The 57,671-nt window shown below is 45.3% G+C and carries 31 protein-coding genes (2 of these 31 only partly in view); all 31 read left to right on the top strand.

All coding sequences use genetic code 11. The annotated features are described in order from the left end of the window. A protein-coding gene (locus O9139_RS27630; protein ID WP_270884977.1) for an ROK family protein crosses the window boundary here: on the top strand, window positions 1–302 show its final stretch. 595 nt of this gene lie to the left of the window's left edge; 302 of the gene's 897 nt are visible here — the last part of the coding sequence; its start codon lies off the left edge, out of view; it ends in the stop codon at window positions 300–302. A 121-nt stretch (window positions 303–423) separates the two neighbouring features. Next, entirely contained in the window at window positions 424–1,308 is an 885-nt protein-coding gene (locus tag O9139_RS27625; protein ID WP_270884976.1) for a carbohydrate ABC transporter permease, read from the top strand. After that, window positions 1,305–2,186: a carbohydrate ABC transporter permease gene (locus O9139_RS27620; RefSeq protein WP_270884975.1), complete on the top strand. Its 882-nt coding sequence runs from the start codon at window positions 1,305–1,307 to the stop codon at window positions 2,184–2,186. Before O9139_RS27625 ends, O9139_RS27620 begins: the two co-directional genes overlap by 4 nt. A gap of 33 nt (window positions 2,187–2,219) precedes the next feature. Then, a complete protein-coding gene (locus tag O9139_RS27615; RefSeq protein WP_270884974.1) occupies window positions 2,220–4,238 on the top strand; it encodes a beta-galactosidase in 2,019 nt (672 codons plus the stop codon). Between the two features lie 73 nt (window positions 4,239–4,311). Continuing rightward, the gene (locus O9139_RS27610) at window positions 4,312–6,117 is read left to right on the top strand and encodes a cache domain-containing sensor histidine kinase (RefSeq protein WP_270884973.1); all 1,806 of its coding nucleotides are present in this window, start codon (window positions 4,312–4,314) and stop codon (window positions 6,115–6,117) included. Between the two features lie 112 nt (window positions 6,118–6,229). Continuing rightward, entirely contained in the window at window positions 6,230–6,400 is a 171-nt protein-coding gene (locus O9139_RS27605; protein WP_270884972.1) for a hypothetical protein, read from the top strand. Between the two features lie 44 nt (window positions 6,401–6,444). Next, window positions 6,445–7,695 (top strand): response regulator, encoded by a 1,251-nt coding sequence (locus tag O9139_RS27600; RefSeq protein WP_270884971.1) that lies wholly within the window; start codon window positions 6,445–6,447, stop codon window positions 7,693–7,695. Between the two features lie 102 nt (window positions 7,696–7,797). Beyond that, complete coding sequence (locus O9139_RS27595) at window positions 7,798–8,037, top strand: helix-turn-helix transcriptional regulator (RefSeq protein ID WP_270884970.1); 240 nt, start codon at window positions 7,798–7,800, stop codon at window positions 8,035–8,037. 120 nt (window positions 8,038–8,157) lie between these two features. Next, window positions 8,158–9,462: an ABC transporter substrate-binding protein gene (locus O9139_RS27590; protein ID WP_270884969.1), complete on the top strand. Its 1,305-nt coding sequence runs from the start codon at window positions 8,158–8,160 to the stop codon at window positions 9,460–9,462. 164 nt (window positions 9,463–9,626) lie between these two features. Further along, window positions 9,627–14,534: an RICIN domain-containing protein gene (locus O9139_RS27585; protein ID WP_270884968.1), complete on the top strand. Its 4,908-nt coding sequence runs from the start codon at window positions 9,627–9,629 to the stop codon at window positions 14,532–14,534. Window positions 14,535–14,885: 351 nt separating this feature from the next. Next, a complete protein-coding gene (locus O9139_RS27580; RefSeq protein WP_270884967.1) occupies window positions 14,886–19,838 on the top strand; it encodes a discoidin domain-containing protein in 4,953 nt (1,650 codons plus the stop codon). Between the two features lie 142 nt (window positions 19,839–19,980). Beyond that, window positions 19,981–20,475, top strand: a complete 495-nt coding sequence (locus O9139_RS27575) for a hypothetical protein (protein WP_270884966.1) — start codon at window positions 19,981–19,983, stop codon at window positions 20,473–20,475. Window positions 20,476–20,656: 181 nt separating this feature from the next. Continuing rightward, window positions 20,657–23,191, top strand: coding sequence for a M60 family metallopeptidase (locus O9139_RS27570; RefSeq protein ID WP_270884965.1), 2,535 nt, complete (start codon window positions 20,657–20,659; stop codon window positions 23,189–23,191). A gap of 318 nt (window positions 23,192–23,509) precedes the next feature. Then, on the top strand, window positions 23,510–25,132 hold the full coding sequence (locus O9139_RS27565) for a response regulator (RefSeq protein ID WP_270884964.1): 1,623 nt from the start codon (window positions 23,510–23,512) through the stop codon (window positions 25,130–25,132). After that, window positions 25,129–26,928: a cache domain-containing sensor histidine kinase gene (locus O9139_RS27560; RefSeq protein WP_270884963.1), complete on the top strand. Its 1,800-nt coding sequence runs from the start codon at window positions 25,129–25,131 to the stop codon at window positions 26,926–26,928. Before O9139_RS27565 ends, O9139_RS27560 begins: the two co-directional genes overlap by 4 nt. Continuing rightward, a complete protein-coding gene (locus tag O9139_RS27555) occupies window positions 26,918–27,904 on the top strand; it encodes a substrate-binding domain-containing protein (protein ID WP_270884962.1) in 987 nt (328 codons plus the stop codon). Before O9139_RS27560 ends, O9139_RS27555 begins: the two co-directional genes overlap by 11 nt. Window positions 27,905–27,924: 20 nt before the next feature. After that, window positions 27,925–29,199, top strand: a complete 1,275-nt coding sequence (locus tag O9139_RS27550) for an extracellular solute-binding protein (protein ID WP_270884961.1) — start codon at window positions 27,925–27,927, stop codon at window positions 29,197–29,199. 269 nt (window positions 29,200–29,468) lie between these two features. Next, window positions 29,469–29,930: a hypothetical protein gene (locus O9139_RS27545; protein WP_270884960.1), complete on the top strand. Its 462-nt coding sequence runs from the start codon at window positions 29,469–29,471 to the stop codon at window positions 29,928–29,930. A 149-nt stretch (window positions 29,931–30,079) separates the two neighbouring features. Next, complete coding sequence (locus O9139_RS27540) at window positions 30,080–31,465, top strand: ABC transporter substrate-binding protein (RefSeq protein WP_270884959.1); 1,386 nt, start codon at window positions 30,080–30,082, stop codon at window positions 31,463–31,465. A gap of 85 nt (window positions 31,466–31,550) precedes the next feature. Next, a complete protein-coding gene (locus tag O9139_RS27535; RefSeq protein WP_270884958.1) occupies window positions 31,551–32,471 on the top strand; it encodes a carbohydrate ABC transporter permease in 921 nt (306 codons plus the stop codon). 13 nt (window positions 32,472–32,484) lie between these two features. Continuing rightward, the gene (locus tag O9139_RS27530) at window positions 32,485–33,333 is read left to right on the top strand and encodes a carbohydrate ABC transporter permease (protein WP_270884957.1); all 849 of its coding nucleotides are present in this window, start codon (window positions 32,485–32,487) and stop codon (window positions 33,331–33,333) included. A 97-nt stretch (window positions 33,334–33,430) separates the two neighbouring features. Beyond that, window positions 33,431–38,587, top strand: a complete 5,157-nt coding sequence (locus tag O9139_RS27525) for a discoidin domain-containing protein (RefSeq protein ID WP_270884956.1) — start codon at window positions 33,431–33,433, stop codon at window positions 38,585–38,587. Window positions 38,588–38,762: 175 nt separating this feature from the next. Further along, entirely contained in the window at window positions 38,763–39,779 is a 1,017-nt protein-coding gene (locus tag O9139_RS27520) for an S-layer homology domain-containing protein (protein ID WP_270884955.1), read from the top strand. Window positions 39,780–40,073: 294 nt separating this feature from the next. After that, the gene (locus tag O9139_RS27515) at window positions 40,074–41,852 is read left to right on the top strand and encodes a sensor histidine kinase (protein ID WP_270884954.1); all 1,779 of its coding nucleotides are present in this window, start codon (window positions 40,074–40,076) and stop codon (window positions 41,850–41,852) included. A gap of 136 nt (window positions 41,853–41,988) precedes the next feature. Further along, window positions 41,989–43,290: an ABC transporter substrate-binding protein gene (locus tag O9139_RS27510; protein WP_270884953.1), complete on the top strand. Its 1,302-nt coding sequence runs from the start codon at window positions 41,989–41,991 to the stop codon at window positions 43,288–43,290. A gap of 76 nt (window positions 43,291–43,366) precedes the next feature. Then, window positions 43,367–44,248 (top strand): carbohydrate ABC transporter permease, encoded by an 882-nt coding sequence (locus tag O9139_RS27505; RefSeq protein ID WP_270884952.1) that lies wholly within the window; start codon window positions 43,367–43,369, stop codon window positions 44,246–44,248. Next, window positions 44,249–45,076: a carbohydrate ABC transporter permease gene (locus O9139_RS27500; protein WP_270884951.1), complete on the top strand. Its 828-nt coding sequence runs from the start codon at window positions 44,249–44,251 to the stop codon at window positions 45,074–45,076. 40 nt (window positions 45,077–45,116) lie between these two features. After that, window positions 45,117–46,769, top strand: a complete 1,653-nt coding sequence (locus O9139_RS27495) for a response regulator transcription factor (protein ID WP_270884950.1) — start codon at window positions 45,117–45,119, stop codon at window positions 46,767–46,769. A gap of 368 nt (window positions 46,770–47,137) precedes the next feature. Next, entirely contained in the window at window positions 47,138–52,195 is a 5,058-nt protein-coding gene (locus O9139_RS27490; protein ID WP_270884949.1) for an endo-alpha-N-acetylgalactosaminidase family protein, read from the top strand. 138 nt (window positions 52,196–52,333) lie between these two features. Next, entirely contained in the window at window positions 52,334–57,001 is a 4,668-nt protein-coding gene (locus tag O9139_RS27485; RefSeq protein ID WP_270884948.1) for a discoidin domain-containing protein, read from the top strand. Between the two features lie 513 nt (window positions 57,002–57,514). After that, window positions 57,515–57,671 carry the 5' end (the start) of an endo-alpha-N-acetylgalactosaminidase family protein gene (locus O9139_RS27480; protein ID WP_270884947.1) on the top strand. Its footprint extends 4,136 nt past the window's final position, so the window shows 157 of its 4,293 coding nt (coding positions 1–157); it begins with the start codon at window positions 57,515–57,517; its stop codon lies beyond the right edge, outside the window.

Below are 57,671 nucleotides of genomic sequence, written 5' to 3'. Positions count from 1 at the left end.
TCCTCAACATGGACGATTTGAGAGTCTGTGAAGAGACCTATATCAATCAACCAGTTGGAAGTCAGTGCGGCGACAGTTTAATTTCGCATTGGATGACCTATATTGTGAATCTGATTCAAGTCTACGCACCGAATATCGTTATCTTAAGTGGAGGATTCATAAGTGCTCAAGTAGACCTTGTCCCCTTGCTCCAGGAACAAGTGAGTAAGTATGCCGGAAAGCCTTGGGGAAATGCCCGGTTTGTCGTTGTGGAGGATCTGGATACTTCGATACTATTAGGCGTTTCGCGATTGCTAGAATAAATTCATCCCATCGACACAAAATTTATCAATCCAAAGCACAAAATTGATCATGTGAAAGCGCGTCCATTCTCTTTAATATTAACTTTACACAAAGTTTGTTCTAGAGAGATGGAGGATTCACATGAGTAACGAGATGCAAAAAAGAGTGATAGTTATTTCTTTTCTGGCGCTGCCGATTGGATTGATGCTATTATTTCTGATTTACCCGACAACGAAGCTGTTCCAATACAGTTTGACCGACTGGAACGGGATCAGCCGAGAGCTGCATTTTGTCGGGTTTGACAATTACATGAAAGCGTTCAAAATGTCGCAAGTATGGCAATCGCTTTCGAACAACTGGCTTTATTTTATTATCCATGCGCTGTTGATTCCGATTGAAATTCTACTCGCAGTTATGCTGAATGCCAAAATGCGGGCCAGCGAATTTTTTCGCTCCATTGTCCTGCTGCCCTACATCATCAACGGTGTGGCCGTCGCTTATATTTTCAGTTATTTGTACAACCCAGTAAACGGTCCGATTAACGAACTGCTGACAGCGGTCGGTCTGGAGAGCTGGATTCATAACTGGCTCAGTGACGTGAAAATTGTTAACTATTCGCTTGTCGCCATCTCCTTATGGCGTTTTGCCGGGTTTCATATCATTCTCTTCCTGGCAGGGGTACAGTCCATTCCAGGCGATCTGTATGAAGCCGCAACCATCGACGGAGCGAACAAAATGCAGCAAATTCGATACATCGTGCTGCCGGGCATTCGTCGCGTCATTGAAATTATTTTGTTCTTAAACATTCGCGGAGCCCTGCAAGTATTCGATATTCCGTTTCTTGTTACACAGGGCGGTCCGGGGACTTCGAGCAGTACGTTTACGATTTTTACCATTAACACCGCGTTTAAATTCAATAGTTACGGCCTGGCTTCTGCAATGGCGATTATTTTGATGTTGATGATCATCGTGTTCAGTTTCATTCAAAACTTATTGATCCGCGAGAAAGGAGACAAATTATCATGAGCATGTCCCGTACTGAATTTGCAACCAAACCTTATCGATTGGAAAAGGGTGCAACGTTCTCCTTCCTGGGTCACACGATGTACTACATCATATTATCGATCATTGCGTTAATTATTTTTGTCCCTTTGCTGCTGGTCGTTTTCGCAGCATTCAAAACATCGCCCGAGCTAGCGGCCACATCGCCGTTCTCGCTTCCAAAGAGCTGGTCGCTGCACAATTTCGTCGTCGCCTTCGACAAAGCGAACATGCTTGTGGGATTGATTAACTCCTTAAGCCTTACCGTATCCAGCGTCGTGATAAATGCCATTCTGGGCGCTATGACGGCATTCGTGCTGAACCGATTTCAGTTCCGTTTCAAGAAAACGATTTTTCTGCTGTTTATCGTGGCATCCGTTGTGCCTTCCTATACAACGGAAGTGGCACGTTTCCAAACGATCAAGGGAATAGGGCTGTATAATACGCTGTTTGCACCGTTGATCATTTATGCAGGAACGGATTTAATGCAAATATTCATTTACTTGCAGTTCATTGAGAAAATATCCAAGCAGTTAGATGAAAGCGCGCTCCTTGACGGCGCGTCGTATTTCCGGATTTTCCGCTCCATCCTATTCCCGCTTTTGCTTCCGGCAACAGCTACGCTGGCAATTATAAAAGCGGTCGACATTATGAACGATATGTACATTCCTTATTTGTATATGCCTTCCAAAAAGCTAAACACGTTATCGACTGCTTTGATGACGTTTGTAGGCGAACGTGCTACATATTGGAACGAGCTGTCGGCTGCAATCATATTAGTCATGCTTCCAACCGTAATGATATACCTGATCTTGCGCAAATTTATTTTTGCCGGATTGATGGATGGCGCCATCAAAGAATAAACAGACTAATGATTACTTTTGGAGGTTGTGCCGATGATTAACGACAAATTGCCTTATATTTATTACGGCGGCGATTATAATCCCGATCAATGGCCGGAAGAAATATGGCAGGAAGATATGCGATTGTTTAAACTGGCAGGGATCAATATCGTTACGCTGCCGGTGTTTAGTTGGGCGAAGCTGCAGCCCTCGGAGCATACGTATGATTTTGATTGGCTGGACAAGATTATCGAAACGGTAGCTAAAGAAGGGATTTACCTGTGTTTGGCGACTTCCACTGCTGCACAGCCCGCCTGGATGTCCCGGCAGTATCCGGAAGTGCTTCCTGTCGATATCGATGGAAGGAAACGGACGCACGGTTCACGGGTAAACTTTTGTCCGAACAGCGGCGTTTACAGAAGGTTTGCTGCTCAGTTAGCGGCAAAATTGGCGGAGCGATACGGGAATCATCCGTCCTTGCTCGTGTGGCATATCGGGAACGAATACGGTCCTCACTGCTACTGCGAGACGTGCGCAGCGTCTTTCCGGGTTTGGCTGCAGAACAAATATGGCACCTTGGACGTCGTCAACCGCGTCTGGAATTTGAGTTTCTGGTCGCATACGGTATATGAATGGGACGATATTGTACCGCCTACGAATTTGAACGGGAATAATAAATGTTTCCAAGGCATCGCTTTGGATTATAAGAGATTTATGTCCGATTCCATTTTGGAATGTTATCAGAATGAATACGATGTCATTAAACAAATGACACCACATATCAAAATTACATCGAATATTTGGGGGCTGTTTAATGGCCTTGATTTGAAGAAATGGGCTGAACGGATGGATGTCGTTTCCTGGGACAGCTACCCGCAAATGAATGAGCCAATGAGCAATGTGGCGATGCGTCACGATTATATGCGGGGGTTGAAGGACGGACAGCCTTTCATGCTGATGGAGCAGACGCCGAGTCAGCAAAACTGGCAGCCATACAACAGTTTGAAAAGGCCTGGAGTGATGAGGCTGTGGAGCTATCAGGCTATCGCCCATGGTGCGGATACAGTGATGTTCTTCCAATTGCGGCGTTCCGTCGGTGCGTGCGAGAAATATCACGGTGCTTTGATTGCTCATGCGGGTCATGAACATACGAGGGTGTTCAGAGAGTGCACGCAATTGGGACAAGAACTGAAGGGATTAGGAGATACGATTCTAGATTCCGTAACGGAATCGAGCGTAGCGCTATTGTTTGATATCGATACGTGGAATGCGGTGGAAATGACCAGCGGACCGAGCGTGGATCTCGACTATCTCAAGCAAGCGCAGAAGTATTACAAAGCTTTTTATGACTTGAATGTAAGCGTCGATGTGATTAGCCCGATTAGCGATTTCTCCAAGTATGAATTTATTGTCGCACCAGTGATGTATATGATGAAGCCTGGGGTGAGCGAGCGGTTGAAATCGTTCGTGAAACAAGGAGGAACGCTGGTCACTTCATTCTTCAGCGGAATTGTTAACGAGAACGATCTGGTTACACTGGGAGGCTATCCGGGCGAATTAAGAGACTTGCTCGGCATTTGGGTAGAAGAAATCGATGCGCTTCAGCCGGAAATGACAAACCAAATCCATATGAATGCGACTTTTCCGGCGCTCGAAGGCGATTACAACTGTGGTCTGCTATGCGACCTGCTGCATCTAGAAGGAGCGGAGGCGTTAGGGAGCTATGGTCACGACTTTTATGCGGGAATGCCTGCAGTGACCGTGAATAGATTCGGACAAGGGGAAGCGTATTATGTGGCAACGGATCCTGAACAAGCATTTTTGAATAAATTCTGTAAAGCATTATGCGACAAGATGGGAATAGCATCGCCACATCAAGCTCCTGCCGGAGTCGAGATCGCGAGCAGAAGCAAGGAAGGCAGAACCTTCATCTTTGTTTTGAATCATAATCCACACGATGCAACGACTTATTTATATGATGGGACTTATAAAGATTTGCTGTCTCATCGGATCTACGAGGGATCGCTAAAGCTAGAGCCGTACGGCGTAGCGATATTAGAACGATGCAATTGATACCCTGGGGAAGGCAGCAATGCCTTCCCTCTCTTTCCGCTTCATAGTTGCACTTGTAAATGGAGGCGCGGCAATGCGTATGTTCACTAAGAGATGGTCCATTACTTCAATTTTATATGTGATGTTCTTTTTCGTCATCGTGATGCCGATTCTTTTGGTTACCTTTTTGTCATTGAGAGCTTATACGAATATTTTGCTGTCGAATATTACTTCACGAACGATGCAAACGCTCGAACAAGTATCTTACTCGATCGATCAAGATACAAGCAGGTATATCAGGACTTTCGCCGCTATTGCATCGGATAGAAATCTGATTTCACTCGCCAATTCCCTCCATCAAAGTACAGACTCCCAAGACCAGTTCAGGAAGTCTTCAGAGTTGGAACATTCATTGAAAAATTATTTGCACGATATGCCCGATGTCGTTTCCGCCATGTTCGTCTACCGGGACAATGGCGCATTTTTCTTCGAGGGTACGCATTTGCATAACATCAACACTCGGATGAACGAAACCAATTTAAAGATGACGCCGCTTTATCTCAAAGCGCTTCAAAGTCAAGGGCGCGTGTTGTTGTTCGGTCCAGAAGAGAACAAGCTCATTGAAGGCAATGACAACTATGTTTTGTCAGGTGCCATAGCTCCTCAATATGACAGGTCATTTAACGATGTAGAGATGATTTATTTTGTGATTCAGGCTAGTTCTTTTGAGAATTTGTCCGAGTCCACCTCGAACCGAAACGGCAGCTTCATCATTCTTGACGGGAACGGCAATATCATGCTGGATACGAGTCTAGCTAAAAGCCAAAACGTCGAAAAGGAAACGATTCAACAAGCGCAAACGAAGACAAGCGGTGATTTTAAAACTGTGGTATACGGTGAACAAATGTTTGTTACCTTTCTGACGATGGAGCGAATGGGATGGAAAATTATTTACATGACGCCGAACGATCAGTTGACTGCTCAAGTTAAGGAAATTTACGCCTTTATTATGGAAGTCTCCTTGGCAGGCTTGGCTCTGTTTTTGATTGTTTCGTTTTTCCTTGTGCGGAGTATTGTTCGCCCGATCAAATCGTTAATTTATCAAATGAATAAAATGAAGAGCGGCTCCTTTCAGGTTGCTCTGGACCTGTCCGGCCCATTGGAAATTTATTCGTTAGGGAAGACATTTCAAAGTATGACGGTACGCATCCAGGAACTGATGATCGAAAGACAAGAGCAGGAAAAACTGAAAAACCGTGCAGAGATCGATGCACTTCAATCCCAAATCAATCCGCACTTTCTGGTGAATACGCTCAATGCGATCAAAATCATGGCCATGCTAGTGAAAGCCACGAATTTGTATGAAATGACGGATTCTCTGATCAAGCTGCTGTCTTCTACGTTTCATCGCGATGGATCTTACATCCAAGTAACGGATGAAATACAGAACCTTGAGAAATACATTTACATTATGAAAGTTCGATATGGTGACCGATTCAAAGTGGAGTACGACTTTGATGAACTGGTGAAGGATGCTTTTATTCTCAAGCTGCTCCTTCAGCCCATTGTGGAGAATGCCATTATTCACGGGTTTTACGGGAAAAGCTCGATGGGGATCGTGAAAATTTCCGGTAAAAGAAATCGAGATCAACTCATCATTACCATTGTTGATAATGGCAGGGGCATGGAACAGCGAACGATTGAGGCTTTGAAGAACGAGAAAAACGTAGAATCGCTTTGCGGGATCGGCATTGCCAACGTCAATGACCGGATCCGGTTAAACTACGGGGAGCTTTACGGGCTATCAATGAAGAGTGAGCTGGGAGTCGGAACGGAAGTCATCGTGACGCTGCCACTACTATTGAACAATCCGGATCGACGTAAGCCTAATTTATCGTAATTTGGATAGAGATGGATAGGGGGATTCAAATATGAGATTTTGCCTATACGATTTCAAATGCGACAAGGTCCTTTCAATTGAGAATAATTTACTATCGGCTCTGGAGGTAAAGGTGAAGACAAGCCTTTCCAGTGATATTGGCGTTCTTCCCGTTCTATCCAGTCATGAATACGAGTCCTTTCCTCCATCGTTTCGCGGAGAAGTGAACGGTCGGTTATATTTGCTCTATGAACTTCCGGGTATGAATAAGCGAGTCTATGATCAGGTTCTCGTTCTAGGGTAGAACAGTTTCACTTGCAGATTGGAGATGAAAGCATGTTTAGAGTGATGATCGTCGATGACGAGCCGCTTGTAAGACTAGCCTTGGGCACGATCATCCCTTGGCGTGATTTAGAATGCGAGGTTGTTGCTGAGGCTGCGGACGGCCGTGAAGCGTGGGAACGAATAGCTACTGATCAGGATATAGATCTGATGATTATTGATATGAGCATGCCGGTTATGGATGCCAATGCATTGCTGTCCAAGATGAAGGAAGCAAACCTGACCAACGCTCCGCTGAGCATTGTGCTAAGCGCACATTCGGATTTTGATTTTGTGCGGAAGGCTTTTCTCCTTGGAGCCTTAGATTACATCATGAAAGCGAATCTGGATCCTGAACATATCATTCCGGTCATTCATAAGGCCGTCCGTAAGTTAAAGGAGAACGCAGCTTCTTCATGGCGCACCGACCCCTATAACGACTCAGACAGAAAACAACGGGAAATATGGCTTAGGGGCCTGTTTCGTGAAAAAGATTATTTTTACAGCCTTAACCTAACACAGGATGATTCGTTCCAAAGATGGGTGTCGCAATACGCTAATTCACAACATGTTATTGTATCCATACTGCCTGACGAACGATTGGACAACATAGAGCACTTGTCAAACATCATTAGGCAAGGGTTGGAAAGTTTAAAGATTCCTTTTCAACTAATTCAGATTAAAGAGGATGAACATGCACTCTTATTATGCTTTGAGTCCAGGGACAGCTACTTAAATGTGAGGGCTCGTGTGATAGAGCTCCTGGATTCGCTCTGCAATACGGTCAAAAATTTTTTAAATGTTACGTTATCGGTTGGGGTTGCGGACTCGTGTACGGATTGGAAAATCTGGCACTCTAGATACATCCAAGCGAGACACTTGGCTTGTTTGCGGTTCTCGGAAGGACCTGGACGTGTGTATTATCCTGAATCGGTCAGCGTGGATGTGGGGCCACCTATAGCACCGTGGGACTATAGGGATATGATGCAATTGATAGAGAAAGGCGATACCCAGTGGCAGCAAAAACTGCTTGCAGGATTAAAGCAGTTGAACGAGCTATCAAAGATGACATTAGAAAGCTCTCTTCCCGTCTATGAAGAATTGATTTGGAATATTGGCGCATGGCTGCACGCGCAGGCGATGAATTGGAATCAGGTGCTGGAAACACGTCGTCGGCCATATGAGATCGTTGAGCAGTTTATGTTCCGTGAAGACTTGCATGCGTGGATCGAGCAGTTAGTCGTTCTGCTTGCAGATGTGCTTCATTCGGAGAAATAGCGCGAGGACTATTCGCAGCGGCTGGTTGAGCGAGTCAAACGGTACATTGAGCAAAATTACTGTAATCCGATCACGCTCGGTCAAGTCAGCGAATGGGCGCAGGTGACGGAGAGCCATCTAAGCAAGCAATTTGTGAAAGAAACAGGAGAGCATTTTATTGAACATGTGACGAAGCTTCGTATTAACGAAGCGGCTCGTCTGATTGAAAGCGACATGAGAATGTATGAAATTGCCTTAAAGGTGGGGTATGAGAATCCTGAACATTTCAGCCGGGTGTTTAAAAAATATAGGGGAATGAGCCCTCAGAAGTATCGGGACGCTTATGCGTGGAAAAAGAAGTGAAGAAATGAGCCCCAAAATATATCAAGCGAATCACAAATTTTATCAATGAAAGCGTATTCCGAATTTTTGTAAGATATCAGTGTAAATCATTTGCGAAATCCTTAGGGGGTAGGAAAGAGAATGAAAAGAACATTAGTAACATCCGTACTTTCATTGACTTTGGCATTCAGCGTTGCCGGATGCGGCGTGAATACGTCAACGAAAGACAGTAATCCTGCGAAAGCTCCGGCTGGAGACAGTAGTAAAACGAATACGGTTACATTGAAACTGGCTATGTGGGATAGCGACAGCGAATTTCTGGATAGCTGGACCAAGAAAGTGAAAGAGTTTTCCAATGTCATGCCGAACGTGAAAGTGGAAGTCGAGACATTCAAAAGCGATGCCGACTATTTGCAAGCAATGAAAGTCCGATTGGCCGCTAATGAGCTGCCGGATATTATCGAGCTGAAGCCTAACTTTATCAATGATTTCAAAGCTGAGTTGACAGCACTGAACGATTTGAGCGTGACTGCCAAAAACGCAAAGGCTAAGCAATTTGCCGTTGACGGCAAGGTTCTCGCATTGCCTGTTATTTCTTTTCCTGAACTTGTATACTATCATCCGTCCGTGTTTAAAGAGCTGAATTTAAGCGTTCCGACAACGTGGGAGCAATTTGTAAGCGTATTAACAGAAATTAAAAAGAGCGGCAAGTATCAGCCGTATGCGATGGGCGGCAAGGATTCCTGGCCGAACTATCCGTTCAATGAATTTATGCCGTTGCTGGAATCCGGCGATGAAAACTATTATGACAAAATTGCCGGCATGGACAAGCCGTTTGATAAAGGCACACCGTTCTACAAATCATACACGGATATTCAAACTTTATATGGTGCCAAAGTAATGGGAGCCGATCCTCTCGGCATGAGCAACGACCAAGCAACCGGATTGTTTGAAGCGAAAAAAGCGGCCGTCATTGCAGCAGGATTGTGGTATCTGCCGCAATACAAATCCAAAGTAGGAAATATTGACGATTTGGCGGCATTCCCATTGCCTGTCCGTCATTCGGAGTCAGAGCCGCTGAAAGTGATGACCTTCACGGATAATTTCTTCGGAATTAACAATAAATCCAAGAACGTCGATGCAGCGAAGAAATTTGAAGAGTGGATGTTTGGCTCCGATGCGTATTCCTTTTATGTGAATAAAAAGCAAGCGAATTCCGTCATGGAAGGCGTCAAAGCAGACGTTCCGTTCTTGAATGATTTCTACAAAACGAATAAGTTCGAGGAATTCAACTACCGTCCAGGTGGTGAAAACTTCAATAAATATGTGAACTCGATCCAACTAGATTGGAAGAAGTTAGGTCAAGACATGATGGGCGGAGCGGCTCTCGATCAAATTTCTAGCGAATTGAATGATAAGTGGACGAAAGCAAGAGCAAGCAAGTAAGGTTTTCGAGTATCTCAAATGCGATTATTTTGCGGGCGTTCTAGCAGTAGTGCTTTGGACGCTCCGCGAGGAATCGCATTTCATAAACGATTAGATGTAAGGGTTTACATAAAATGGTAATGAGATCGTTCAACCTCATTGATAGACCCAGGGAGGGAGTTAAGATGTTAAAGCGACTTAGAAAAAATGTTTGCAAAATCATTCCGATCGCCATGATCGCTTCGATTGTATGTGTTCCAGCTCCAGCTGCTTTCGCCGATAATTCAACGATTGTAGATCCATCCGTTCAATTTCAGACCGTTGAAGGTTGGGGGACATCTTTGGCGTGGTGGGGATACGTCGTCGGGGGATACGCCAATAAAACCGACTATGCGGATAAAATTTTCGGCTCGTCAGGGTTGAATCTTAACATTGCTCGCTATAACATTGGCGGCGGTGAAAACCCCAATTATCTGCCTCCAAATCAAACTTATTTGATGTATAGAGCGAGAATACCAGGTTTCCTGTCAAGCAATGGTACTTATGATTGGACGGCGGATGCTAATCAGCGTTGGATGCTGCAGGCAGCCAAGGCAAGAGGGGCAGATCAGTTTGAAGCCTTCTCCAATTCACCGCCATATTGGATGACGAATAGCGGCAGTGTCTCTGGAGCTGCGGATGGCTCAGATAATCTAAATTCAAACTATTATGATGCCTTTGCCGATTACCTGACAACAGTTGTCAAACAATTCAAAGATACTGAAGGTATCACGTTTAGAACCTTAAACCCGTTGAACGAGCCGATTGCAGGCTGGTGGAAGCTCGGAAACCGTCAAGAAGGCGCTCATTTTGACCGGAGTAGTCAAAATACAATACTTAGCAAAGTGGCAGCTTCTTTATCCAGCAAGGGATTGGGCACGAAACTTAGTGGATCTGACGAAAATACGATCGATGATGCGCTGACATCCTTCAATTCCTTAAGCAGCGCAACAAAAAACAGTGTTTATCAGATTAATACACATAGCTACGGTGGAAGCCAGCGCGTACAATTAGCGAATGCAGCGCAATCGAACAGCAAAAAATTGTGGATGTCCGAATATGGGGACGGTGATGCGACCGGGCTAACGATGTCGAGCACCATATTGAAAGATATGAAACAAATGCACGCATCGGGATGGGTATACTGGCAAGCCGTCGATGATGCAGACGGATGGGGCTTTTTGAAAAATTCTCTAAATAGCTCCGGGGACACATCTTATACGATTAACCAAAAGTATTATATCATGGGGAACTACAGTAAATTTATTCGCCCGGGCTACAAAATCATTGCGATTAACGACGATAATTCACTTGTGGCTTATGACCCGGCGAGTTCCAATGTTGTTATTGTAACAACAAACAGCAGCGCATCCGATAAAACGGTCTCCTATGATTTGAGCAAATTTAGCGCTATTACCGGCAATGCGACGCCTTATCGGACATCGTCTACAGAGCAGTTGGCTCAATTACCTTCGATTTCCTTGAACAACAAAACATTTTCGGCAACGGCAAAAGCAGGCTCCGTCACAACGTATGTGATTGACGGGGCGTCTTATAGTGGGGGGTTGGACTATAATCCGTCCACTTACTATACAATCAAGAGCCAAAATAGCGGGATGTTAGCCGATGTAAAAGGCGAATCATTAAACCCAGGAACTGCAATCGATCAGTGGTCAGCCACCTCCGGAAACAATCAGCAATGGTCGATCCAAGGATACGGCGACGGCACATACTACCTGGTTAATCGCAACAGCGGCATGGTCATGGAGGTGACCGGCTCTTCCACTACAGCTGGAGCTAGCGTTATTCAATACCCTTACGGTGGCAGTAATAATCAGAAGTGGAGAATAACCAGTGTCGGAAACGGTTTTTACAAGCTGGTGAATGTGAACAGCGGAATGGCTCTGGACGTTATCGGTGCTTCAAGGACAGCGGGGACAGCTTTGGATCAGTGGACAGACAATGGCGGGACGAACCAACATTGGAGTTTCGGAAGCTCAACTGTCAATATTGACGGAACTGGATCGGGAAGAGTCTTTGACGGAGAAGGTGTGCTAAGTGGTGGAGGAGGCAATACCAAGCTTCTTATTGACTATCCTGAGCCTTATCGCAGTGATATTTTGGACTATCTGTTTAAACCTAATTTTGGCGCTTCTTATCAAGAACTTAAATTTGAAATCGGTGGAGATATCAATTCTACCAGCGGAACTGAGCCGAGTCATGCAAGGACAAGAGACGAAAATGCCAATCCGGTAATGACACGAGGCTATGAAACTTGGTTAATCAACGAAGCGAAAAAGAGAAATCCCAATATCAAGCTATCCGCCTTGCAGTGGGGGGCACCAGCTTGGGTAGGAAATATGTGGTCCCAAGACAATGCGGATTATCTTGTCAGTTATATCAAAGGATTAAAAAGCGTTTGGGGCTATGATCTGGATTACATTGGCGGTAGCCAGAACGAAAGTTATAATGGCACTTCCCAGCAAGCACGAGATTATATTGTCAATATCTTGAGACCTACATTGGATAGGAACGGTCTTTCCAACGTCAAAATTGTAGCACCCGATATTTACGGTAATGATTGGGGGTTTGCCGACAAAATTGTAAACGATCCCGCGTTAAAAAATGCAGTAGCGGCGATCGGGTACCACTACGTCAACAGTACTTCTACAAGTAATGCTCAGAATAGCGGATTGCCGATTTGGGAAAGTGAAGGCTGGACCGGAATAGGCGATTGGAATGGTGCTTTTAACCTTGCCAAGGAAATGAATCTCAACTATATTAATGCTAAACTTACGAAGACAGATGTCTGGCACTTAATTGGCGCTCAATACAATAATACAGCTTGGGCGCATTCGGGGATCATGCAGGCCAATTCGCCGTGGTCAGGCAATTATGTTGTGCAGCCGGCTGTTTGGGCAGCGGCGCATACAACCCAATTTGCCGCACCCGGATGGCAATATCTTGACAGCGGATCCGGCATCGCACCCGGTGGAAGTTCATATGTAACTTTTAAAAATCCTAACAGTGGAGATTATAGTATCGTTATTGTATCAGGGGGATCACCCGAATCTATGACCTTTAACCTTACCGGAGGGCTTTCTAACGGGGCGGTTCATGTATGGAAATCTAACAGTAGTGCACAGTTTATTCAGCAAAGTGATATTCAGCCTAATGCAGGCTCGTATTCGATTAATCTTGAAGCAAATTCGATCTATACATTGACAACAACGACGGGACAGCAAAAAGGTGCTGCTGCAAATGCTATACCTGCCGACCAATCTTTTCCGAAGAATTACAGTGAGAATTTTGAAAGCTATACAGTAGGTAAAACACCAAAGTATACGTACGATATTGAAGGGGCGTTCGAAGTAAGCAACAGCTTTGGCGGCGGAGTCGGAAAAACCTTGCGTCAGGTTATTTTAAAACCGCTCATTCCATGGAATGTTTGGGGAGAGAAACCGGATAGTCAAAATCCAAGTACATTTACCGAATTCGGAGACTTAAAATGGCAGAACTATGATTATAGCGTCGATACGCTGATAGAAAATGCTGGTGCAGTCAATATATACGGTAGAGTGGGCAGTGAATTACCCGGTGGACATCCCGAAGATTATAAGGGATATAGGCTCAGCATTTACGACAATGGGCAGTGGTATCTATGCTATGGCGATCCTTCTACTTATGGGACTAGTAACGATGTCGTTCTTGCTTCCGGAACAGTTACCGGGTTCTCTGCCAATACATGGCATAATTTAAAGCTATCCTTTGTGGGAACGACGATCAAAGCATTTGTTGACAATAATCAAATCGCTTCTGTTACCGATAGCCGAAGAGGAAGCGGAATGGTGGGCTTGGGCAGTGGATGGAACAATGCACAGTATGACAATGTGAATGTAAGTCAATATTCACCTGTAACCAGCGTGCAAGTGGATAAACCTCAAATCTCGCTGAATGAAGGGCAAACGACAGAGCTCGTTGCAGCGGTGCTGCCTGAGAACGCTACGAATAAGAACGTTACTTGGTCGAGCAGCGACGAAACCGTCGCCAAAGTGGAAGTGAAAGACGGTAAAACGGTTGTCACTGCCTTGAAAGCGGGGGCGGCAGATATTACAGTCACCACGGCAGAGGGCAATTTTACAGCAGTAAGCAAAGTTACGGTCACGCCAAGTATCCCGTTAACGACAGTAACCAGCGTGCAAGTGGATAAACCCCAAATCTCGCTGAATGAAGGGCAAACGACAGAGCTCGTTGCAGCGGTGCTGCCTGAGAACGCTACGAATAAGAACGTTGCTTGGTCGAGCAGCGACGAAACCGTCGCCAAAGTGGAAGTGAAAGACGGTAAAACGGTTGTCACTGCCTTGAAAGCGGGGGCGGCGGATATTACAGTCACCACGGCAGATGGCAATTTTACAGCAGTAAGCAAAGTTACGGTAGTGAAAGGCGTTGTCACGCCAAGTATCCCGTTAACGACACTATCGGCAGCAGGTACCGTTCAAACAGGCGATGAATTCACGGTACAGCTGGGATTGGGCAGCGTCACGCAAAACGTATATGCACAGGATTTTAAAATGGACTACGATTCGAACGTTTTTGAATTCGTGTCGGCTCGTGCCGTAAATGATGGACTTCAACTCGTAAAAACAAAGACGGATACACTAGGTAAACTTCGGTTTATTCTAGCAAGCGTAGGTAAGCCTATGACAGGCGATGCTGGAATTCTGGAACTGAAGTTTAGAGCTAGAGCTGTGGCGCAACCGGCAACAGGAACGATTGCTGTAACCAATGCAATGCTAGCCGATGGGCAAGGGGTGGAAACAACGGTGCAAGCTTCAACAGTCAATGTGAGCATTGCGACAGCACCTCCGGTAATATCAGGCGACGTCAACCATGACAACAAAGTAAGTATCGGCGATCTTGGTTTTGTTGCAGCGAATTACGGCAAAACATCTTCCAGCCCGGATTGGGAACAAATCAAGCAAGCAGATGTAACTGGCGATGGCAAAATCGATATAGCAGATCTTGTATTCGTGGCTATAAAAATATTCGAGTAAATCATTTGGAACAAATGTTAATGCTAGGTGCAGTTTGCGATTGCGCTAAGCAAAAGTCAATGAAAGAAGAAGGGCTGTCCGCTGTCATAAAAATGGCAGAGGGATGGTCCTTCTTTTTGTGTGTAATTGATTGCATGCGTGTTTCATTGCAACTTGTACCCTAAGATAGGACTGTATCAAAGATTTACAGTACTAAATTCAATGGTTGAACGCTGGATAAACGAATAAGATATAGGTGTGTAATTTAAGGAAAAGATTTACATGTCCTTTATTACAAGGAAAGGAGGATGAAATTTTACTTAGAACGAGAGGGTTAGCTCAGTTTTTAATATAACTTAGGGAGTGGGTAAAGTGTTTAGGAAAATATTATTGTTTGCAAGTTTATTTTCTTTGTCATACGGCTCTATCCCATTAACTTCCGATTTGCTGGTTAAACCGGCCCATGCAGCAGATCTAACAACAAATATAAGTTCAAACACGAATGAAAGAAGACAAAGCTTTGATTCCAGCTGGAAATTTAATCGGGGTAATGCGGTTGGAGCGGAAGCCGCAGATTTTGATGATTCATCCTGGAGAACGTTGGATCTTCCTCATGATTGGAGTATTGAACAGGATTTTAATAAAGATTCCGCTGCTGGCAGGGACGCAGCGTTTTTGGATGGTGGAACCGGATGGTACCGGAAATCATTCACGATGCCAAGTGAAGCGGCTGGAAAAAAAGTAACTATTACATTCGACGGCGTATATATGGACAGTACCGTATATATAAACGGACATGTTCTTGGAAATCGCCCGAATGGATACATTTCGTTCGAGTATGATTTGACCCCTTACTTGAAATATAACGGTGATAAGAACGTGATTGCTGTCAAAGTCGTCAATCAGCAGCCGAGCAGCCGTTGGTATTCGGGAAGCGGGATTTACCGCCATGTATGGCTTTCGATCACGGACCAGGTTCATGTCGGGCAATGGGGCACCTCTATCACAACACCGCAGGTCAGCGATGCTTCGGCAGATGTCAACGTGAAAACGACAGTCATGAACGAAACCTCTGCAAGCAAGCAGGTAACCTTAACGACCACGATACGTGATGATCAGGGAGTTTCGAAGGGCGTACTTGAATCCCAAGCAACAATAGCGGCCAACGGGAAAAACGAATATGATCAAACACTGACGGTGGGCAATCCGAAGCTATGGTCCGTTGAAAAACCAGTTCTTTACACGGCAGATACCGAAGTGAAAGTAGATGGTGGCATCGTCGACACGTATCATACGTCGTTTGGGATTAGAACCTTGAAATTTGATTCGAATCAAGGATTTTTCCTTAACGGGCAGCATGTGAAATTACAGGGCGTTTCTATGCATCACGATTTAGGAGCGCTAGGAGCTGCAGTTAATACGAGAGCCATGGAAAGGCAGCTGGAGATTTTGAAAGGCATGGGCGTGAACGCGATTCGAACGACCCACAATCCTGCTGCGCCCGAACTGCTCGATTTGTATGATCGGATGGGATTCGTCGTCCTTGAAGAAGCTTTCGATGCCTGGAAAGAACCGAAGAAGGCGTACGATTATGCCCGTTTCTTCGATACGTGGGCTGAAACCGACATCAAGGACATGGTACGTCGTGACAAGAATCATCCTTCTATCATCGCATGGAGTCTTGGCAACGAAATTCCGGATACTTATAAACCGGATGCTCTTGCCACTGCGCTAAATCTAAAGAACTGGGTTAAAGAAATCGATCCGACAAGACCTACTACTATGGCGATTCCTTCGTTGGATGACTCCAATACACAAAAGGTTGCGGACATTCTAGATTTAGTCGGCTACAATTACTCAGAACATCTTTACGATTCGCAACACGCCGCACACCCTAACTGGAAAATATTTGGCAGCGAAACGGCCTCGGCGGTCAGATCGCGCGGAGTCTATCACCTGCCGATCGATCAGAATGTACTGACACATCCGGATTTTCAAACTTCTTCCTACGATAATAGTGTGGTCCCCTGGGGACGCAGTGCGCGAGACTCCTACCTACTGGATGCGAATCGCGATTTCGTTGCAGGTCAATTCATTTGGACCGGCTTTGATTATCTCGGTGAACCCACTCCGTATTACGTGTGGCCTGCAAAGAGTTCGTACTTTGGGATCGTGGATACGGCAGGATTCCCAAAAGATATTTATTATTTCTATCAAAGCCGCTGGACAAGTAAACCGATGGTGCATTTGCTGCCCCACTGGAATTGGAAATCGGGCGACACCGTGCCGGTTATTGCTTATTCCAACGCGGACAGCGTTGAACTATTCCTGAACGGTCAATCACTCGGCGTCAAAACATTTGTGCCTGGAGATCTGCAATTGGAATGGGATGTTCCGTTTACACCGGGTACCTTGAAAGCCGTCGCCAAGAAAAATGGTGTAGAAGTAGCATCGGATGAAGTGAAAACAGCCGACGAGCCTGCCAGAGTGGTGCTGAAACCGGATCGAACGGTCATCAAGGCAGATGGTAAAGACCTTGTCTTTATTGAAGCCGATGTTGTAGATGCAAATGGCCTACTTGTTCCGAACGCGGACAACTTGATTAACTTTAATGTGACTGGCGGAACCATCGTCGGTGTGGACAATGGCAATGCCGCAAGCTTGGAGCGATACAAGGCATCAAGCCGTAAGGCGTTTAGCGGCAAGGCATTGGTCATCGTCCAGCCGTCCACAACTGCCGGTGAAATTGTTGTCAATGCAACCGGATACCATGTAGCACCGGATACGACAAAAGTATTTGCAGTTTCGGAAATTGATCCGAATAATACGGGCATTATTGGCATTCAGACAGTAACCGTTGAATCCAAAACAGGCATAGCCCCAAAACTGCCTTCGACCGTAACCGTGATTCAGCAAAATGGGAATCAAAAAGAGGTTCAAGTAGCCTGGGATGCGCTTGATCCGGCGAAATACGCGAAGCCAGGCACTTTTACCGTCAGCGGCACGGTACAAGAGACAGCCATCAAAGCGTCAGCTACCGTATCGGTCCTAGGTATTACCAAGGTTGAGAACGCTATCATTGTCAAAACGTATGTTGGTATGGCGCCTGTCCTTCCAAGCAAAGTTGAAGCTTCATACACGGATGGATCACTTCGCATGACCCAAGTAACCTGGGGGGCGATTGATCCGTTGAAGTATGGGGCCGAAGGCGAATTTACGGTTGCCGGAAGTGTAGATGGAACGGATCTGTCCGTGGTTGCTTCTGTTCAGGTAAAGCCAGCTGCTCAAGTGAATGTCTCTTTGAATACGGGAGGAGAGTATCCGAAAGCAAGCGCATCGTTCACTAATTCTTCCGATAATGTAAATGCTTTGAACGATGGTATTATTTCCTATACGGGTTCACCGAAAAACCGGTGGACGAATTGGAGCCCTACGTCTAGAGCGTCGGATTGGGTACAAATCGATTTCGGCCAAACAAAGACCATCAATCAAGTCAAGATGTATGTGTATACCGATTGGGGGGCAAACCCTCCGACATCAATGAATGTGCAATATTGGAACGGTATGGAATGGGTCGACGTGAGACATGTGACATATGAACCGGCGATACCTGCAGATAAGGTGAATACGATCACTTTTGACGGTGTTAACACAACGAAAGTAAGAGTGAATATGAATAGCGCTCCTGACAAGTGTTTAGCGATTACGGAAATGGAGGTCATGGGATTAAGCGTTGCTTCGGGGAATGACGCAACATTGAACGGAATTGAAATTAACGGTCAACCTCTTGTCGGCTTCCAAGCAAACGCTCTTTCCTATGAGGTGCAACTGCCGTCAGCAGCAATTCCGTCTGTCAAAGCTTCATCGTCTGATATATTCGCAAAAGTTGCAGTCACTAACCCGAGTGAAATTCCGGGTAAGGCAACCGTCAACGTAACTTCGGAGGATGGTACTAAAACTCAAACGTACACGATTTATTTTACTGTACAAGATACGACACCGCCAGTGACGACCGCCACCATTCCACAGTCACAGATGACAGCATCGGCAACAAGTGAGGAATTGGTAAATGAAAGTAACGGGGCACCCAACGTGCTTGATGGAGATTCAGATACCATTTGGCATACAAAGTGGGATAAGTCTGATCCGCTACCGCAATCGATCACATTGAATCTGGGCGGTACTTATGACGTCAATAAAATCAAGGTTCTCCCTAGGCAGAGTGGAAGCAATGGTATGATCACAGCCTACAATGTCTATGCGAGTACGGATGGCGTCCGGTACAGCAAAGTCGCAAGCGGAACTTGGGCTAAAGACTCCGCGGAGAAAACGGCGGAGTTTCCGGTAACGAAAGCGTCCTTTTTAAAACTGGAAGCAACTGCAGGGTATAATGGATGGGCATCTGCAGCTGAAATGAATGTCTATCACACTATCGGCACAATTGAGGTACCTGTAACCGGCTTGCAGGTGGATAAACCGCAAGTCACGCTGAAAGAAGGGCAGACGACAGAGTTAGTTGCAGTGGTGCTGCCTGAGAACGCTACGAAAAAGAACGTTACTTGGTCGAGCAGCGACAATACCGTTGCCAAAGTGGAAGTGAAAGACGGTAAAACGGTTGTCACTGCCTTGAAAGCTGGGGCGGCTGATATTACAGTCACCACGGCAGACGGCAATTTTACAGCAGTAAGCAAAGTTACGGTAGTGAAAGGCGATGTCACGCCAAGTTTCCCGATAACGACACTATCGGCAGCAGGCATCGTTCAAACAGGCGAGGAATTCACGGTACAGTTAGGTCTGGGCAGCGTCACGCAAAGCGTATACGCACAGGATTTTAAAATGGACTACGATTCGAACGTTCTTGAATTCGTCTCGGCTCGAGCCGTAAAAGATGGACTTCAACTCGTAGAGACCAAGAAGGATACGCTGGGTAAACTTCGGTTTATTCTCGCAAGTGAAGGGGCCGGCAAGGCTGTGACAGGCGATGCTGGAATTCTGGAACTGAAATTTAGAGCTAAAGCTGTTGCGCAATCGACAACAGGAACGATTGCTGTAATCGATGCAACGCTGGCCGATGGGCAAGGGGCGGAAACGAAGGGGCAGGCTTCTACGGTCAATGTGAGTATTGCGACAGCGCCTCCGGGAATGCCAGGTGACGTCAACCATGACAACAAAGTAAGCATCGGTGATCTTGGCTTTGTGGCAGCGAATTACGGCAAAACATCTTCCAGCCCGGATTGGGAGCAAGTCAAGCAAGCAGACGCAAATGGCGATGGTAAAATCGATATTGTAGATCTGGTGTTCGTAGCTAGAAAAATTTTGGAATAAATTTATCAGATGCTAGGTACATGGTGCAATGATTGTTGCATTGTGTACCTAGCTTAGTTTTGAAAATGACTCGGAATAAACGATAGATGTCAGCGATTTAACTTTATTTTAAATAATAAATTCTCAAAGGAACTATCTAACCATGACTGAAAAAAAGAATGGAAGAGTTGGCAAGGATGTGGATGAGGCAACAATCGATTCAACCTCTCCAACAATCGCTATCACCGGATTCGTGTATGGTATGTTTAGCGGTGGAGAGAGCATTATTCCCGTGGTTGCCCAGTGTGAAGGAACAACGATTCCTCTCTATACACTGCCGCTCGGTTCGCATGTACTGATCGCAAATGTAGGAGGTCTGGCGGGGAGTACAGACAGCCAATCCATACTATATGAGACCAACACAAGTGTAGATTCCTTAAAGACATTAGTCACATATTTTGTGAATGCCGGGTTGATCAATCTTATGGATGTAGCGAATCGTTTGCTAGACAATTTGGCAAAAAACGATTTGAAGAGCTTTGCGAATGAAGTGGAAGAGCAGAGCGACGTACATATTTCAAGGCAGGCTGCTACCTATTTGCTGAGAGATGCTCAAACTTTGATACTAAAAGGTGAAGCTGGAGAGGTCAAAAAATGAGGGATACATCACAAAAAATATCATTCCTGTAAAAAGGAATTTTGAATAAAATCACATTTGAAAGCGCTTTAGATTATGAGGTTCTGCCTATTTGCTATATTGCGTTCGGATATTGAAGGAGGTAACGGTAGAAGTATTTTGTTATTTAGAAAGAACAAATGAACAGGAGTGAATGAAACAAATGACGAGAAAGAAAAAAAATGCGGGTTTACTTTCGCTAAGGTTTGTTTTTTCCTATAGCTCAACCTTTTCTGGGGCTCATTCCGTTGCAGCTGAAGCCTCCGTTTCGGTGAATGATGACTTGAACCTCTTGTATACCGGGTTGCCAAGCTATCCGGAGTATTCAACTGCGTCCACAATAACCATATTTGGTGCGGACGCATTTGCGGTGTCTCTTGATCAGGGCAACTCTCCGCTTGTAGGCGCATCTCGTTACGGGAAAGGACGTGTTATTGCAGCGGGGACCGGAGACTACTTTAACTTAACGGCAAGCACGGATACGACAGAAGGAAAAGTTACAAAAAATATGCTGCTGTGGCTCACCGAAGATAAGTCCCCGAATCCGGCTACGGGTGCCACAAATCATTATTCGAATGCGCTTACGGGCACTGATAGGCTCCAGCTGATCACGAAAAATGATGTATCTCGCGGTGGGGCGCTGCCCATTGATCAAACCGTTGTCAGCAGTTGGACCAATCAACTGCTGGACCCCCTTATCTACCCAATCGCGTATGTCGATCCGAGAAACGTAAGCAATGCGGAAGCAATCGCTTTGGAGGCGTATGTGAAGAATGGTGGTAGCGTCATTGTTACAGAAAAGGGCTGGATCATGGCAGATTATCCGTCGGATGCCATCCGTTCACAATCGAAAGATCCGCAGAACGTCAAAATAACGGATTATCCGGTTCAATGGCTGTTGAATCAGGCCGGTCTAGCCATTAATTACGATTGGCTCTGCACGAATGGTACGAATCCTAAACCTTCATTAGATCAAGTGACCAGGGTCAATCTTTCTTATCTGACCGATGCGCTGAAGCAAGTTGAGGAGAATACCAAGACCTTTATGGATTATGCCATAGCAGGTGAGAATGCGCCGCAGGACGTGTGGGAGCGAATCAACTCAAGCGTTATTCAGGGCTGGAAATCGATTGTATCTAAAAATGTTTACCTGAGTGGAGTGAAGAGCGATATCGATGTGGTCATGAGTACTTTAGCATTGCCGTTAGATCGTTTACAAAAGCCATATACGAGCGTGCTGGTTCAATACAGATCAGCTGTCTCAAGCTTGGATGAAGCAGGGGTGAAATATGCTGGGGCAGATGTATTTCCAGGCAAGGTAGACGATACGACACCCAGAGTCACCAAAACGATCGCAGTGAATATGGCATATGCCGACACTAGCTACTTACGAATGGCTTCTTCTCCCGGGCACTGGGTCAGCACCGGATCGTATGCGCCACCAGGAGGGGAAATAACCGTGGAGGTTCCTGCGGACGAACCGGATTTGATTGTACAAATCGGGGCCCATTCGGACGATCTGACAAGTGAGTGGGCTAAAATTACAAAATGGGATCGTCTTCCGAGTGTCGTTCTGAAAAAAAAGCTGAATCCTGGTCTTAATCGGATTAACAGCCCTTACGGCGGCTTGGTGTACATCATCCCGGCTAAATCCAAAGCCGGGCGAACGGTGAGTGTCACTATTGGCGGTGTCGTCCAAGCTCCTTATTATGTTCTCGGACAAACAAGCGAACAAGCGTGGAAGGATACCATTCGCAATTATCCCGCACCTTGGGCGGAACTTCAAAGCAATCATATCATGTTAACAGTGCCGTCGGATGATATCCGCATGCTTGATAACCCGCAGCAGCTAATGGCGAAATGGGATGAGATTTATGGTTTATATGAAAATATGGCTGGATTAGCTCCTAATAAACCGCTGCCGAATAAAGGCATGGATAACTGGCCGTTCCGCTATTTTGGCGACAAACAAATCACCAATGGGTGGATGCAGACAGGTTGTCCCATTATGTTGTACCAGGGGGAAACTGAAACTTCTAAAATGTTGGTCAATCTAGATGATATTCAGCATAATGGTTGGGGCTTCTGGACTGAGCTTGGCCATGACTTTCAGATGTCTGCATGGACTTGGAGCGACAATTGGGAGGTAACCAACAATCTTCATTCCCTGCATGTGGAAGAATATTACGGAAATGCGTCGCGGTTGAAGGATTCATTTCCACAAGCTGCACAATTTGTGGCAAACACAGACCCGAACAAGAACTTTGATAGCATCGACGATCCGTTTGTGAAATTAGTCATGTTCGCTCAGTTGAAATATGCTTATGGTTGGGACTTCTACGCGAAGCTGCATACGGCGTATAGAGAAATGGACCAATCCAGTTTGCCTACTGACGATCAGCAGAAGAGAAATAAGTTCGTGCTCACCGCTTCGCGAATAGCCGGAGAGAATTTACTGGAATTTTTTGACGGTTGGGGGTTAAAATATTCGTCAAATGCGCGTGACGTTGTCACCGCACTTGGACTGCCTAAGCCAGCTAATCCAATCTGGTACTTAACGGCGGATATTGACAAACCTCAAACCATTCCGCAATTCCAAATGAGCGCAACGGCAACAAGCGAAGAGCTAGTATCCGAAAATAATGCTGCATCCATGGTGCTTGATGGAAACCCTTCGACGATAGGGCATACCAAATGAACTTGTGAATGCGGAGTTCCCTGCGACAGCTGCAGCCACGTGAAGCCGGTAGCTCATGCAGGAGTCGGTGGATGGGCATGGGCAGCGGAGCTCAATGTTTCTTACTCGCTTACAACTGTAAAATAGCTTTACTTCGCGTATTTATCAAGGAATCAATAAAAAGTAGCAGCAGTCCTTAGGGAAGCTGCTACTTTTTATTGATCTGAACAAAAAATGAGGGGTAAATCACCAAAAAATATCATTCCTTTTTAGACAAAATTCAAATAGAATCACTTCGAAAGCGCTTCCTGATGATAAAGAGAAAGGCAGATGCTTATTATGTACAAAATAATGATTGTGGAAGACGAATCAGAAGTACGGGAAGGCATCAAGGAGAGTATCAATTGGGAGTTTCATGGTTTTGAATGCATAGGGGACTATGCGAATGGCAGGGAAGCTTTGGAAGCAATTACAGAACTAAGACCGGATCTCGTCATTTCCGATATTTGTATGCCGTTTATGGATGGGATCGAGTTGACTCGGAACATTCAGATGAAATATCCCTATATCAAAGTAATTATCCTTACCGCTCACGATGAATTTGATTATGTCCAAAAGGCGCTAAGGTTAAAAGTGTACGACTTTATCGTCAAGCCGGTCACTGCGTTTCAACTTCGCAGTCTTCTGGACAAGGTGAGATCAGATATGGACAAGGAATCGGAGCATCGAGAAAACTTGGCCCTTCTCAGAATACAGCTTCAGCAGAGTTTGCCGTTATTAATGGAGCGTTTCCTCGAGCAGATGGTAAGCGGTACCCTAAAAGAAGGGCAAATTCAAGAGAGGCTCCAATATTTCCGCCTTCCGCCGATGCTCCCTCCCTATCTGGTTGCAACAATTGACATTGACGAATTGAATGCAGTAACAAAGGCTAGATGGGAGAACGATCCAGAGCTTCTACGTTCTGCGGCATACAATATTGTACAAGAGGTCATGGAAGGCAAAGAAGCGGTGGTCTTTCGCACTAGGGAAGAACGAATTGGAATTGTATTTTACGGTCATGAAAAAGATGCGTTGTATGATATGGCTTTCAATTTAGCTGAGGTGCTTCGATTTTGCATAGAAAAATATTTGAAATTCACGGTTACCGTTGGTATCGGTACATTATGCCGTTCATTAAGTGAGCTGTTTATTTCTTATAAAGGTGCGATTGACGCATTGGATTACCGCTTTATGCTGGGAGCTAATCGTGTTATCTCCATTCAAGATATGGAGGGAGCGCACAACTCCATTCATAGGCTGGATATGGAATGGAGCCGCAGGTTCGCCATCATGATCAAAACAGGTACGAACAAAGAAGCTCACGTCCTCATTCAACAATTAATCTTCAGTCTGAAAGCCTCACTGATGCCGATCGGTGCCTGTTACCTGCAGATTCAGTCGATCCTTATCGCGATTGTGAATACGATTCACGAGTTAGTCGGAGACGAAAGCGTCGACTTTAAAGGACATGAGTTGATCTTCAAAAATATGAACCGTCTAAAAACATTGGACGAAATCGAGCAATGGCTCCAGGAAATTTGCAACGAAGCGATAGCCTACATTGCGGAGCAGCGAAATGATTTGACGAAGATGCAGGTTCGAAGTGTTATCAGTTATATCGAGGAAAATTATCATAACGAGGATTTGACGATCCATGAGCTTTGCCGCCACGTACATCTAAGTAAAAGCTACTTCAGCTCCGTGTTTAAGCAGCATACGGAACAAACAATCATGGAATATGTAACACGAATTCGGATAGATAAAGCTAAAGATTTGCTGAGGCATACCCCCATGAAATTCTATGAAATCGCTGCGAAAGTTGGTTACAGCGACCCCCAATACTTCAGTGTACTTTTCAAAAAGCATACAGGGACAAGTCCAACTGAATACAGAGAGAAGCTTGCCAAGGAGACGACCGGATGAGAAGAGGACGGGAAGCGAGGCTGCAAATCTTCAAATTTCGAAGCATTCAATCCAGCATTTCTGTCGCTTTCTCATTCCTGATCCTGGGGTCAATCGCGATCACGAGTCTTATCTCTTATCAATTGTCGGCCGATGCAGTTGAAGGGAATTCGGAGCACTACATTTCGGAAATCATTCAACAGGTAAATAGCAATATTCAGTCGTACATCACCAATATGGAGAATATCGGGATGCTCGCTTTGACGAACAAAGACGTGAAATATTATATATCAAGCACTAGCTTTATTCGTGATGAGGAGCGAAGGCCCTATGAGAAAAGAATATCAGATCTGTTTCAATCGATCTTGATTACACGCAAAGATATTGCTTCGATTATGGTCTTCGGCTACAATGGCCGGTTCGTCTCCGACCGTAGAATCACAAGCTTGAACGAGAACACCAAGATTGAGGAGCAGCCTTGGTATCAACGTGCGCGAGCGGAGGGAGGCAAATCCGTCATAACGGCCCCGCATGTTCAAAATATTTTACAAAACGAGTACCGCTGGGTTGTATCTTTGAGCAAGGAATTGAAAAGCGCTGATGGGATTACGGGAGACGGCATTTTTTTGGTTGACTTGAATCTGAGCGTCATCAACGAAATTTGCAATCAGATTAAACTTGGACAACGAGGGTACGTGTTCATCGTTGATAAAGATGGAAACATCGTCTATCACCCTCAGCAAAAGCTCATTACCAGCAATCTCAAAACGGAGTTGATCGATCAAGTAAAATCTGCCGGCAGCGGCAGCTTCGTCACAGGTGAGGGAAACAATAAAAAGATTTATTCGATCCAAGAAACTCATTTTGGGTGGAAAATCGTCGGAGTAGCCTATGTGAGTGAATTAATCGCCAATCAATATCAAATCAAGTTGTCTTATTTCTTATGGACGATCCTGGCGCTGGTCATTGCTCTGTATCTGTCATTTACCATCTCTCGACATCTTTCTCGGCCGATCAAAGTGCTGCAAAGCAGCATGAAACAGGTGGAAAAAGGTAACTTCGACATTCGCTCGGAAATTAGCAGCGAGAACGAAATCGGCCAGTTGGGCCGGGCGTTCAATATGATGGTGGGCAGAATCGATGATTTAATGAACCAACTTATTCAAAACGAGGAATTCAAGAGAAAGAGTGAAATGAAGCTGCTGGAAGCGCAGATCAACCCCCACTTTTTGTACAATACGCTCGATTCGATCATCTGGATGGCCGAACGTAAGAAGCATGAAGAAGTTGTTTTGATGACTTCATCGCTAGCAAATCTGTTTCGCGCTATTATTCATAAAAATGAGGAAACGGTTCCTGTTCGCGTAGAACTCGAGCATATTACCAACTACTTGCAGATTCAAAAGCTTAGATATAAAGACAAGCTTGATTTTACTATCGACGTAGATCCGGACATTCTTGAGCACCACATACCTAAAATTATTTTGCAGCCTATCGTTGAGAACGCGATTTATCATGGATTGAAAAATAAGCTGGAGCCTGGCGTTATACAAATCACCGGGATGGGGCATGGAGAAACCATCGTGTTTGTCGTTGCGGATAACGGGGTCGGCATAGAGCAGGACAAGCTGGATCAGTTATTGAAGGCAAAGAACCGAACCACCATGAAAGGAATCGGGGTCAGCAATGTGGATGAGCGGATCAAGCTATATGGCAATGAGTATGGCCTCAGCTTCAACAGTGAGCGATGGGTAGGAACCGAGGTCACCATTGTAGTTCCATTGGGCGCTCGGAAAGGAGCAGCGGATGGCACATAAGAACCCCGTACTTTTGGCCGTAATGCTGGCTGTTTTCATTGGATTACTGATTGTACATGTCTTTGATACGCTGCGTTTAACGAATCCAAGGAAATACGAGATCGCAGTCGTGCTGAAAACGAACAATATCCACTCCGACTATTGGCAGATGGTGAGCAGTGGCGTGAAAGCGGCTGCGAAGGAATTCGATATCCAAATCGGCATCACTGGACCGCTATCCGAGACGGATACGGACGAACAAATCAGCAATTTAAACGAAGTGCTAGCTACTAAGCCCGACGCTGTCATCCTTGCAGCAACCGATGCCGTAAAGCTTGCGCCGATCGCAAAGAAAATAAAGGAATCGGGCATTAAGCTGATTTTAATCGATTCAGATATCCAAAGTGCTTCGGAGGAGAATTTGATTGCTACCGACAATGTGGAGGCTGGAAGGAAAATCGCCATGAGCCTGGCGGGCTTACGAAATGGCGAACCGGCAAAAGTGCTGGCACTTAGCGACTTAAGGAGCGATTCGGCTGAACAGGATCGTGTGAATGGATTTATATCAGCGATGGCAAGCCTTACCGGAGTTGAAAATGCAGGCACATTTTATTTTGATTCAACCGAAGACGCAGCCTATGAGCAAGTCAAAAAGCTGTTGTCTTTATACCCGGATATCCAAGGTATAGCCGGGTTGAATAAAGAAGCAACGTTAGGAGCCGCAAGAGCCCTCAAAGAACATAAAACCGATCACATAACCCTCGTCGGATTTGATAGCTCCATTTATCAAGTCAAGCTTTTGGAAGAGGGCAGTTTGCAGGCAACGATCGTGCAGAGGCCGTTCAACATGGGGTACTTGTCGGTAGAAACAGCTGTAAAGGCTTTGAATGGGATTAAAGTCGAACCGAATATCAAGATGGAAACGTTAGTGATTACCAAGGCCAACATGTACACGCAGCAAAATCAAGAGCTGCTTTTTCCATTAGTGGAGAAGTAGCCATATGGTGGAGGGAACAAATGAATATCCCGGTTTCGAGCAAAATGCCATTGTTATCTCTTGTGCCGTTCCTGTTATTAGCAATTACGCTTGCAGGATGCACGAAAGAGGGCCGTGGTACAGCTTTAACCAAAGCTGATACAAAGGCTTTTATTTCCTTCGTTGCTCCTGCGTATAGTTCGGCGACCAAGCCGTTTTTTGAAGAACTCGTGAAGGATTTTGAGGCGAAATATCCAAACATCGAGGTCGAGCTTCAAGTGATTAACTGGGATATATTGGATAGTGCTTACAATACAATGATCAGTCGCAATGAGCCTCCGGACTTGCTGCTTTCAAATATTTACGCGCATTTTGCGAAGGATGGCCTGCTGAATCCTATGGATGAGCTTCTTTCCCCCGCACTTCAGGCGAAAATTTATCCCTATTACACGGAAACCGGCAAGTGGAATGGCGTGCGTTATACCGTTCCCTATGCTGCGACGATCCGGGAAATGTACTACAACAAAGATATTTTCAATGAGGTCGGCATTGCAGGTCCGCCTAAAACCTGGAAAGAGCTAGAGGACGATGCGCGCCAAATCAAGAATGCGAAACAAGTGGACGGCTTCGGTGTCGATCTGACGGATAACGAGATTTGGGCGTATCTTTCTTATTTCTTCTATAGTGCGGGGGGAGGCTGGATGAAGAATGGGGAATGGGCCATCAATTCTCCCCAAAACGTGGAAGGCATTCTATTCCTTAAGGAACTTTATGAAAAAGGGTTGACGGATCCGGAGCCTACAGTCACGACACGTGATGAAAAACAACGGATTCTCGGCAACGGCAAATTGGGTATGCTCATATCCGGCAATTATTTCGAGACCGTTGTTCCCCGTGAATTTCCCGGGTTAAAATGGGGGAAAGGACCGATTCCGGTCAAGGAGGGCCAAATGCCGCTTGTGCTAGGCGTCCAGGATGTTTGGATGTCGTTTCGGACAGATCATACCAACAAGGAAGCATTGTCCAAATTCCTGGACTTTATTTATGAGGATGCGCGCTATGAGGAATTTGTTATCCGGGAAGGCTTCATACCGACCGTCAGTACGGTTGGTAAGAAGCTGGGTGAGAACGATGCTGTCATGAAGCAAAATCTCGATTGGATCCAGCATGCCAAATTTTATCCAATCCAGCATCCCGCCTGGTCCGCCGTGCTTAACGCGACCAGAAACATGGGGCAGGCCGTACTGCTCGGGCAAATGACGCCTCAACAAGCGTTGGATCGGCTGCAGCAAATTGCGTTAAGCAAAAGTAAATGAGTGATGAAGGGCTGTCCGCTGCCATGGAAATGGCGGAGGGATGGCCCTTTTTTTTTTTGCGTTTGGCAGTCCGCGTAAATATTCAATTACAATTTGAGCCCTAAAGACAGTACTTTATCAACTATTTACAGTACTAAATTCAATGGTTGTACGCTAGATAAACCAATAAGATAAATGTGTAAAACTTAGGGAGGTCATCGCAAATGAGGAAAATTCGCCTAATGTGAAAATGAAAATCGACGTATTAGTTAAAGGGGCAAGGGCATGAAATGATACGTACTCTTACACATGCGCATGTAATTGATCACAACGAAATGATTATTGCATTCGGTAAATCGGAAGTCGTCAAAGGTTTCTACGACGAAACGCGCAAAACGGATATCTTTTACTGGAATGGTCACGACGAAATGATGAAGTTTTTAGATATGGAGGTATGGCAAAAATACCCTGAATACCTGCGTGTTGACATTGACAATAAACTCGCCGAAAACAGAGAATTTGCTATGGCTAATCGCATACCCCAGATTAAATTGATCTTCAATACCGTAAATGATCTTTATGCCCATCCAAAGGCAGGTCCTAAACTGCGAAAAATTAGCATGAACAAACTTTACGACGAGGGCCGAGAATATTTGAGGGAGATCATCCTTCATGCCGATCGGTATTTTCACTCTAATGAAAATCAGCCATCGATTTCTAATTTATTGCGTCAAAAATTCATTGAGAAATGAATCAAATGCAAGTAAAAATTGAAACACTCAATCACATCGTGAGTCCCAAAGACAGTACTTTATCAACTATTTACAGTACTAAATTCAATGGTTGTACGCTGGATAAACGAATAAGATGAAGATGTAAAACTTAAAGGAGGTCATCATCAATGAGGAATTACAAAAAAGCAACGGCTTGGAGCCTGATTCTGTCTACGGTCTTTCTTGCATCCGGCTGTGGAAGCAGCACGAGTTCATCCAATGTAACGGAGAAGCCACAGGAAAGTGCCAAAGCGAATGTTAGCGCAGCTCCGGCTGCCAGCAGCCAGCCTCAAGGCTCAAAGCTAACAGGAGACTTTGAAATTCAGTATTTTGTCGGAGGTTACGGTGATGCATGGTGGAAACAAGCCATTGCCGACTTCCAGAAGCAGAATCCGGACCTCAAGATCAAGGAATCGGCAGGACCTAAAATCAACGATCAGATGAAACCACGCTGGCTTCAAGGGAATCCGCCCGATTTCGTATACATTGACGGTGCCGGGTCCAACACAAGGCAAATGGTGGCCGACGACCAGCTCATGGACATTACAGACTGGCTAAAAGATGCGAAGAACGTTGACGGAAAGAAGATCACGGATCTCCTGATCGCCCAGCCTGAAGAATACAAACCGGGCAAAGCCTATGCCATTCCACTGGTTTTCGGATCGTGGGGGACGTTCTACGATAAGGCTTTATTTAAGAGTAAAGGCTGGCAGGCACCGGAGGATTTCGAAAGCTTCCTGGCTTTAGGCGACAAAATTAAAGCTGAGGGCAACATGAGTCCATACATCCACACAGGAGTCTATCCTTACTATATTAACGGCGGCTTGCTGGACCCTACGATCATCGCTATGAACAACTACGATACCTCGATCTTTAAGCGGATCAACTCGCTTGAAAAAGGCGTTTGGAAGAGTGAACCCGTGATGAAATCGCTTGCGGAAATTGTGCAAATGCGAGACAAAGGCTTCATCGACAAAGGTTCACCAGCGCTGAATCATACGGATTCTCAATCGCAATGGCTGCAGCATAAAGCGGCATTTATACCGACGGGAATTTGGGTCGAGAGTGAAATGGCGAAGGACGTACCGGCAGGATTTGAATTCGGCTTCCTACCTTCTATCGGCCAAAGCAAAGGCGGTAAATTCGTCGCGAATCCATACACAGCAACCGTCGCTATAGCAAAAAAATCGAAGAATCCGGAAGCAGCTAAAGCATTCGTTCAATTTATCTTTACAGAAAAGCAAAGTAAGGCATGGGCCGAGCTTTCCAAAGCCCCTTCTAACATCAAAGCGGATCTCGAAGGAACGAATGCGCCTGCGCTTACGAAAGAGGCGGCCAAATTCTACAATTCTCCGAATACCGTCGTAGCGCCGGAGATCGTCATTCCGGAGGAACTTGTGACAGCTAGAAACAATGCGACCATTGCGCTTACTAAAGGTGAAATCACGCCTGAGCAGTGGGCGGATCGCATGGAAGAAGCGACAGATAAGGTTCGCGCCAAAGAAAAGAAATAAGAACTCAAAAGGATTTGGATGATACGTTGGGAATACTTCGAATTCGCAACGTATCATTCGAAATTTTTTTAGATTGGAGGAAAGTATGAAAGAGCGCAAGGCAATGAGAAGCGGTACTGTGGAGATGAAGCGGAATATGTTCATTCTTTCCTTTACTCTTCCTACGCTGCTTCTATATCTCGTTTTTACCGTTTATCCAATGTTGAAAGGCATTTATCTGAGTTTGTTTGATTGGTCGGGTGGTTCCGAAACCTATAACTTTATCGGACTCGGCAATTTCAAAGAGATCCTGCATGACGCTGTGATCGCAAAGTCTATTCGCAACGACTATATCTTAGTCATCGGGAAAGTCATCGGGTTTATGATCATGTCCATGTTTTTCGCAGTAGCGCTTACTCGGTTCAATATGAAGGGAGCGGGCTTTTATCGCATCGTATTTTTTATTCCGAATGTGCTCTCTGTCGTTGTTGTCGGCGTTCTCTGGCGTTATGTCTATAATCCGAATCTCGGCTTTTTGAATTCCTTTATTTCTTTATTTACCGATAAACGGTTCGATTTCGCCTGGTTAGGCGATAAATGGTCGATCTTCGCACTATTACCGCCATCGATCTGGGCCGGCATTGGTTTTACGATCCTTTTGCTTGTTGCCGGCATTCTCAGCATTCCGTCGTCGCTATATGAGTCCGCCGACATCGACGGCGCTACACAATGGAGTCAGTTCTGGCACATTACACTGCCGCTGTCGTGGGAGCAGGTCAAGACTTCCGTGCTCTGGATTGTCATGACGACTTTAAACGGATCATTCGTCATCGTTACGATCATGACCTTCGAAGGCGGCGTAGACAATGCCACACAGGTCATGGGATCTTACCTGTATTTGAATGCGTTTAAATTCGGCAAATTCAGTTACGGATCCGCGATTGGCGTACTCATTCTGGTTCTTTCTTTAATAACGACTGCAGCGCTGCAGAGGTTGATGAAGAGGGATACTATTGAATTAACGTAGAGGGGCATTGCATATGAGTCAACGAATTCTTCAACCTATCAACCGTGTTTTTTTCAAAATCTGCTTGATCGCTTGGTCCATTTGCGTCCTTTATCCGCTGCTTTGGACGGTCTTAAGCGCACTGAAAGACAACAAGCAGTTTTTTCTCGGCAAGCCTTGGGCTTTGCCGAACCTTCCTCTGCTTTGGAGCAATTTTACGTTTGTATGGGAAAAGTATAATTTTGCACATAATTTTATGAATTCCTTGGTCGTGACAATCATCAGCACTTTAGCGAGCGTGCTTTTATCAGCAACAACGGCGTATGTGATCGCCCGGTTTACATTCAGAGGGAATGGCCTGCTGTATTATTCCTATCTTTCTTACATGATGATACCCACCTTCCTCGGCATCATCCCTTTATTCTTTTTGCTGAACGATCTCCACTTAACGAACAGTTTATTGGGCTTAATCTTAGTTTATACGGTAACATCCGTACCGTTCGCTGTTTTCGTATTGGTCAGCTTTTTTAAATCACTGCCAAGTGAGCTGGAAGAAGCCGCAGCTATGGACGGCGCTTCTTACTATGGCATTTTTTTTCGGATTATGCTGCCGCTGGCCAAGCCGGGCTTGATGTCTGTCGCGATTATTACAGTGCTGAATATTTGGAATGAATATGTATTCGCGCTCGTCTTCATGAATGATCCGACGAAATATACGATTCCGGTTGCGATTGCGGTGATGCAGGGCGAAATGCAGTATAGGACGGAGTGGGGACCTTTATTTGCGGCTCTTATTATTTCGATGGGGCCTACGATTGTGTTTTATACCATGTTTCAAAAGCAAATTACTGGAGGCATTACGGCTGGAGCATTGAAAGGCTAAGCATGAATGGTCAGAGAGGGGGGATTGACGCAGGACGCTGGGAGCGCCTCAGTCGATTGACGAAAATAGGTTAAGGACGAATAAGGAGTGTGCCTAATTGAAAACGCTTAAAAATGCTTTGGGTATTGCTTTTTGCCTTGTTTTCTTTTTCATAATCTTGTTTATCAACGGGGAGACGACACATGCGGCGGCGGTAGGAGACATAACAGGTTTCGAGAAAACGGACGCTAAAACTTTCACGATTACATCAGGAGCAGATCAGTTGAAAGTTATTTTTAATCGTGACGATATCGTGCACATCTGGCTTGGCGTAGGCGGGAATTTTCAAACGCTGTCAGGCAAATATTCATCTGAGCCCAAAGAGCCGATCGTGATTAAGGAGGACTTCGGTCCGGTTTCTGTCAATTGGTCCGATGAAGGCGCCTACTACAAAATGGCGACGGGCAAGTTTGTTTTGCGCGCCTACAAAAGTCCTCTCAAGTTCGCCATGTACAAGAGCGATAATCAGACTGTCGTATGGGAAGAGCAGTCACCTCTGAGCTACAGCACTACATCGACGACCCAGACGCTCGTAAGAGGAGCGGATGAGTACTACTATGGCGGAGGGATGCAGAACGGATTTTTTTCCCATCGCGATAAAACGATTACAATTGCCGATGTGCGGGGCGACTGGGGAAGCGGGACCGTGTCCAATCCTTCTCCGTTTTATTTAAGTACAGCTGGCTACGGAGTGCTCAGGAACACATTCCAGGATGGAACTTACAATTTTGGGAGCCCTGCTCAATTAACGCACGATGAGAACCGCTTTGACGCGTATTATTTTTATGGCGAGACGTTCAAAGATATTTTGAACAGCTATACCGACTTGACCGGTAAGCCTTCGCTCATTCCGAGATGGGGCATGGGCATGGGGGATTCGGATTGCTACAATACGAGCAACACCGGAGCGAATACGCCGGGCAAGTTGACGACGCCGGATGTGGTGAAGGTTGCGCAGGGCTACCGCGCCAACGACATGCCGGGCGGATGGCTGCTGCCGAACGACGGTTACGGCTGCGGCTACGTGCAGCTGCCAAGCACGGTGCAGCAGCTTCATGATTTAGGCTTTTACACCGGCTTGTGGACGCAGAACGGTCTTGCCAATATCGCGACGGAAGTGGGCGTTGCAGGCACTCGGCTGAACAAGCTGGATGTGGCTTGGGTCGGACCGGGATATGATTTTGCGCTGGATGCAACGAGACAGGCTCATCAAGGACTTGAAGCCAACTCGAACGACCGAGGCTTCGTTTGGTCTGTATTCGGATGGGCCGGCACGCAGCGTAATTCAACCGTCTGGTCCGGGGATCAAACTGGCAGCTGGGAATATATCCGTTATCACATCCCATCCGTGATTGGAGCCGGGTTGTCAGGCATGACCTATGCAACCGGGGATGTGGATGGGATTTTCGGTGGCAGTGCCCAAACCTATGTGCGCGATTTGCAATGGAAAGCCTTTACTCCGGTACTGATGAGCATGTCGGGTTGGGCGTCCGTCGATAAGCAGCCATGGCGCTATGGAGAGCCGTATACGAGCTACAACCGTGACATCTTAAAGCTCAGACAGCGTTTGACGCCGTATTTCTACACCTATTTGAATGAAGCTTACGAATCGGGAGCGCCCTTAGCGAGAGCGATGGTTTACGAATTCCCGAACGACCCGAATACGAAGAGCACGATGACCCAGTACCAATTCATGTCCGGCCAGTCGTTCCTTGTTGCACCGGTATACAAAGATGCTACGGTCCGAAACGGCATTTACTTGCCGAAGGGTAAATGGATTGACTACTGGACAGGCACGGAACATTACGGGTCCAAAATGCTTGATGAATACAGCGCGCCGCTGAACCGTTTGCCACTGCTCGTCAAAGCGGGTGCGATCATCCCGATGTATCCGGAGACATTGTACGACAACCAAGTGCCAGCCAATCCGATTACTTACGACATCTATCCGTACAAGACGTCCAGCTTTACGATGTATGAAGATGATGGAGTCACGAGGGAGCACCGCAGCGGCAAATTCGCGAAGACGCTCATTACTTCGATTGCGCCGGAAACCGGAACATCCGATTTGAAAGTTCAGGTCGGGGCGAGCGTTGGCGATTACAACGGCAAGCTGGCGGCACGGACGAACCAATTCCATATTCATATGCATACGAAACCGGCGAGCGTCGAAGTCGGAGGTTCCGCATATACGGAATTTGCCAGCAAAGCGGATTGGACGAATGCTGCAAGCGGCTGGTATTTCGATGCAGCTGATAAAGGCGGTATTGTCTATGTGAAAACACCAGATCTGCCAACTGATCAAGGCTTTGAGCTGAAAGTAGCAGGCTTTGCGGCAGATACGACTCCGCTAACCGATGCAACTATCGTTACGGTACCAGAACCGGATAACGATCCTGCGAAAATCCCTCAGGAGGACATTGTAGCGACGGCTACGAGCGCTGATACGACTGCACCGGTTACGTTAGCTCTGGATGGCAGCGCGGATACGGTTTGGAGCACGAAGCTGGATGGCAGCACGCCGCTGCCGCAATCCATCACATTGAATCTCGGCACGAAGCTTTCCGTGAATAAACTGAAATATTTGCCGAGACAATACATGGGGACTGACGGTATTGTTACTGCTTACAACGTTTATGTGAGCACGGACGGCACGAATTTTACGAAGGTGTCTTCCGGCACATGGAATGCGGATAAGTCGGAAAAAACCGTAACATTCGATACCGTCGAAGCGCAGTATGTGAGGCTGGAAGCAACAGCTGGCGTTAACGGCTTTGCGGCTGCAGCCGAATTGAATGTATATCGTGATGGTTCCGTAGCGATCCCACTGCCGATTCCGAAAAATCAAATGACAGCAACGGCTGCAAGCTTCCAGCTTGGCGATGAAGCCTCGAATGCGATTGACGGCAATCCCAATTCCCTCTGGCACACGAAATGGGACGGTTCCGATAAACTGCCGCAATCGATTATCGTGGATTTAGGAAAAATCCGCAGCATCAGCCAATTCCGTTACACACCAAGGCTTAATGCCGGTAATGGAACGATTACGACTTACAAGCTGTACGTCAGCACGGATAGTACGAATTTCACGCAAATCAGCACAGGGAATTGGGACCGGAACAATCTGAAGAAATATGCTCAATTCAAAGCGGTTGACGCCAGGTATGTCAAACTGGAAGCGGTAGCTGCAGTAGGGGGCTATGCTTCAGCAGCTGAAATCGATGTCTATGAGGCGCCAAAGGCTCCACCTGTTTTGGGTGATATTGTAAAAGGCAAGCGGGCGACTGCGGACAGCGAAGATGCTGCTTTCCCGGCAAGCTATGCCAACGACGGCAATCCGGCTACAATGTGGTCGGCCGGTGATACGAACCCTGGCCATGTGTGGTCAGCCGACCTGGGCAATATGTACTCCATTCAGGGTATTGAGATCTCGTTTGGACAGAGCGACAAAGTGTATAAATACAAGCTGGAAGTCCGTGAGCTGGGCAGTAGCAACTGGATCCAAGTGTTAAACCGCATGAATAACACGGAAGCCGGCCCTGTGCTCAAGGATACATTCGGCAGCCAAGGCCGTTATGTGCGGATTACGATTACAGGTCTGCCTGACGCCGCTACGAAAGCCAGCATAGCTGATGTGAAGCTGATCGGCCTGCCGATTATCGGTACAGCGCCTGTAACCGGTGTATCGCTGACACAGACAGAGCTGAACATGAACGTGCTGGATGCGCCGGTGGCTCTTGAAGCTGTGGTTGCGCCTCTGAATGCGGCGGACACATCGGTTAATTGGAGCAGCAGTGATCCGGGTATTGCAATGGTCGATGAGTATGGCGTTGTTACTCCAAAAGGAGCAGGCACGACAACGATTACCGTCACTACGAAGGATGGCGGCTATAAGGCATCCGTGAGTGTCACCGTATCGGGACAAAGCGGATTGCTGAAAATCCCGCAAAGCCAAATGACAGCCACGGCCGCAAGCTTCCAGTCAGGAAACGAGCCGAGCCTTGCGCTTGACGGAAATCCGGACACATGGTGGCACATCAAATGGTTTGGCGTCGATCCGCTGCCACAGTCGATTATTTTGAATTTAGGCGGCACGCAAACCATCAGCAAGCTGGCGTATATGCCGCGTCCAGATGGCGGCAACGGCACGATCACAGCTTATAACGTATATGTAAGCCAAGATGGCGTACAGTTTACGAAGGTTGCGACCGGCATGTGGCTGAAGAACAATGCAGTCAAAGAAGTGAATTTTGCTCCTGTACGTGCCGGTTATGTAAAGCTTGAGGCAACAGAAGGTGCTGGCGGTTTTGCTTCGGCTGCCGAGTTGAACGTGTATAAGCAAGCCGACGCCCCTGCGCTTCAAGCGATCGTGTTCGATTCAGCTAGCTATGAAGTGAAGGAGGGCCAATCCGCAGCAGTGAAAGTGACTGCTCAGTATTCGGATGGCAGCCAGCAAGATGTGACAGCTCAATCCGCATTCGAGCTTGCAAATTCATCATTTGCAACGATCGCAAATGGCACAGTCAGTGGTGTTTCACATGGTGAAACTGTGGTCACAGCAACATACGGAGGTAAGCGGGCGACTGCAGCGATCGTAGTCAAAGGGGCCGCTCAAGGCGCATCAACATCATTGACCGGAAACAGCAGTGTTCAAAATGGACAGCCGATCGTGATCACTTATGGTTTGAATGATGTTACACAGCAGGTGTATGCGGAAGATATCACGTTGAGATATGATCCGAACACCTTGGTCTTCTCTTCGGCAGATTCGCTTCTTCCGAACACGGGCATTGTTCAGACAGCGAATGACGGAGCGGGTAAGCTTCGCCTGATTGTCGCGAGCCAAGGTGCAGGGCATGCCGTTACCGGCAATGCGCATCTGTTCAGGCTTACTTTTACATCGAAGCCGTCCTCCGAGATTCTTACGACCACTATAGCGGTGACGGATACGACCCTCGGGGATGAGCATGGCAACGAGTCCAAGGCTGCAAACTCTTCGATCAGCGTGCAAATAACACCTATTCCAGTTGGCATTCCGGGCGATATGAACCAGGACGGTAAAGTATCGATCGGCGATCTGGGCATTGTGGCTGCAAATTATGGTAAAACGTCGGCAAGTCCGGATTGGGAGCGTATCAAACATTTAGACTCGAACAACGACGGGAAAATTGATATTGTGGATCTCGCCTTCATTGCGCAGAGGATTACGGAGTAAGGGAAAGTAAAAACCAGCAGTCTGGAACAATTGGAAGTGTTCCGGACTGCTGGTTTTATCTCGACCAACAAGAACAAAAAATATCAACTTTTGAACAAAAAATATCATATATATGCATTTTTGTTGAATGTATAATGATGAGGCCCATTTATTAAATGAGAGGATGAACCAGTTCATGTGGCGTAGAACGATTTTATCAATTTTAGCTAGTAGCGTTTGTTTACTATTTGCGGCAACGCCATCCTTTGCGGAGGATGCTGCTCAATTTGAACTAAGTGTCTCGAGTACCGAATCCGTTAACGGCGAATTCATCGTGACCTTAAAGGGCCAACAAATTCAAGATTTATACGGTTTTGAAGTAAAACTAGGCTTCGACGCGAACAATGTGGAAGTCACCAAAGCCGATACAGTGATAGAGGGATTTTCTGTTTCTCCGATAGTGAAAAATAATGAAGTGACTTTCGCGCATACGAAGATCGGCCAAGTTGACGGTGAGAAGGGGAATGTGGATATTGGCACTGTCACCTTTAAAGCGAAAAAAGCTGGCACAACGAACATCTCTTGGAACTCTGTTAAACTAGTCGATCACAATTTGAAAAGCCAGACACTGACACCTAATAATGTGATTCACTTCACCAAAATTTTTAGTGATCTTGTTGACCATTGGGCCAAATCCGACGTTATGCTTATGGTTGACAAAAAAATAGTCGAAGGCATGGATGACGATCATTTTGCCCCCGATACGAATGTGACAAGAGCTCAGTTTGCAACATTGCTTACTAAAGCCTTAAACCTTCAAGCGGGTACTGGGCAAAACCCATTTGAAGATGTAACATCAGGGGCTTGGTATGAGGATACCGTGAAAAAAGCATATGCTGCCGGTTTGATTAACGGTATTGCTGACAACGTGTTCGCGCCTGAGCAAAACATAACCCGGGAAGAGATGACAGCTATGCTTATCCGTGCAAAAGCATATGCCTCCGGGACCAAAATAGAGGATATGAGTGTTACAAATGAACGTCATTTCAGTGATGATGCAGAAGTGAGTGACTGGGCGAAAAAGGTAGTAGCGCTTGCCGTTGATTTCGGGCTCATGAACGGAAGAACAGAGCAAGAGTTCGCTCCACTGGAGCAAGCCAGCAGGGCTGAAGCGGTGGTCGTGCTGAAGAGATTAATAGTAGGATTGAAATGAATTTTGAAAATCTCGATAACTTGAACAGAATGAATGAGTACCGGGACTCCGATGGAGTGCCGGTTTATTTATAAGCAAAAGCTCCTCTTGTTGTCGTTTAATCCTGATGCTAAAACTCCGAGCAGATTCTGAAGCGCAAGCTTCCGTTCTTCGCCGGTAATATGATCCTCAAAGACGAAATCAATTACCTCAAGAATAGCTATATGATTTTATTTTACTTAGCTGAGAAGTATACTCAGTTTATGGTGGTTTGCTTTGAGGAAGAGCATTTTGTATGGAACGGGGTTATGGAAAATGAACATGTTAAGAAAGCCATGGAAAATCTCAACGCTGCTTTATCTCCTTCTTTTTTCCATGGTTGTCGTACCGGTAACAACATTAGCTTTCATCATTCTGCAGGTATATAAGCAAGACTTGATAACGCAAACTTCAACTCAAGCTTTGCAAACCTTGCATTCCATCACCTATACCGCTGAACAGGAAATTATGAAAGTGATGTATATCACTGCGAATATTGCTACAGATCAAGAGATTTTGAACAATGCGACGCAGTTGTCGCAAGAGGAAGGAGGCAACAAACAATTCTATATTGATTATGTAAATGAAGCACTGACTCGATATAATGCATCGATCAACAACTACATACTATCGATAAGTTTCTTTTTCAAGAAAGGAGACGTCTTCTCTTATAGTCGAAATTTGAAAGAGGATATAAGTATAACTCGGCAATCGGAGTGGTACTCCCATACGCTTTCGAACCCTAATCAAGTTCAATTTATCGGTTTGCAAAAAAATGTATTGTTCGATAGCGGGAATCCCCAAGTCATTACCGCAGCTGTTTCACCACAATTGCTTCAGGGCATACAAACGGTTGAGTTGATCTATTGTACGTTCAATCGCAGTTCTTTCGAGAACATTTTACGGGGAAATCTGAATCATACCGCTGATTTTCTGATCGTTGATAATAACAGACAAATCATAGCTTCAAGCTACGGACTATCGAAAATAGACCGTATGGATCAGAAGCTTTATGAGCAAGTGTCCAAAGATCAAGAAGGCAGCTTTATTTCGGATTTGAACGATAAGAAAATGCTTGTTACTTATGCAAGCGTTCCCAATACCGGATGGAAGGTTATTCATCAGATCCCGTACAGCCAGTTGACGCAAACCTACGATAAAATCTTCGGCATAGTTATTGTCTTCACGATTATCGGTACTTGTATATTTTTGATGTTATCGTTTCTTATGGTACGTAGTCTAACAAAGCCGATTCATTTGCTAGTCCGCAAGATGACGAGAGTTATGGAAGGGAACTTGAATGCGAAGATCGCCGCTTCAGGCAGTGCTGAAATGGTGACACTTGGATATACATTCAATTATATGTTAGATCATATTCATCTATTAATTTTGCAAAATAAGGAAGAGGAAAGAGCGAAGCGAAAAGCAGAGTTTGATGCCCTGCAGTCACAGATTAATCCTCATTTTTTAATTAACACGTTAAATGTAATTAAGTTAATGGCGCTAGTCAGCAATGTAGATAATATACGCAACATGACTAATGCTTTAATGAAGCTCGTTTCGTCATCTTTCAATCGAGGCAGTTCCCTTGTCAGACTCTCAGAGGAAATTGAGAACCTAAGGCATTATCTATACATCATGGAAAACAGGTTTGGAAAGAAAATAAGCGTCGTATGGAATATAGCGGAAGAAACGCTCCCCCTTTATATTCTGAAGCTGCTCTTGCAACCGATCGTCGAAAACTGCATTGTCCATGGTTTAGACGATAAGGATGTAGATGGACAAATCTGGGTGAACGCTTCGATCGTCGAGGGGAGCTTACAAATCGAAATTGCGGACAATGGCGTAGGAATGGCGGATGAACAACTGAATACATGTATATATCAGAACGATGAGAACAAGTTCAGCGGTATGGGGATAACGAATGTGAATCGTCGCATCCAATTGCAGTATGGAGAGCACTATGGTTTATCGATAAAACCGAATGAACCTGAAGGTACTACAATCGTGATTTGTATACCTATCATTACAACGATAGAACGGGATGTCGAATGACGGTCACAAGATGCGGGGGAGTGTTGAAAAGATCATGTTTTTACCAGATTCGATCATTTGATTGCGTTTTCAATAATAGTATGATGATTTCAGGCTAATAAACCTAGTGATGATCATATGTAAAGGGGTGCTTCAAATGAATAAGAAGAAATGGTTGTCTACATTAGGTATGACTACATTAGTCATGGCTAGTGTATTATCAGGCTGCGGAACAAAAGATATACCATCTGCGTCAACCGCAACAGCATCAACAAAAGCAACACAAAAGGCGGCTGAACCGGTCAAATTGAAATTTGCTATGTGGGAAGCGCAAGGGGATATCGATTTTTGGACAGAGAAAGTAAAAGAGTATACGAAATTGAAGCCGAATGTATCCGTTGAAGTTCTCAAAGTCCCGGATAATAAAGGACAATATTTAAAAGTGAATCTTGCGGCAAACGATTTGCCGGACGTGTTCTACATGAAGCCTGCCGCTTTGCAAGTTTATAAACAAGCCTTGCTGCCGCTAGATGATTTGCAAGTTGCAAAGGACAATAAGTTCACGACGAAAATTGACGGCAAAACGCTTGGTCTTCCTTTGGTATCGTTCTATGAAGTTGTCTATTATCACCCAAGTATCTTTAAAGAACTAGGTTTAGAAGTTCCTAAAACAATGCCTGAATACATTGCTTTATTGGAGAAAGTAAAAGCGAGCGGTAAATACACGCCGCTTTCACTTGGTATGAAAGACAGCTGGACCTCTTATCCGTTTATGGAATTCGGACCGCATATCCTTTCCGGGGATGAAGGCTTCTTGACCAATCTTCCGAAAAACGAAGCGCCGTTCTCGGCAAACTCGTCCTTTGACAAGGCTGCAAAGTTCGTGCAAGAAATTGCAACGAAAAAACTTGCCGGTTCAGATCCGTTGTCTATCTCTTTCGATCAGGAAACGCAAGCATTCGAGGCTAAAAAAGCCGCAACAATTGCACTAGGTCAATGGTATTATCCAAGTTATATGGAAAAAGTGAAAGCGGATGATGATCTTGGCGCGTTTGTTCTGCCTTGGAGAAACAGTGAAAGCGAACCATTAACAACGATGACAATGTCCGATATGCATGTCGGCGTAAATAAAAATTCGAAAAACGTTGAAGAAGCGAAAGCATTTTTACAATGGGTATTTAGCAAGGATGTTTATGGTGCCTATATCAGCACGAGTAAACAAATGTCTACAATGACAACAGTAACAAGCGATAATCCATTCTTTGCAAAAGAAGCGCAGAAGACGCCTTTCAAGCCGTTTGTCTATAACGGAACCGATGAAATGTACAACAAGGTCAAAGCTGCCGCTCAGTATGATCCTTCTCTAGTAGCTCAAGATATTTTTGCTGGGAAGTCAATTGACAAGATCGAAGGCGATTTGAACAATAAGTGGAAGAAAGCAATTGATTCCAGCAAATAATAGATAAATAGAAGAGAAGGTGCTACTTTGCAATCTGGGAATAGCACCTTTTCTTTACCATCAGGGGTGAGAGAAAATGAATTACAACCTGCAAAAGAAGGTAACGATTGTTACATTATTATTCGTACCCATTTCGCTGCTCTTATTATTTCTTATTTATCCAACCATGGAGTTAGTTCGATACAGTTTTACAAATTGGGACGGCTACAGTCAAAATTTTAAATATATAGGTTTTGATAATTATTCAAGAATTATTTTCGATTTTCCAGAAGCTTGGCATGCTCTGAAAAATAACAGTCTTTATTTTATTATTCATGCTTGTATGATTCCGGTTGAGCTCGTGGCTGCTGTACTGCTAAATCGCAAGCTGTTCGGTAGTTCATTTTACCGGTTTACGGTTCTAATGCCTTACATTATTAACGGTATTGCTGTAGCGTATATGTTTACTTATATTTATAATCCGGTGAATGGACCGTTAAATGCTTTTTTGAGTTTTGTGGGTCTTGATTCATTCATTACAGGGTGGATCAGCAACGTTCATGTCGTCAATTATTCGCTCGTCGCCGTATCGCTTTGGCGTTTCTCAGGTGTGCATGTGATCCTTTTCATGGCAGGACTTCAATCTATTCCTAATGATTTATACGAATCTGCGAGAATAGATGGGGCAAACTTTTGGCAGCAACAACTGTACATTACATTGCCTGGTATTCGACGAGTCGTTGAAATCATATTGTTCCTTAACGTTTCAGGAGCGATTCTCCAGTATGATATACCGCTAGTGATAACCGGCGGCGGACCGGGAGTTGAAAGCAGCACGTTTGGTCTGTTTGCATTAAGCACCGCATTTAATAACAACAGTTATGGTCTTGCTTCTGCAATGGCGATCGTACTTTTACTTTTGGTTATCATTTTTTCCAATCTGCAGCAATGGCTGGTTAAAGACAGGGGTGGGCTATAGATGCTGCGTAATCTAAACCGTACCGTTTATTATGTCTTATTTACATGCATAGCAGTTCTTGTGTTCGCACCGATTTTGCTCATTTTTTTTGGATCATTTAAAAGTAATATGGAGATAGCAGCGTCATCTCCGTATTCATTACCAACGAATTTTTTGAATCTAGAGAATTATAAAGTTGCGATTAATAAGGGCCATTTGCTAAGAGGCGTGCAAAACTCATTTTTACTTGTAGGCGTAAGTCTCATTGGCAACGCATTGCTTGGGACCATGACAGCTTATGTGTTGAATCGCTTTCAATTTGTAGGTAAGAAGCTCATTGTTGCTTTATTTTTGTTCGCCATGATTATCCCTACCTATACGACTGAAATTGCACGATTTCAACTGATTCATAAGCTTGGAATCTATGATACGATATGGGCTCCAATTATTATTTATGTAGGCACTGATATTCTGCAAATTTATATGTACATGCAGTTTTTAGAGAAAATTTCAGAACAATTGGATGAAAGTGCCATGTTAGACGGGGCTTCTTATTACCGTATATATAGGTCCATCATTTTTCCGCTGCTGCTCCCTGTTACTGCTACGCTTGGCATTCTGAAGGGAGTAGCGATTATGAACGATATTTTCGTCCAACAGCTTTATATGCCATCTCAAAAGCTATTGACCATTGCTACGTCCTTAACAACTTATGTGGGTCAACGCAATTCAGATCTGGCTTCATTATGTGCGGCTATCATGATAGCATTGATACCAAGCATGCTCATCTATATCCTTTTCTACAAGCAAATATTTAAGGGAATGATGGATGGTGCGGTAAAAGGGTAAAGCGTGAAGTGTGATTTCTTTTATGGGAGATGATGGTTGCTTGTATAAAGTCATGATAGTGGATGATGAGCCTCTAGTAAGACTAGCTATGCACCAGATTATTTCATGGAAAGATATCCATATGGAGATTGTGGCTGAAGCCGGTGATGGCGCAGAAGCTTTAGCTGTGTTACAGCAGCGCAATGATATTGATATTTTGCTGGTCGATATTCAGATGCCCAAAATGAGTGGTATTGAACTGTTAGAGGCTATTCAAACCATGGATGCAATGAAAAAGCCTGTTCCAATCGTACTAAGCGCATATAGTGAATACAGCTATGTACGAGAAGCTTTTTTACTTGGAGCCGTTGATTATATCGTAAAAGTGAATATGGACGAGGAGCACATATTGCCGGTATTGTTGAAAGTCGAGCGGCAGTTGAACCGCCAAGGCACAAATGGCTTATCGAATGATATACAAGCGATTCATCAGCGCCAAGAAATACAAGAAGATCTAGACAAAGTGATTGAGGAGCTTCTTTCCCCAGATATCCAATCTAAAGATCGGGATTATTCCCGCCTTGTTTGTGAAGTGGGCAAGTGGCTTGGAGAAATCAATCAAGTGGCCGTTGCAGTGTCGATCTCCGGTTCCAAGGAAATGATCTCGAAGAAGGTAATTAAGCAGACGATCAAAGCGGAGATGGATTCGGCGTCAATGAAACATATCGTTTATGGTGTGGACGCGAATACATGCTTGATTCTATTTACAATGCCGCAGCTTCGCAGTGAAACAGCGCTTCGTGAACTCATTCATTCTACGCTGTCTTTGATCCAGACTAGACTACAGCAGTATATGAACGTCCGAGTATCGATGGGGATCAGTGATTCAATGGACGGGAAAAAGCATTGGTTTAGGTTAATCAATCAGGCGCGAAGCCTAGTTTCTCTATGTTTTTTTGAAGGGTATGACAAGTTCTTTTATCCGGAGAACGAAATCAAATCTATGATGGAAACCAGCGAAGATCTAAGAGTGACGCTAAAAGCGGGTGGCAAAGAGATAGTTCGCTTGCTCGAGTTGGAGAATGAACCTCGCTGGGAGCTTGAATTTGAACGATATACAAGGTTATTAAAAGATAAAGTTAGATACGATGCAGATGAAGCAAGATTGCTCCTATCCGATTTCCTGTGGGAGCTAGGCACAATGCTTCATTCCCAACAAGTTCAATGGGGAGGCGGAGTTGACCCAAGTCATCCCTTTGAACAGCTGAAATCCTTTCATACGCTCGAGGATACATTAGCATGGATCAAGCAAATCTGCTTAGATATCTATCGCTATATCCATGAGTTAAGCAAAAAGGAAAATGCTCCTTATCGTATAGTTGAAAAGGCGAAAGAATTTATTGATCAGCACTATTGTGAAGAGTTGAGTTTGGGGATAGTCAGCAAATGGGTAGGTGTAAGCGAAAACTATTTGAGCAAACTATTCTTGAAGCAAGTCGGGGCCAGTTTTATTCATTATGTCACGAGTCTGCGTATCGAAGAGTCAAAGCGTCTGTTAAAGAAAGGTTATAAAATCGTTGAAATATCAGAAAAGGTCGGATATATGAATGCGGAGCATTTTAGCCGAATGTTTAAGAAGGTAACGGGGGTAAGTCCGAAAGCATATAAGGAAAATCTAGGTTTAGTCGGCGCTTCGAAAATAGATTTAGGCTAAGACTCTAGGTCTGAGGTGTTTTCTCAGCTATGGGGGCTTTTCGGCATGCTTGACAACGACAAGCTCCCTAGCTGAAAGCATGAAACGCTAATATCATTTTTGGAAGCGCTTTAAAATTGATTGTCAGCACTCTGGTGTATCTGGATTAAAAATGCAGGGTAAATAACTTATAAGATCATTAACAAGATTTATTAGAATCGTATAATTGTACTTGTAAGCGCTTCATTCGATTTTTTTATTTTCGACATATAAGGGAAGGGAGTTAATAACGATCTGAGTAGACAAGATTGACTATGCTTAGAAAGGAAATTTGTCGTAAGAGCTGTTCAAGGAACCTTGTTGTAAAATCGTAAAAATCATCTAGGGGGATGACCAAACTGAAAAAGCGAAATAAACTATTCAAAGTATCGATTATTTTAGCTGCTTTATCTTTTGTTCAAGTGTCTGGAAGTTTGAATGGACCATTGTCCAAAATGATAACTCCTGTTACGTACGCCGCATCGCAAACGATAGAATCTTCCGTGATGAGAGTGACTATTGATGACACATTCCCGAGAGTGCTGCAATATGAATGGCTAGCTAATCATGCTGTCATGTATGGCCAAGAAGATGCATTAAATCAAGTCATGATCAATGGTACAAGCTATACCCCGACAGTAACGTTAAGTAAAATGGGCTCGAAGGCATCTTACGCATTATCTATTCCGTCGATTAATGTAACTGTGAATATCGATCTGGAAGTAGTCGGAAATGTACTGAATTATAATGTTACCGGAATCACGGAGAGCGGTACGACCAAAGTCAGCACGTTGGAGATCCCGAATCATAACTTGCTTTCCGTTCGAAGTACGCAAACAGGTGCAGCATTTGCCGGTTCGAGGATGTACAATTCTAAAACCGGGAGTGGGGATACGTTCTTGGATGTAACCGGCACACCTGCGCTTGACAGTTCTCCCCAAAATTATTTGTACTCCATACTAAATACAAGCCAACTGGCGGGCGCCGTCTGGACGAATGCGATTGCAGATTATACAACAGATGGTGATAATGATAGACTTCGCAAACAAACGGTAAATAAAACTGACTATTCCCGTACAGGCGTCTGGAGTGCGCCATGGTTATACAGACCGGAGGGCATGAGCACAACCGAACCGCTGCCTAGTGAGAAAGTTGTCATCACACCGGATGCGAACGGAGATGGCGTCGTTGATTGGCAAGATGGGGCCGTTGCGTTCCGCAGCATTATGAATAATCCGGTTGGCAGCGAGAAAGTTCCTGAAATGGTTGTTCAACGTATCCCGTTTAACTTCGCCAGCCAGGCTACGAACCCATTCTTGAAGACATTGGATGAAACGAAGAGAATTTATTTGGAAACGGATGGATTGCAGCAATTTGTAGAGTTGAAAGGATATCAACAAGAAGGCCATGATTCCGCGCATTCGGATTACGGTAATAATATCGGCGTACGCCAAGGCGGAGATGCGAATATCAATACACTTGTCAATGAAGGCCATAAATATGGAGGTTATTTCGGCGTGCACATTAGCGCCACAGGCGCAAATCCACAAGCCAAGCATTTTAGCGAGAACTTGGTGGACCCGAATAAACCTGGATGGGATTGGCTTGACTTATCGTATGACTATAACAAAACGCAAATGCGCAACGAAGCTGCGACAGGAGCTAGAATAAAACGCTTGCAGGAATTGAAGGACAAAGTGCCGAATCTCGATTTCATTTATAACGATGCTTGGTTTGAACAAGGCTGGAATGGCAGAAGACTGGCAAAGGAAGAGAACGGTTTGGGATGGGCATTTGCTACAGAATTCCCCTATGTGAATGAGGAAGATGTGATTTGGTCTCATTGGGCCGTTGACTACGACTATGGCGGTTCGGATATGAAGGGTTACAATAGTCAAATCGCCCGGTTTATTCGCAATCATCAGAAGGATACCTGGATTGCCCGAAATCCGCTGCTTGGCGGTACAGAGCTCGCATCCTACGAAGGTTGGCAGGGAAAAGTTAATTATGACGACATGATCAAGATGACGTTTGCTACGAATCTGCCAACGAAATATATGCAGCATTTCCCTATTCTGAAATGGACCGCTAACACGATCAATTTTGCAAATAATGTAAGCGTTAGCAACGCTACCGGCACGAGAGTCATCAAGAAGGATGGGATCACTGTCTTGAATGGTGGATCTTACTTGCTTCCTTGGAATCCGACAACAGAAGATAAACTATATCACTGGAATGCAGGCGGAGGCAATACGACCTGGACACTTCCGTTAAGCTGGTCAGGGCTGAATACTGTGAAGCTTTATAAGCTGACGGATCAGGGTAAACAGTTTGTTCAAGATTTGACTGTTACAGGCAACCAAATTACAATCAACGCTCTTGCGAATACGCCTTACGTGGTCTACAAGGGAGAGGCTGCAGCGACTCCGGATGTGAAATGGGGAGAAGGTACGCCAGTAAAAGATCCGGGCTTCAATAGCGGTGGACTCTCATCCTGGACGGTAACCGGCGATACGAAAGCGGCATCTGTTCAGCGAAATACACGCGGACAATATGAGCTGAAAATCGCAAACGGTGATTCTGTTAGCGTCAGCCAACAGCTTACTGGACTTTCGCCGGGTACCTATTCGGCATACGTTTATGTGCAAGTGGACGGTACACGCCGTGCTCGAATCGGGGTCAAAGATTACGGCGGTGACGAGGTGAGTAATTATACGGACAGCTCGTTTGCCATCAATGCAATTGGCGGGGATTCCAAAAACAATACCAACCTGCAGAGAATGCGCGTACTGTTTGATGTCCCGGCAGGACAATCGACAGCGACTCTGTATCTGCAAGGTGAACCGGGCACTGCCACCATTACCTTCGATGATGTTCACCTCATGAAAGTACAACGTGCGGCAAACCCGACAGGGGCTTATTTCGCAGAAGACTTTGAACACGTGGATGCAGGCTGGTATCCGTTTGTGAAGGGGGACGCGGGCGGAACAACCGCCGATCCTAGAACCTCTCTGGCCAATGTGCATGCTCCTTACACGCAAAAGGGCTGGAACGGCAATCCCATTGACCATGTTATCAGTGGAGATTGGTCGCTGATGTCCCATAAGGAGAATATGGGTCTTATATATCGAACATTGCCGCAAACGCTTCGCTTCGCACCAGGCACGAACTATACGATTTCCTTCAAGTATGAGAACGGGCAAGCCGGTGATTACGCTTTGGTGATTGGCGACGGAAACAGGGAAATATCCTCCGTCAGTTTCGATACCGTTACATCACCGCAAACATTTACCAAAGTGATTGCCGGTAGCCCGACAGGGAATGCATGGGTGGGAATCAGGAAGCTGACGAATAATGCCACAGACTTTGTCATGGATGATTTTACTGTGAATGTGGGAGGAGAACTGCCTCTACCGACTATTCCGCAGGCGCAAATGACGGCGACGGCGACTAGCCAGGAAACGGCGGGTGCAACTAATCCTGCTTCCAATGTGTTGGATGGAAAAAGCGGGACAATCTGGCATACGAAATGGGATTTGAGCAATCCGCTTCCACAATCCATTACCTTGAACCTTGGCGGCACCTACACTGTGACGAATCTGAAGTATTTGCCAAGACAGAGCGGCGGAACCAATGGCACCATAACGGCTTATAACGTTTATGTTAGTTCCGATGGAACGAATTTCACAAAAGTAGCTAGCGGTAACTGGGCGAATGATGCGACGGAGAAAAACGCTTCTTTCGAAAAAACATTGGCATCCTATGTGAAGCTGGAAGCAACAGCCGGTAATGGCGGTTATGCATCTGCAGCAGAACTCAACGTGAACTACGAGGAGCCTGTCATCATTCCACAAGAGCAAATGACAGCGACGGCGACTAGCCAGGAAACAGCAAATGAGAATAATCGTGCTTCGAATGTATTGGATGGAACTTCTTCAACATTCTGGCATACGAAATGGGATTCCAATACGTTGCCTCAGTCGATTACGTTGAATTTGGGTGGAAGCTATCAAGTCAGCCAACTGGATTATTTGCCAAGACAAGACGGCAATACCAATGGCATCATTACAAGCTACAATATTTATACAAGCGCAGACGGCGTGAACTTCACGAAAGCAGCGACTGGCAACTGGGCCCAATCTTCAGCGCAGAAGAGTGTATCCTTCAAACCGGTAACGGCAACGCATGTGAAGCTGGAGGCCGTGCAAGGAGCTAATAATTTTGCGTCGGCTGCCGAGATTAACGTATTCAGAGTTCCTGACACTACTGTACCTGTAACCGGGGTGCAATTGGATAAACCGCAAGCCTCGCTGAAAGAAGGCCAAACGGCAGAGCTGGTTGCAACGGTGCTTCCTGAAAACGCAACGAATAAGAATGTAACTTGGGCAAGCAGCGACGATACCGTGGCCAAAGTGGAAGTGAAAGACGGCAAAACCGTTGTCACTGCATTGAAAGCGGGGGCGGTGGATATTACTGCCACCACGGTAGACGGCAGATTTAAAGCGATAAGCAAAATTACGGTACAAAAAGTTGATGTACCTGTAACCGGGGTGCAATTGGATAAACCGCAAGTCTCGCTGAAAGAAAGTCAAACTGCGGAGCTCGTAGCAACTGTGCTTCCTGAGAACGCAACGAATACAAATGTCACTTGGGCAAGCAGCGACTATACCGTAGCCAAAGTGGAGGTCAAAGACGGTAAAACTGTTATTACTGCATTGAAAGCAGGAGCGGCGGACATTACGGTCACTACTGTGGACGGTAATTTTACAGCGGTAAGTAAAATTACGGTACAGCAAAGCGATGTCACGCCAAGCGGTGCTTTGACGACGCTATCAGCAGCAGCCACCGTTCAGACAGGCCAGGCGTTCACGGTACAGCTGGGGCTGAGTAGTGTCACGCAAAACGTATATGCGCAAGATATGAAAATGGATTATAATTCGAATCTGTTTGAATTCGTCTCGACTCGTGCCGTACAAGATGGAATTCAACTTGTAGATACAAAGAAAGATACGCCTGGCCAACTTCGGTTTATTATTGCAAGTATAGGCAAGCCTCTGACAGGGGATGCCGGTCTCCTGGAACTGACGTTCAAAGCCAAAACGATCACGCAGTCGGCGACGGGAACGATTGCTGTAACCGATGCAACGCTAGCCGATGCGCAGGGAACGGAAACGAAGGCGCAGGCTTCTACAGTTAACGTGAGCATTGCGACATTGCCTCCGGTAATTCCAGGCGACATCAACCATGACAATAAAATAAGCATCGGTGATCTTGGTTTTGTTGCGGCGAATTACGGTAAAACAACATCCAGTCCGGATTGGAACCAAATCAAGCAAGCAGACGTAACAGGCGACGGCAAAATCGATATCGCAGATCTTGTATTCGTGGCCATTAAAATATTTGAGTAAATGATTCTGGAACGAATGGCGATGCTAGGTGCTTGATGCGAAGAGCACCTAGCTTTGCTCGTTCGTCCAAACAACCGATAGAAACTTGCAACAAGCTTTCAACTGCGTAAGCTGAGATTTAAAAAAAGAGGTGTATGGATGATGAAGGCGATAGCTCGGCTCATTTTGAGCTTTGTCATTGTGTTGGGGACTTTGGTTTCAAATTTTTCAGTCTTAGCAAGTGCTGACCAGGGAAGCATCTTGGGAAGCGAGAGAAACGTATTAAATTTTAATTCGAGCTGGGGATTTTATCGTGGAGATCTTACTGGCGCTGAGGCTGTTGGCTTTGATGACAGTGCTTTCGCCAATGTGACGATTCCCCATACGATGAGACTTGAAAAAAAGCATGCCAATGGAGCGAACGCTGTTTATTCGGGGATTGGCTGGTATAGGCGCTATTTTACAATGGATGAAGCTCTTAAAGGGAAAACGATCAATATTGATTTTGAAGGTGTAATGATTGATAGTGATGTGTATTTAAATGGGGAAAAAATCTATACGCACAATGGTGGTTATAATGGTTTCTCCGTTGACATCACAAGTAAAGTAAAGTATGGCCAAACGAACGTGTTGGCGGTAAAGGTTTCGAGTTTTGATAACCCGGATACGCCACCTGGCAAGCCGCTTGCGAATTTGGACTTCCAACACTATGGCGGCATTTATAGAGACGTAACACTCAGAATCACAAATAAGTTGCATATTTCCGATGCTTTGCAGGCGGGCAAGACAGCCAGCGGAGGTGTATTTGTTACTTATCCTAGCGTGTCAAGTTCAAGTGCGACCGTTAATGTGAAAACTCATGTTGTCAATGAGAATCAAGTTTCTGCAACAACGAAAGTCAAAAGTAAGTTAATAGATAAAAATGGAACTGTTGTCGCGCAAGATGAAACAGACGCACTCAGTTTAGTTGGGGGCGAGGATCATCAATTTACTCAAAACTTGACGGTAGCCAATCCAACGTTGTGGGATACTGTCTCGCCGTACCTGTATTCACTAGTGAGCGATATTTACTCTGAGTCCGGCTTGGTTGATACGGTTACGACGAAAATAGGTATCCGAACGATTGAGTATAAGTCAGATGGCTTTTATCTCAATGGTCAAAAGGTTTATTTGCGGGGAGCGAATCGACACCAGTCATTCCAAAATGTAGGGGACGCAGCTTCGAATTCGATGCAGTATCGTGATGCTTTGCAGATCAAGGAGGACGGATTTAATGCAGTTCGTGCTACGCATTATCCCAACGATCCTGCTTTCTTGGATGCAGCCGATGAACTAGGACTATTGGTCATAGAATGCCAACCTGGCTGGCAAAATTTCACACACAGCACTCAATTTCGCGAATTAACGATCAGAGATACGCGTGAAATGATAAGGCGCGATCGAAACAGACCTTCGGTTATTTTATGGGAAACTTCGTTAAATGAAACCCCCTATCCAGCGGATTGGGCGCAAGAAGCAACCGGAGCCGCTCATGAGGAGTATCCAGGCAACCAACTTTATACAGCGGCTGATCGTGGACTGCAAGGAACGTTCTATGATGTAAATTATAAGGCGGTTGATACGAACTGGAGTACAAATCCGAGCCAATGGACCGATTTTGATCCAAATAAACCTTTCATTACTCGCGAGTGGGGAGATTTTGAAGACTCCAGTAAGGCGCTGAGAAAAGAGGGAGAAGCTGCACAGATCGCTCAAAATTTGACTCGGCAAAGATATTTAAATGGCAACGGATATTCGGACTGGGGCGGCCTGGATGCGAACGACCGGATCGGAGGTTATTTCCTCTGGAGTTGGAATGACTATATTCGCGGTTCAGCGACAAAGACATTAGGAAGCGGTACTGTAGATATTGATCGTTATGAAAAATACGGATACTATTGGCTGCTATCCATGCAATCCGCGAGAGACCCGCATTATGGTCCGATGGTATTTATTGCAAGCACTTATTCACTTACTTCAAGCCTTTCCGTGAATGTATTCAGCAACGCCGATTCTGTAAAACTATATCAAAATAACGTGTTGGTCAAAGAAATCACTAGAGCAGAGGCTTCAAGCTCCGTTCCCAATATCGTGAAAAAAGGCGGAAGCCCAATATTCACATTCAATTTAAATAGCTTTGTCCCAGGAGAATTAAGGGCTGAAGCGATTCTGGATGGAAAGGTTGTTCAAACGCATACCGTTCGTACGCCAGGTCAGGCAAGTCAAATCCAGATTGAAGTGAGAGATAGAGGGGTAAAACCGGTAGCAGACGGCTCAGACTTAATACCTGTTTACTTAAAAGTTGTTGATGCAAATGGAACCGTTGTGCCAAATTACAGTGGTCAAGTTAAAATATCAGTAACAGGAGAAGGTCAGCTTATAGGCACCGGAATCCCAAGAATAGGTGTTGAAGAGCAGTATGTAGAAGGTGGAATTGGCTTTTCATTCGTAAGAACAACAGGTACGAGTGGAGCTATACAAATCAGCGCTTCATCTGATGGTCTCATTTCTGCGAATGAAACGGTAAATACATTGCCTTATCAAGGACAGTTTGTACCGGATGGGCAGCATACGCCTTGGGTGGGTGGAGTTGAGAAATTAGAGTCTCCGGTAGACTCCGTTCCAAACATCGCAATTGGAAAATCAGTCACAAGTTCTTCGGAGCAATCACGTAACTATGCCTTAAATGCCGTAGACGATGATGAATCTACGAAATGGACGGCGAATGGTTCGTCTTTGCCACAATGGCTGCAAGTCGATCTAGGGAAAAATTATTCGTTAGCCGGCTTTAAGATGCTCTGGGAGATGAAAGATGCTGCCTATAAATATTACATTGAAGTTTCAAAAGACGGTATCAATTGGGATAAGGTAGTCGACAAATCGACCAATACGACTCCTAACGGAGCGGAAGAGACAGCGTTGGCTGATAGCAGGGGCCGATATGTAAGAATTACGATCGTAGACAAAATAACGAATAACTATTGGGCATCCTTATATGAATTTAAAGTGATACCTGCAGATCTTCAAGAACCAGGTGACATCATTTCGGATGACGTTATTCAAAGCATTGATGCATCAACGGAGTCTGAACCTGGGCGCGGTACCGACAAATTAAGAGATGGAGATACCACAATCGGAACTGGATGGCTGTCTAAATCAACAGAACTGCCACAATCCGTCACAGTCAAGTTCAATAAACCTCAAACTGTAGTCGGCAGCCGTATTTATTGGGAAAAAGACAGCAATTGGTATACGTATGATTTGGAAGTATCCACCAATGGGCAAGTATGGCTAAAAGCTCTAGATAGCCGCTATGTAGGCGGGCAGCAGTTCACACCGGAAACTTTCGCCAAGTCGTATAAAAATATTAATTATGCCCGTGTGACGATCAAACAAATAGTTGCCGGTGGCGGTTACCGGGTAGGCATGGCTGAACTGGTTCTATACGGACAAGATTCAGCGTCAGACAATGTGCCGGTCGTCATCCCGCATTCACAAATGACGGCAACGGCGACGAGTCAGGAAACGGCAGGAGCAAATAATTCCGCCTCCAATGTGTTGGATGGAGACAATGGGACGATCTGGCATACAAAATGGGATGCGAGCAATCCGCTGCCGCAATCGATTACCTTGAATCTTGGCGGTGCTTATCAAGTGACCAATCTCAAATATTTGCCAAGACAGGACGGAAGCACCAACGGCGTTATAACCGGTTACAATATTTATGCCAGCAGTGATGGAACAAATTATACGAAGATTGCAAGCGGCAGCTGGAACAATGACAAGACGGAAAAAAACGTTCAGTTCTCAGCTCCGACAACGGCAACGTATATGAAGCTGGAGGCCGTTCAAGCAGCCAATAATTATGCATCGGCCGCAGAAATTAACGTAATCGGCATTCCGATCCCCGCCGAGGTGCCCATCACCGGCGTTCAACTGGATAAACCACAAGTCACGCTGAAGGTAGGCCAAACGGCAGATCTGGTTGCAACTGTGCTTCCTGAGGATGCAACAAATATGGATGTAAATTGGTCTAGCAGCGACGAGACCGTAGCCAAAGTGGAAGTGAAAGACGGTAAGACCGTTGTCACTGCATTGAAAGCGGGGGTGGTGGACATAACGGTCACTACTGTGGACGGTCATTTTACAGCGGTAAGTAAAATTACGGTACAGCAAGGTGATGTCACGCCAAGCATTGCTTTAACGACACTATCGGCAGCAGACACCGTTCAGGCAGGCCAGACGTTCACCGTACAGCTGGGTCTGAGTAGTGTCACACAAGGCGTATATGCACAAGACATAAAGATGGACTTTAATTCAAATCTGTTTGAATTCGTCTCGGCTCGTGCCGTCAAAGACGGACTTCAACTTGTTGATACGAAGAAAGATACGCCTGGACAACTTCGGTTTATTATTGCAAGCGTGGGCAAAGCTCTGATGGGGGATAGCGGTCTCCTGGAACTGACGTTCAAAGCAAAAACGATATCGCAGCCGGCGACGGGAACGATTGCAGTAACCGATGCAACGCTGGCCGATGCGCAAGGAGCGGAAACAAAGGCGCAAGCTTCTGCGGTCAACGTGAGCATTGCGACACCGCCTCCAGGAATTCCAGGCGACGTCAACCATGACAATAAGACGACGATCGGTGACCTTGGCATCGTTGCAGCGAAGTACGGCAGAAATTCTTCCAGTCCGGATTGGGAGCAAGTGAAGCAAGCAGATGTGAATGGCGACGGCAAAATCGATATTGAAGATCTTGCGTTCGTGGCCAGAAAAATCATCGAGTAAAGCTGCATCGTACGTGAAGCTGGTAGCTAATGCCGGGATCGGTGGATATGCATCGGCAGCGGAGCTCAATGTTTATTCGTTTTCAACTGTAAAATAACTTTATTTCGCGCATTTATTTTGGAAACAAATAAAAGTAGGGGCAGTCCTTAGGGGCTGCTTCTACTTTTTTTTTGATTTCATTCCGAGGGTGGGACAAGTTGTAACTCAATCATAAAGAAGTAGCAGCCATATTCGGCATGAATATATCATGTATTGGCGGTAAAAGATCATGTGAATGCGCTTGCAAGTGCTATATAATTTTTCTCATGAGGCAGATGATACAGAATGTATTGTAAGAAAGGGCGTAGACAAATGAAAAACAGCATCAAACGAAAACATTTGGTACAACTTTCTATGGTTACCCTAGCTATGCAGATGTTTCTATCGTGGCCTGCAGCACAGTCAATTTCAGCAATGGAGAGTTTCAGTTCATCTTCGGATAACACCGCTCTAACAAGGGATTCATTAGCGGGAGTGAGCGATTATGGTGCAACATCACTGTCAGAGACAGATCAGCAATCCGAATTCATAGCTTCAAGTCTAATGCGTGTTGAAGTTGATAAGAATTTTCCAAGTGTCATTCAATATCAATATGGTAACGCAGTCATGTACGGTCAGGAGGATCATTTAT

The sequence above is a fragment of the Paenibacillus aestuarii genome (genome assembly GCF_027789125.1).
GTDB lineage: Bacteria > Bacillota > Bacilli > Paenibacillales > NBRC-103111 > Paenibacillus_E > Paenibacillus_E aestuarii.
This window is presented reverse-complemented; position numbering and strand designations above follow the sequence as displayed.

Excerpts from the sequence above, each read along its gene's own strand:
- O9139_RS27625 (WP_270884976.1), top strand. The coding sequence starts at position 424 with ATGAGTAACGAGATGCAAAAAAGAGTGATAGTTATTTCTTTTCTGGCG.
- O9139_RS27620 (WP_270884975.1), top strand. The coding sequence starts at position 1,305 with ATGAGCATGTCCCGTACTGAATTTGCAACCAAACCTTATCGATTGGAA.
- O9139_RS27615 (WP_270884974.1), top strand. The coding sequence starts at position 2,220 with ATGATTAACGACAAATTGCCTTATATTTATTACGGCGGCGATTATAAT.
- O9139_RS27610 (WP_270884973.1), top strand. The coding sequence starts at position 4,312 with ATGCGTATGTTCACTAAGAGATGGTCCATTACTTCAATTTTATATGTG.
- O9139_RS27600 (WP_270884971.1), top strand. The coding sequence starts at position 6,445 with ATGATCGTCGATGACGAGCCGCTTGTAAGACTAGCCTTGGGCACGATC.
- O9139_RS27590 (WP_270884969.1), top strand. The coding sequence starts at position 8,158 with ATGAAAAGAACATTAGTAACATCCGTACTTTCATTGACTTTGGCATTC.
- O9139_RS27585 (WP_270884968.1), top strand. The coding sequence starts at position 9,627 with ATGTTAAAGCGACTTAGAAAAAATGTTTGCAAAATCATTCCGATCGCC.
- O9139_RS27575 (WP_270884966.1), top strand. The coding sequence starts at position 19,981 with ATGACTGAAAAAAAGAATGGAAGAGTTGGCAAGGATGTGGATGAGGCA.
- O9139_RS27570 (WP_270884965.1), top strand. The coding sequence starts at position 20,657 with ATGACGAGAAAGAAAAAAAATGCGGGTTTACTTTCGCTAAGGTTTGTT.
- O9139_RS27565 (WP_270884964.1), top strand. The coding sequence starts at position 23,510 with ATGTACAAAATAATGATTGTGGAAGACGAATCAGAAGTACGGGAAGGC.
- O9139_RS27560 (WP_270884963.1), top strand. The coding sequence starts at position 25,129 with ATGAGAAGAGGACGGGAAGCGAGGCTGCAAATCTTCAAATTTCGAAGC.
- O9139_RS27555 (WP_270884962.1), top strand. The coding sequence starts at position 26,918 with ATGGCACATAAGAACCCCGTACTTTTGGCCGTAATGCTGGCTGTTTTC.
- O9139_RS27550 (WP_270884961.1), top strand. The coding sequence starts at position 27,925 with ATGAATATCCCGGTTTCGAGCAAAATGCCATTGTTATCTCTTGTGCCG.
- O9139_RS27545 (WP_270884960.1), top strand. The coding sequence starts at position 29,469 with ATGATACGTACTCTTACACATGCGCATGTAATTGATCACAACGAAATG.
- O9139_RS27540 (WP_270884959.1), top strand. The coding sequence starts at position 30,080 with ATGAGGAATTACAAAAAAGCAACGGCTTGGAGCCTGATTCTGTCTACG.
- O9139_RS27535 (WP_270884958.1), top strand. The coding sequence starts at position 31,551 with ATGAAAGAGCGCAAGGCAATGAGAAGCGGTACTGTGGAGATGAAGCGG.
- O9139_RS27530 (WP_270884957.1), top strand. The coding sequence starts at position 32,485 with ATGAGTCAACGAATTCTTCAACCTATCAACCGTGTTTTTTTCAAAATC.
- O9139_RS27520 (WP_270884955.1), top strand. The coding sequence starts at position 38,763 with ATGTGGCGTAGAACGATTTTATCAATTTTAGCTAGTAGCGTTTGTTTA.
- O9139_RS27515 (WP_270884954.1), top strand. The coding sequence starts at position 40,074 with ATGAACATGTTAAGAAAGCCATGGAAAATCTCAACGCTGCTTTATCTC.
- O9139_RS27510 (WP_270884953.1), top strand. The coding sequence starts at position 41,989 with ATGAATAAGAAGAAATGGTTGTCTACATTAGGTATGACTACATTAGTC.
- O9139_RS27505 (WP_270884952.1), top strand. The coding sequence starts at position 43,367 with ATGAATTACAACCTGCAAAAGAAGGTAACGATTGTTACATTATTATTC.
- O9139_RS27500 (WP_270884951.1), top strand. The coding sequence starts at position 44,249 with ATGCTGCGTAATCTAAACCGTACCGTTTATTATGTCTTATTTACATGC.
- O9139_RS27490 (WP_270884949.1), top strand. The coding sequence starts at position 47,138 with ATGACCAAACTGAAAAAGCGAAATAAACTATTCAAAGTATCGATTATT.
- O9139_RS27485 (WP_270884948.1), top strand. The coding sequence starts at position 52,334 with ATGATGAAGGCGATAGCTCGGCTCATTTTGAGCTTTGTCATTGTGTTG.